The organism is Paenibacillus allorhizosphaerae (genome assembly GCF_042659105.1).
In the GTDB taxonomy this organism is placed as follows: Bacteria; Bacillota; Bacilli; order Paenibacillales; family NBRC-103111; genus Paenibacillus_G; species Paenibacillus_G allorhizosphaerae.
In genome coordinates this window covers 1-57,671 of record NZ_JBHSRV010000001.1, presented here as the reverse complement: position 1 = coordinate 57,671, position 57,671 = coordinate 1, and the positions used below count along the sequence as shown (strand labels likewise).

Sequence of the window (57,671 nt, the reverse complement as noted above, 5' to 3'; positions counted from 1 at the left end):
GTATAGGAAAGATACGTTGTCCGCATCCGCTACATAACTGGCAGCGCTTCCATAAACCGCATCAGTAACGGAAGTTTGTCCACCAAATGCATTGGCTATATGACTATTTAATATTGCGCCGGCAGCAACGGCAGCGCCTGTCAAACCGAGCGAAGACAATAACTCTCTGCGACTAAATTTGTCATTGTGTTCAGGCAGCATCTGGTCGGATGGTTCCTCCCGGTTGAATGGTTTCTGTTTTTCATCATCGGATTTATTTTTCATTCATGTTACCTCCCTCATAAAATAGTTGGTTTACATCATTATTATTGATCATCGTTGCGTCTACAGGAATATCAATCGGTAGTTTTTTTTAAACAATTTGTAGTGCACTAAAAATGGTATGATGAGGATAATGGCATTAAAGAAAAGATTGAAGTCATGACCAATGAATCGTGCAAAATGAGAACGGACTCTGCTTCAAGAGTTAACAGTCCCTAACTTATGTAGAAACGGACCATCCAACGCGTGGCAAGACATCGGACCATACTGAAGTCGTAATGTACACCACGAGCCTGCCGCTACAATGAACGGAAAGGTTGTGGCCTATGGAGCCTTTGAAAATGGTTGAATTCGTCTATCGCAAATCTTCACCGGTCGGTTCGGTTTTTCAATCCCATCCCAACTATGAAATCTTTTACTTCCATGAGGGAAAAGGCAACTACTTGATTGGAGATAAAATCCATGTTCTTGCCCCGGGCGATCTTCTGATTATGCACGGGATGACGCTGCACTGCCCGAACGTGAGAAACGACGAGCACTTCAAATACGTACGTTCCCTTATCAATTTTGAGCCGGATTATGTCCGGAAGGCCGTTCAGCATTTATTTACCGTCAACGTTCTGGAACCGTTCGAAGAACTGAAAAATTATAAAATTAACCTGCAAGCGGAGGACCGTGAACAATTTGAAGCCGCCTTGCAAACGATGCAGCGATTTCACTCCCGGTCCGACGAGGTTTCGATGAACCGGTTTCGCGTTGCGTTCATTGATTTGTTGTTTATGGTGTTCCAATTTTTCAAAAAGCCGATCGAGCAAAAGGAAGAATTAACCTCGCAAAAAGAAATTCATGTACAGGAACTGATCAGGTTCATAGAGGAACATTATACGGAGGATCTCCATCTGGAGCAATTGGAGAAATCGATGCACGTAAATAAGTATTACTTATCGCGAATTTTCCGTGAGGTGACAGGGGTTACAATTATTAACTATTTGTACCAACGCAGAATCAACCAAGCGAAAATGATTTTCCTGATGGAGGAGAAGCGAAGAACCGTTACCGAAATCGGTTACGGGCTCGGGTTTAAGCATGTTACCCACTTCAGCCGCGTGTTCCGGCAGTATGTGGGAGATACGCCGGAACAATTCCGCAAGCGGATTAAAAAGTCAATTTCAGTTCATTCCGGCTCCGAATCCGGTCAATGAGAATCAACGTTGTACACAGTCCGTTTTGCTAAAATAATAAGTGCCGGCCATACAAAACGAAAGAAGGAGGAGCGGGATCGTACAGATTCGAAAACTTGATTGGTGGGCATATCGATATCAGCAATAGGAAAGAAGTTGGCATGACTCCAACATGTAAGCGCTTAATTTGATGCATGGAATAGTTGCAAAGTTAACTATTTTAGGGTCAGAAGGGTGATTTCCATTGTCTAACAAAAGGAAATTGGTCGTCTCTGTCACATCGATTGCATTTTTGGCGCTGGCTGGCTGCGGGAATCAGCAAGGAACGTCGACGGATAAAAAGGCGGACGATAAGCCGGTTACGCTTCGCATGTATCAATTGGTTGCAGCGCTCAGCGATGATGAGTTCCGTGACTTTATGGTGGAGCCGCTGAAGAAAAAATACCCTCACATTACGCTTGAGCTTGTACGCAGCGACAAGGACAACAGCATTGAAAATCTGATCGCCGCGAATCATTTCCCGGACCTTATTTTTACCGCAAGCAACTTTTTATTTAATTCAGTCAAATATAGTTTGCCAATGGATTTGAATGAGCTGATCAAGAAAAACAATATGAACGTCAACCGTTTCGACCAAACGGCCATCGAAGACATAAAAGCGTTCAGCGATAAGGGTGAGCTGCTTGCGCTGCCTTTCTCCACCAACTTCTCCATCATGCTGTACAACAAAAACATTTTCGATCGGTTCGGCGTCGCTTATCCGAAGGACGGGATGACATGGGAGGAAGTCATTGCGATTGCCAAAAAGGTGGAGCGGGAGGATGGAGGTACGCAGTACCGGGGCATTAATCCGTGGGACGTGCGGAAGTTCGCTACGCCGCTGTCCTTGCCGGTTGTTGATCCGAAGACGGGAAAAGCCATATTAAATACGGATGGTTGGAAAAAGGCGTACCAATATATGAAGGCGATAACGGATATCTCAAGCGGAAATAACAAATATCCAAGCTTCCAGAAAGATGGAACGCTGGCCATGTTCACTTCTTACGGAGATATATTCGGCGATATTGAGAAGCAGGCCCAAACCCCGGCCGGTATGCAGTTCGATTGGGATTTCACAACGATGCCGAGCTTTAAAGAGGCCCCGGGATACGGCTTTCGCAGTCTTTCCCATGACCTCGCGATCTCTTCCACCTCGCAGCATAAGGAGGAAGCGTTTAAAGTCATCCAGTTTTTGACAAGCGATGAACTTCAATTGACGTTGACCAAACGGGGCATCCGCTTCCCTGCGATCGACGACCAGAAGCTGAAGGACGCTTTCGGGGCCTTTAGTCCGATTTTGAAAGGGAAAAACATGCAGGCGATCTTCAAAACGAAAAACGCCAAAAACCCGATACCGACACTATACGACGATTTCGCGGTCAGTGAATTGAACGCAGCTTTCACAAAAGTGAAGGATGGCAAAGCGGATATCAATACGGCGCTTCGGGAAGCCGAAGACCTGGCGAACCAGAAGATTGCAACGCAAAAAGGATCACAATAGAATCACTGCAAGCAAGGCGAATAAGATAAGAGAAGGTGTGCTCTCATGGTGACCATTACCGGTTTTGCCGACGAAATATCGGGCGATCTTGAAAAGCAGATGGAAGTATTGGAATCTGTCGGTGTGTCCCACATTGAATTTCGGGGCGTCTGGGGCAAGAACGTTCTCAAACTGACGGATGACGAGTTGGGGCGAGTAAAGAAGCTGCTGGACGCCCGGGGATTCCGGATTTCGTCCATCGGTTCGCCGATCGGCAAGTTCAAGATGCAGGACGATTTTCAAACGGAAATCGGCAATATGAAACGGGCGTGCGAAATCGCGGGCTTTTTGAACGCTCCCTACATTCGCATATTCTCTTACTTCGTTGCGGAAGGCGAGCATGCGGCATACCGGGAGGAAGTCATTTCCCGTTTGAAGCAGCTGATTCACCTCGCGGAGCAATATCAGGTTACGTTGGTCATGGAGAACGAGAGCGGCGTGTACGGCAATACGGACGATCGCTGCCTTGAGTTATTAACCGCATGCGATTCTCCGCGTTTACGGCTTGCATTCGATCCGGGCAACTTTATTATGAACGGGGTCAAGCCAGTCTCGCAAGCGCTGCCGAAGCTACAGCCTTATTTGGAGTATGTTCATGTGAAGGACGCCCAGTCGGAGAAGCGCATCTTTGTTCCCGCCGGCGAAGGCGACGGAGAATTCCCGGCTTTTATCCAACATCTGAAACAGAATCGATTCTCAGGTTATCTTTCCATTGAGCCGCATTTGCAAAAATATTTGCCCGAACAAGACGGGCCGGGGCGTTTCGTATATGCTGTCAAAGCGTTAAAAAAGCTTTTGCAAGAAGCTTCAATCGCTTGGAATTAATGTTCCGGGAGGGATAAGAAATGAGTACTCAGCGCAAAGTGCAAATCGGTTTGGTCGGTTTAGGCAATATCGGACGTACGCACATTCGGTATTTAAGCACGATGGACAACGTGGAATTGGTCGGAGTATGCGATACCGTAAAGGAGAAGGCGGATAAATTTGCCGTGGAATGCGGCACGGACGCCTATTACAGTCATACCGAACTGTTCGATCGCTCCGGACTTGAAGCCGTGATCATCGCCGTTCCGCATTACGATCACACGACCATCTCGGTGGACGCCTTCGAACGGGGGCTGCATGTCATGTGCGAGAAACCGCTCGCCGTTCATGTCAATGACGCGAAAAAATCGATTGCCGCTTACGAGAAAGCGAAGCTGGAAAATCAGAGTCTGATATTCGGCATAATGTTTCAGGAACGGACGCTACCGTTTTACAAAAAGCTGAAAGACATTGTCGATGGCGGAGAGCTTGGAAGACTGACTCGGGTCACCTGGATCAATACAGCGTGGTTCCGTTCGCAATCTTATTACGACAGCGGCGATTGGCGCGCCACTTGGGCCGGCGAAGGCGGAGGCATCCTGACGAATCAGTGTCCTCATAATCTGGATACGTATCAATGGCTGTTCGGTCTTCCGGCACGGATCAGCGGCCATGCCCATATCGGCAAATACCATAATATTGAAGTGGAAGACGAGGTTACCGCCTATTTTGAGCATGAAGACGGCATGATCGGGCATTTTATCGTGACCACGGCGGAGTCTCCGGGAACGAACCGTTTTGAAATTATCGGTGAAAACGGGAAGCTGGTTTATGAGAATGGGAAGATTATACTTTACAAAAACCGCATCTCCATGCTGAAGCATCTCCGGGAATCGAAGAGCGGCTTTGAAGGCGTCGAGAATTGGTATACGGAAATTCCGGTGAAAACCGGTGCGCCGACCGGCCATAAGGTCGTCACCGAAAAGTTTGTTCAAGCGATCCTGAACGGCGGAGGCGAGCTGATCGCGCACGGAACGGAAGGGATCAAGGGACTCACAATCGGCAATGGCATTATGCTGTCTTCCTTTAAGAAAACGATCATCGATGTGCCGTTTGATGCTGATGAGTATGAGGGCAAGCTGAGCGAGCTGATCAAGACCTCCAGGTACAAGAAGACAAGAACAAGCGAATTGGAATCGGACATCTCCGGATCGTTCTCAAAAGCATAAGGAAACAGACAGGCTGCAACTCCAAAAGGTCGCGACTTTTGGAGTGCAGCTCTATCGACAACTGACAACTGTCGAGTGACAAGAACTTGAACTCATTAAAAACCGCGTAAATCGCGGCTTTTTTGTTACATGGGATCAAGTTCTTGTCAATACGTATTTAACCGGAGGGTACTATGGACAAAGAGAAACTCGTCCGTAAATTCGATCATCAATCCAAAATTTACGAAACGAGAAGGAAGAAGCAGTCGGAACGGAAATGGCGGGAAAAATTGATCGGAAGTGCAAAGGGGAACGTTCTTGAGGTAGCTGTTGGTGCCGGCGCGAATTTTTACTTTTACCCCAAAGATGTGGATGTGACTGCTGTCGATTTCAGCGGTGCTATGTTATCCAAGGCAAAAGAATCCGCCACGGCTAGCAATGTTCGTGCCACATTCATTCAATCCGATATTGAATCTATATCGTTTCCTGACAACTCATTTGATACCATCGTCTCGACATTATCTTTTTGCGGTTACGAGTATCCTGTTAAAGTGTTGGAATCTTTTAGCAGGTGGTGCAAGCCGGACGGTCAAATTTTGTTAATGGAGCATGGTCTCAGTTCAAACCGATTGATCGGCAGCACCCAAAAGATCATCGAGCCGATATTCCTACGCGTTGTCGGCTGCCATCTGGATCGTAATATGATCCATATTTTTCAGCAGTCCCCGATCCATATACATCATATGGAACACTACAAGTTTAATACCGTTCATTTGGTGTGGGCGTCGCCAAAAAAAGGAGAGGCGTAGCGGCGACCCGCTCCTGTTCATTGAAGCAACAGACAGGATTGCATGGAAAGGGATTTTTTCAGCGAACATTCACGCCAGCCGCCGAAGGGGGCGGCGCCCGAAGCTTATGTATCCTAACCGCACTGGCAGCACAACGCCGAAGAGCACCCGAGGCCGCAGCGGAATAATCGTCTGCGGCCCGGGTGCTGCTTAAAGACACTGTGGCCTCTGTGGCTTTAGTTTTTCAGATTGCGCCAGCCTATGTAATCGTGCACGGCGATGCCTGCATACGACGGGTGAACTTTCACCAGCTCGTCGATTCGAGCCATCTGCCGGTCCATTTCCGCTTTTCCCTCTTCATAGAATGTGATGTACGGCGTTTCCGAAACAGGGTTCGTTTCGAGGCTGAGCCACACCTTCTTGCCATACTTGTCGCCCCAGGCCAGTTCCTCTTTGACGAGGTCCGCTACCGCGTCTCCTTGATCCCGATAAGACATGAGGGCAACCTCGTCCAGCTTGGCGATCAGAACTTCCCCTAATGCGACTCCGCTGCTTAGCGGTACGCTGTCGAGCCAAAATGGTATTGCTGCGGAGGTCGATAAGACGGGAGCTTTTTTCGTTTCGTCATGAAAATACGACAGCGCATCAAGCCATTTTTGCGCCGTGCCGCTTTGATCGCTCGACCATTCCGGAAGTAAATAAGGCTCGACGTCGAGCTGAATGCCGGCGAATCGTTCATTCGTGGCAACGGAAGCGTTATACGTCTTTACCCAGCTGATCAGGCTTGCGATGCGTGCGCGATTTTCGGGGAGTGCCCAATTGGGGGCGCCGTCAAGCACATACACTTCAATGCCGTTTCCGGCGGCGGTCTTGATCATGCTGCGGTAGGCGCTCTTTGCGACATCCGGGTTGACCTGAAGATAGATGCGGGAGATTTGCTGATTTTTGGCAAATTGAAAAATTTGGTTGCGTCCGGTGCTTGTGGCGATAAGTGAAGTATCCCACACCCAGGTGGCTTTCGATTTTCCGGACGGCAGCGGCGCGGCAAATGCAGTCCACGCTGCAATAAAGGTTCCTGAAAACAGGACCAGTGTAACGATCACGATTCCTAGCCATTCTCTGTGACCCCAATAGTTGTTTTTGGCCCATGCCATGTCCCTTTTGCGCTCCTTTAGCTGTTCAAACGAAGTTCCTCTTCCGGAAGATTGATTTCATTATATGTCCCGTATAGTCAAGCTACTATAGTTCCTATTAACTAATTTCGACAAATATCGCCATGTCTTAGGCCCTGTATTTTCGGCCCCGGTCCTGTTCGGATGCCGAGAAAATTAAATCTGGATTACTATCTATTATCCGTACACGGGCCTATGATATAATGCAGACCATTCTACGCAAAGGAAGATTGGATGTGAACACGAGTACGGATGCCTCCGCTCACGAGGTCGGATTCCCCGACCGTCCATTCCGAGTCACCTGGGTGGAAATACCGCACTTACAGTCAAATTGTGCTTCAAATTAGATACTTTCAGCAAAGCAAGCTCCCATAAGCATCGGTAAGATGGTTTCACGAAGGAGAACAAGCCGGTTCAAATTCGAATCCGTTTATCCAGTGGAGGGTGTATCCGAATCATGTGGCGTACCAGACCATTCATGTTTGCACTGCTTGCGATCCTTTTGACCGTCGTATCGGGTATGGTTCCGCTTCAGCGAGCCCATGCCGATGACAAGATGCCGAATTTGATCGCGAATCCTGGCTTTGAGCTGCCCTTGGAAGAAGACGGTTCCATTCCGGGGTGGTCGCTTTACGGCGGAACGGGCGCCATCAAGCCGGGCATTACGGTCGAAGTGAACGACCGCTTCAGCAGCTCGGGCGGCAGCAGCCTGTACGTTGCCGATACTGCAACGAACGCATCCATCGTCGTCTACAGCGACCCTATCGACGTGACGGCAGGGAATAAGTATTCCTTCCACGTCAAAACGAACAATACGAGCGGTACGATTTATGCGGCCGTCCGATATTACAAGAGCGCAAGCGATAATGTCGTAACAGGCTATATTGCGCCGGCATCCCTTGCCGCGTTAAAACCGGTGACCGCCTGGTCGGATGTGAGCACGGAATCCCAAGCGCCGGCCGCCGCCACGATTGCAAGAATATTGGTTTACACCGCTTCTTCCAGCGTGGGACAGACGTATGTGGATGACCTCTCCTTTACGGTGAAACCGCAGGACGGAGGGACCATCCCGTATGAAATATCGAATATCGGTCCTCAAATCCATACGGTAAATACGCACAGGGCTGCGTTCGGCAAAGACGGCGCCGGTAATTTGCTCGCCTACTCCACTTTAGTAGGCAACCCGGCCAGTTTGCTTGTCGTGGACGTAAAGACAGAGAAGCTGATCGCGCAAATTCCCGTATCGGAGAAGGTAGGCGGCACGACGTACGCCTCCACATACGTACGCGGACTTTCCGTGCAGCCCGACGGGACAGTATATTTGGCGGGGACGCCAAGCTATCTGTTCAAATATGTGCCGGGAGCGGATAAAGTGCAATTCATCCGAAAAGCGGCGGGCTCTCAGACGTTCGATATGAAAAACGGTCCGGAAGGCACCCTCATTGGAGGCACCTACAATAAAAGCGAAGCTTTCGAGTACAGCATCGCGAGCAATCAACTGAAAAATCTCGGCTCCATCATGCCGGATGAGGCTTATACGTACTCGGTCGCGTATGATGAAGAGCGCCGCTCGTACTATTTCGGGATCGGCTCCCACGCGCATCTGATCAAATATAACGTCGATACGGGGGAGAAGGTCGAGATTCCGCTTCCCGCGAAGTTTGGTTCGGCGGAATTTATTTTCGACATGACCGTATCCGGCGGCAAGCTGTTTATGCGGTTTTCGCCGGGAGGAACGGTTGCGATGGATCTTGCCACGCAGCAGTTTGACGAAACGACAGGGACGGTTACATCGCGGCTCGTTTCCCCCAAGTCTCCCGTCGATAATAAAGTGTACTATACCACAAGCTCGCGTCTCGGATACTACGATCTGGACTTGGGAACTTACCAGTCTTTGAATTTGTACACGGACGGCGATGCATACGGATTTACGTTCGCGCAGCTGGGAGAAGCGGATTTTCCGGGCTACTCCTTGGTAGGCTTTACGAGGGAGGGCCGAATTTTCAAATACAATTTGAGTACAGGAAAAATAAAATACACGATCATTCCCGTCGAGGGGGAGCCTACGGCGCTTCAAACGGTGGAAAAAACAACCTACGGGAATATCAGCACCAGCGGTTATTTGTCGGGCGGGAATGCGATATACGATCCTTTTACAGGCGTAATAACGGAATATACCAACGAATCGCTTGGTCTCGGACAAAAGCTGCCCGCAACGCAGACCGACCGGATCTACAGCCATAAGGGGAAGCTGTATTTCGCCGCTTATCCGAATGCGAAAGTATTCGAATTCGATCCGAATAAGCCGTGGAACGTCAAGGACCCTGTTCAGCTGAATCCGAAGCTGCTGTTCTCGGCCTATGATGTCGGGCAGCAGGACCGCGCGCTCGCCGGGACGATTATCGGAGGCCAGGACAAAATCGTCGTCGGCACTGTTCCGGATTACGGTCTGCTTGGCGGTGCGCTCGTTATTTACGACTTGAACACCCGGACGCGTGAGGCATACTTAAACGTCGTCGACCGGCAGAGCGTGACGGCGGTGACGTATAAGGACGGATTCATCTATGGCGGCACAGGCATATGGGGAGGGCTCGGCCAAGACCCTATCGCAACCGAAGCGAAGCTCTTCATTTGGGACATCGAAAAGAAACAAAAAGTGCTGGAAATGACGCCGGTTCCGGGGAAGAAGGCGATCACAGAGCTGATTGTCGGACCGGACGGCAATATCTGGGGATCGGATGAGGATACGCTGTTCATTTTCAATCCCGATACAAGACAGGTCGTTCATACGCAGCAAATTAGCACGAAATCGTACTCGAGCGCTGTATGGAGGGACGCACAGTTTACCATCGGGACCGACGGGAACGTATACGGGGTGCAGGCCAACCGATTTTTTACTATCAATGCGGCGACAAAGCAGTTGACCGTCATCCGTGATGCCGGCCTTCGCAACTGGATGACGCAGGACGACTTCGGCCATTTTTATTTGACGGAGGAAACAAACCTTCTTAAACTTTCGATCCCGGCACTCGTGCTTAAACCTATCGGTGCGCAGCTGAACGTTTCGCAAACCGAATTGCAGCGAGGTCAATCAGCCGACGTAACGATTCAAGGGCTTCTGGAGAAAGGTCGCGTTGTCGAAGGGCTGGAACAACGCAATCCGGTTTTCCGCAGCAGCAATCCGTCGGTCGTTGATTTCGTCTACGGTAAGCCGACCGCAATAAACCCCGGCACATCGGACATTTGGGCGGAAGTAACGATTAACGGAACGGCTTATACAACCAATCGCGTAACACTGTCCGTTGACGTCACGCTTCCGTCTTTGCAAAGCGAGCTTGATTTCTACATCGGATCCAGCGAGATCGAGCGTTCGCTGGCGGTCCAATTGACGACTTCGCTCAAGCAGGTGCAGCATTTCACCGATAAGGGAGATCGGGGGCAAGCGGCTAAGCATCTCGACGATTTCATCAAGCACCTCAGCGGGAAAGCAATGTCCGTGAAGGCGTCGAGTAAAGCATTATCCGTTCTATTAAGCGATGCGGCAGCCTTAAAAGCATCGTATCAATCGTAAAATAGGATGCGCGGAGGAGGGGGATCCGGAGATCGGATGCCCCCTTTTCGTATTTGTATTTTTTCCGGTCTTACCTTCATTTAAATAAAGACAATTTAAAGATATGTCACAGTTCGTTGGTTTTATACTATAATTAAATACAGGATACATACAAGTTATTATAGAATGTCGATAAAATTTTCCTCGATTTCTTTTCCAACCGATCTGTTTATCCGACCTACTTCGATTCCGACACAACTAACGATCCTTTTGTCCTTACAAACGAGCATACCCGAAAACCTGTGAATATTCGCTGCAGCCATCTGCCTTTCAGGCAGGTGTGGATCATAAAGCTTACTCGCTTGTCACTGCGCTTTCGAACGTCTCGGGCTTTTGAATACGGGGCGTCCCTTGATTCCGCGATATGAATATGGGAGGTAGTCGGGATGAACAGAAAGTTTTGGTTGATCGGGATGTGCATGACGATTTCCGTTCTGCAATCATGCAGTGCGGACAAAGGGGAAGGGAAAGCGCCTGGAGAAACGGCGGCGGAGAAGCCGAAAGAGCCGTTTACGATGACGATTTATGCGGCGGGCGTGAAAGCGGAGGAATTTGACGACCGGTTCCGGGGGGCGCTGCAGAAGAAGTTCCCCCATATCACATTCGAATACAGGACGAATGGCAAAGGTCAAGAGATCGCCGATTTGGTGACGGCGGGAACCATTCCGGACGTCATTCGGACCGATGTTCCGAATTTGAGAAATAATTACATCGATCTGGATCTTGCGGAGGATTTGAACCCGTACGTCAAAAAGTATCAATATGATTTGAACCGCTTCAATAAAGTATTTATCGACGAAATCGTCGACGCCGGACGTACTGGGGCATTATACGGTTTGCCCGTTCCGCCGTATTTTCCGCATGTGCTTTATTACAACAAAGATCTGTTCAACCGTTTCGGCGTTCCTTATCCGAAGGACGGCATGAGCTTCGATGAAATCTACGAGCTTGCGAAGAAAATGTCAAGAGCGGACGGCAATAACGTCTATCGCGGATTTTCAGCGGCGGCAAACAGCGTTTTGCGGGACAATTTGTTTTCGCTGCCGATTCTCGATCCGCTGGCCGATCAGCTCGCGAATCCGGACCGGTGGAAGGCGATATTTTCGAATTACAAGCGGTTTTACGATATTCCGAACAATCCGATTGAAAGCACGACCGCGAACGAAACGAACGCGTTCGCCAAAGGGAACGTGGCGATGCAGGTCAATCTTCACAGCGTGTATTTAATCATTCCGCAGGAAATCGATTGGGATATCGTTTCGCATCCTACGATGGAAGGCGCTCCGAAGCTGACGGCGCAGCGCGGGCCGGCCTATTGGTCGATCGCTAAAACGAGCAAGCATAAGGACGAAGCTTTTCAAGTCATTACGGCGATGCTGACGGACGAAATCCAGATGGAGGATTCCAAGAAAGGCATTCCCGCCACCGTTGTAAACAAGGAGATCAAAGATGCATTAGGAAAAGGGCATCCGCTGTACAGCACGAAGAACATGAGGGCAATCAGCTACTATGATCCAATTCCGTATACTCCGAAAAGGAAAGCCAGCCTGCCGGATATCCCCGGCTCCAAGCAGCAGGCGCTTCTCTTTCAAGCATTCCTAGATTTTGCGCAAAACAAGGCGGATGCCAACACGGCGCTGCGCAAGCTTGACGAGCAGCTGAAGGCGGAGGTCGAAAAGGAGAAAGCAAAATAAGTGGACCGAGCGGTGGAATCGAAGCAGGTCGTGGATATACCGCAGCTGTAAGCATATGGGAGGGATGCTTGGATGATGAATTCGGAACAATGGCACGAACGTCTGGAACGGATGATTCCGTGGGGATCGAGCACGTGTTCGAAGGCAGCTGCATGGATGCCGGAGGAACCGGCAGTTATAGTGAAGGGAAACGGCTGCCGGGTATGGGACGCGGACGGAAAGGAGTATATCGACTTCCGTAATGGGCTCGGTCCGGTAACGCTTGGCTATCAATTCCCGGAAGTCGACGAAGCGATCCGAAGCCAGCTCTCCAACGGCATCGTCTTCGGGCATCCCCATCCGCTGGAGTGCGAGGTGGCGGAAACGCTATGCGAACTGATCCCTTCCGCAGAGCAGGCTCGTTTCCTGAAGACGGGGGGAGAAGCGATGGCCGCGGCGATCCGAATTGCCCGCACCTGCACCGGACGCGACCGAATCGTGCAGATCGGCTATAACGGATGGCTGAATGCCCTTGGCGGAGGCGGACCGCTGCTGCCCGGACAGCAAGCGCCGAAGGCCGTGCCGGGGGTGCCGGCCGCGCTGAGCGCACTGCATCATACCGCCGGCTGGAACGATTTGCCCGCGCTGGAGCGGCTGTTCGAAGCATGCGGCGAACAAATCGCAGCGGTCGTCGTCGCCGCCGACTATGAGCGGATGGAGTACGGCACAACGTTTTATCCTGCGGTACGCGAATTAACGCGAAAGTACGGGGCGCTGCTGGTGTTCGATGAAATCGTTACCGGCTTCCGCATTGCGATTGGCGGGGTCCAGCAATATTTCGGCGTGACGCCGGATTTGGCGGTCTTCAGCAAAGGGATCGCCAACGGCATGCCTTTATCGGCGTATGTCGGCAGCCGTGAAACGATGGCTGCTTGCAACCGGGGAGGAACGGTCATCTCCAGCACGTTCGGCGGCGAAACGCTGTCTCTGGCCGCTGCCAAGGCGACGATGGCCGTGTATCGGGAGCGGGATGTCGTAGGCCATTTGTGGAGACAAGGCGAGCGCATGTGGAGCGGCTTGAACACGTTATTCGACCGTTTCGGCATCCCGCTCGAAGTGAAAGGCTTTTGGCCGTGCCCGGCGTTTACCGTCAAGCCGGGGGCGGATAGCCGGATCAAAAGCCGGTTTTTCCGGTCGGCTTTCAAACACGGCGTTTCACTGTATAACGTTTCGTATGTCAGCTTCAGTCATCAGGATGAAGATATTGCGGAGGCGTTACTGCGATTGGAGCGGGCCTGCAGCGACATTACGTGACGGGGCCTGGCATGAATCGAGGCGCGATTCAGCGGACGTTCGGATTTCAATTGGAAAGCAGGGAGAATCATGATTATTGATGCACACACGCATATTTGGGGAGGAAAGTATGACGACAGCACCCGTACGCTGCTCGAGGCATGCGAGCGCTTCGGCATCTCCAAGCTGTACGTATCCGGCCTGAAGTCGCACGACCCCGACGAGTCCGAAATCGCGAGCCTAAACGCCGATGTGTCCCGTTTTATGAGGGAGCAGCCGGATGTTGCCGAAGGATACTGCTATGTGAATCCTGCCCACCCGGATGCCATAAGCGTGCTGAAGCGGGGAATCGAGCAGTACGGCATGTCCGGCATGAAGCTGTGGGTCGCTACATTCTGCGACGATCCGCGCGTGTTTCCGCTCGTCGAGCAGTGCATCGGCTATCAGATTCCGATCCTGATTCACTCGTTCCATAAGACGGTCGGACAGCTTCCTTACGAGACGACGGGGATCCATGTAGCGAACCTGGCGGAGCGGTACCCGGAGGCCAAGCTGCTGATGGCTCATTTCGGCGGCAATTGCTACCATGGCATCAAAGCCGTCCGCGATTATCCGAACGTATGGCATGACTTTTCGGGATCGCCGTTCCGCCGGGACGATCTCGATTATGCCGTGGAGCAGGTCGGCGCGGAACGTATCGTCTTCGGCTCCGACATGCCGATAACATACCTGGTGAACTACGGTCAGGTGGAGGAAGCGGAATTGACCGCGGAGCAGCGCGAGCTCATTTATTACAAGAATGCAATCCGCTTGTTCGATCGCGGGTTGTCGGGGAGGCCGTCATGATGCATGTCGACGTCAACGTGCTGCTCGGCCATTGGCCGTTCCGCAAAATACGCAAAAACTCGCTGGATGATTTACGGAACGTACATCGTAAAAACGGCATTTCCGGCGGGTATGCGGCTTCGTTAAACAGCATCTTTTACAACGATCCGTTCGAGGGAGACGCGGAGCTGCACGAGTGGATTCGCGGAACCGAATACAAGCACGTGCTGACCGTCAATCCGACGCTGCCCGGCTGGGAACGTGACATTCGCGAAGGAATCAGCCGGTTCGATATCCGTGGCGTTCGCATTTACCCGACTTATCATGACTATAAGATAGGCAGCGAACCGGTAGAACGCTTGTGCGAAACGCTGCGGAGGCTCAGGCTGCCGTTATTCGTAACGAAACGAATGGAGGACGAGCGGCTCGATTATTTGATTAAGCCCGCTCCGCTAGCCCTCGACGAGCTGAAAACCTTTGTCCGGCGGCATGCGGATCTGGACATCGTGCTGCTCAATATCCGCTTTGGCGAAATCGTAAGCATGAGCGAAGAAATCAACAAGCTCCCAAGACTTTACTTGGATACATCCGGGCTGAAGGACCGTGCATTCGTCATTGAGGAGCTTCTACAGCAAATTCCCGCCGGAAAAATCATGTACGGCTCACAGCACCCTCTCTATTGTTTGCAAAGCACGCACTGCCTCATCGATTATGCCGAGGTTGACGAGACGGTCAAGCAAGGCATTTTAGGCGGAAACGCATCGTTTCTCGCATCCCGCGCCACATAGGAAGATCACCCAAAGAAGCTTGAGCAATCAAGCTTTTTTCTTATTTCTATAATTTTTTCCTTTGCGGTGTATTATTATTTTTCCATATGCGATGTCGCTTGTTTGCACTATGCGCTTACCGGATGTATGGTATGCTTTTCTAAACAGAGGCAAGCATGGCCGATTAACGTATCTATTTGTGAAGCCGCTTTCATGCAATGAGAATGAAGCGTTCCTGCCCATCCTGTCAAAATAAAGGGGAGATGAGCTTGTTGAAAGGAACCATTCCCGCAAGATTCAAGATGATTTATGGAATTGTGTTTTTGCTAATCATTTCCACTACCGCCTGGCTGTCGTATCTCAGCTCCAAGGGAAGTCTCGAGGGGCAGCTGAAAAATACGAACATCGCGCTGCTTCACCTGGTTCAGCAAAAAATCGAAATGATCCTGCGAGAAATCGACACGAATACGATAAATTTCATTCAGGAGCCGGAAGTCGCCTTTGTCTTGAACGGGAGGTATACGAATGACGAGATGCGCTTCAGTCACTTTAACGTCCTGAATACGAAGTTCAAGGTGTTAATGAATGCGAACAGCAATATTTCTTCCTTCTACCTTTATTCGATTCAAAAAAAGAGCATGCTGACGGACAATACGTTTGCCGATGAAGCGGATTTCTACGATATGGATTGGCTGCCCGCCTTCAACAACATGCAGCGTTACCATCAATGGCTGGATGTCCGCCAAATTACTACGGTCAGCTCCGGTCTGCAGCTCGATAAGAACGTCATTTCGCTCGTCCGTCAATTCCCCTTGATCAGCAACCCGCAATTTCGCAAAGGCGCCATTATCGTGAACATCGATGAACGTACGGTGGCGAACCTGATGGAGGATGTCGATAAACAGCGGCTCGGGCAGACGATGGTGATTAACGAACAGGGTATGATTATTTCATCCAAAGACAAAGCCCAGCTGTATAAGCCCTTCGGCAGCATAGAATCGGCACCCGCTTTGGACAAACTGCAGGGAAGCGGATATATCACCAAAAAAGTCCGGGACGGCAGCTATACTACCTTTTATGTGTCTTCGCAGTATAACGGTTGGAAATATATAAGTATCGTACCCAATCCGGTGATGAACCGCCCGCTGGAAATGGTGCGCAACATTTTATTGTCCATCGCTGCCGGGATGTTTATTGTCGCCATCATTCTCGTTTATGCGGTCAGCAGCTATACGTTCCGTCCGCTGGAGCGTTTTTTTCAAGCGTTCGCCGGGAAAAAGATCGATCGCCACGACGATCTGACGTACCTTGAGAAGTTTTTCAAGCAGATGATGTCCGACAACGAATCGCTGCAAAAGCAAATGCACGAAAGCTTGCCAGCGCTGAAATGGCGGCTGATTATGAGTCTGCTCATGGCGGATAAGACGAATTATAACCGGATGAGAAAATATTTTGACATGCTAGGCATTCATTTCTACGATTCGCGGTTCGTCGTACTGGTCATCGAGCTGGACCGCAAGCAGCATATTGCGTCGCCCCGCGACGTATACTTGTTCACCTATGCGATCAGCAACGTTGCCGAGGAGCTGGTGGCCGGCGTATGCAAGGGAGTATCGGTCGAAGTGAACGACGGCGTCGTGGCCGTCATTATGAGCTTCGAGGAGGACGATCCGCAGGGGAATCAGCTTCAGGCGCTGCAAATTGCCGATCTCGTGAGAAACTACGTCGCCGAGCATTTCAAGCAGACCGTAACCATCGGCGTCGGGAGCCCGCACCTTCAGCTCGAAGGCATCCACGAATCGTACAAGGAAGCGCAAAACGCCATGAAATACAGGCTGATCATGGGCGACAATACAGTCATCTCCATTGAAGATGTTGCGGGTAATCACAACGATAAGTTTTACCGGATTTGGGCGATGAGCGATACCATTGTCGGCTTGATCCGCGATACCGATAAATCGAAGCTGGAGATCCAGCTCGAAAAGCTGTTCGATGAGACGATCAAGAGCAACGTGCCGCCGGAAATGATCAAACAAATGTGCATCCAGCTCATCATGAAGTCCATCAAGGCGATTTCGGACAAAGGCCTCGATATCAAACAGTTTCTCGATCCGAAGGAAAATATTTATACCCACATCGATTCGTGCGCCAATGTCGAGGATATCCGAAAGTACATATCGGCCTTTCTTCAGGAGCTGATTATTCGGACGGAGGAGAAGCGGGAGAGCAAGAGCCCGAGCGATACGGTCAACCGGATCATTTCGTATTTGGAGCACAACTATATGGACAGCAACCTGTCGCTCAACCTGATCGCGTCCGACTTTCATCTGAGCGTTCCTTATTTGAGCAAGCTGTTCAAGGAAACGATGGAAATGAATTTCATGGACTACCTGATTCATATCCGGATGGAAAAATCGAAGCAGCTGCTTCGGGATCCGAAGCTCAAAATCAATGCGATAGCCGAACAAGTCGGCTACAACAACGCGCAAAGCTTTATACGCATATTCAAAAAGTATACGGGCCAAACCCCCGGAGAATACAGGGAAAACCCGGCAGATGAAAAAAGGTGTATAGATTAAATCCGGTGCATGGCGCGCGAACAAGCCGCGGCTTAAAAAAAGTGAAGAGGGTAAAAAGAGAATATATCCAAACGACGCAGGCAGCGTATACGATAGCGGTGAAATCGGCGAAAGCGAGAAGAGGGGAGGGGTGGAACGATGAATTCGCAATTCGGCGATGTCGCGGGGCAGACCGGGGTGAGACAATCGCTACTTGCCAGACGAACGAAGGCGGCCTGGAAATACATCAAACGGGATAAGTACTTATATTTGCTGCTGCTCCCGATTTTGGCCTATTATCTGATTTTCAAGTATGCGCCGATGTTCGGCGAAATCATCGCATTCAAAAACTACCGGTTTGCCGACGGCATCTGGGGCAGCAAGTGGGTCGGACTGAGGCATTTCGAACGATTGTTTACGAGCCCGGATTTTTTCACCGTATTGAAAAACACTTTGCTTCTCAACGTGTACAGCATCGTGTTTGCGTTTCCGGTTCCCATTGTACTGGCGATTTTGCTGAATGAAGTACGGATCGAATGGTATAAGCGGACGATCCAAAATTTGCTCTATATTCCACATTTCATTTCCTGGGTCGTGCTGGGAGGCATCGTCGTCGCGCTGTTGTCGCCGTCGACAGGGATTGTGAACACGGCGATCAAGCTGCTCGGCCCCGAGCCGATCTACTTTATGGCAAGCAACTTCTGGTGGCCGATTGTCTTCATTTTATCGGGCATATGGCAGAGCGCAGGCTGGGGGACGATTTTGTATTTGGCGGCGATGGCAGGCATCGATCCGCAGCTGTACGAGGCGGCCAAAATCGACGGAGCGGGCAAGCTGCGGCGCATTTGGCACGTAACGCTGCCGGGCATTCGCAGTACGATAGCGATTTTGCTTATTTTGCGGGTCGGCCAAATGATGGATGTCGGCTTCGAGCATGTTTTTATTTTGCAAAACAAAGCTGTGCATGAAGTGTCGAACGTGATCAGCACGTACGTGTACAACGTCGGTCTGGTAGGCACCCAGTACAGCTATACGACCGCGCTCGGGCTGTTCCAATCGGTGATCGGACTGATTTTGGTCGTCGCTGTCAACAAAATCGTCAAAGCGCTGGGCGAAAACGGATTATGGTAGGAGGGAGACGAATGACCGGAGGTTCCGCGTTGTCAACAAGATTGCTGTATGGTTTGCTCTATGCGTTTCTGGCGTTTCTCGCCGTACTGACTTTGTTTCCTTTCGTCAACGTGCTGGCAACGTCCATGAGCGGCTCGCGGGCGATCAGCTCCGGGGAAGTGTTCCTGTGGCCGAAGGATGTGACGTTCACCTCGTTTCAAAATTTGATCGAGGACGGGCAGCTGCTCGTAGCGATGAAAAATACGGTGATCATAACGGTGGTGGGAACGGCGCTCAATATCGCATCGACAATTATGGCGGCCTATCCGCTCAGCCGCAGACGGCTGAAGGGGCGCAGCTTCATGTTGATGCTCATCACCTTCACGATGCTGTTCGGGGGCGGCTTGATTCCCAACTACATTTTGATCAAATCGCTTGGCATCATGAATTCGTATTGGGCGTTATGGCTGCCGGGGCTGCTCAGCACGTACAACTTTTTCGTAATGAAAACGTTTTTTGAGAATCTGCCTGCAGAGCTGGAGGAATCGGCATCCATCGACGGTGCGAACGATCTGTACATCATCTGGAAAATCATTCTGCCGTTATCGCTTCCGATCATCGCGGCGCTGACCTTGTTTTATGCGGTAGGCTGGTGGAATTCGTATATGAACGTGCTGATGTACATCACAAGCTCGGGCAAGCAGTCGCTGATGGTGAAGCTTTTGCAAATGATCGATACGACAAGTCAAAGCCTGCTGAACGCGGGTGCGACGAACGGCGGCGAAGGAGCGGCCATGCAAACGCTGTTGTCCCCGGAAGGCGTAAGGGCTGCAGCCATCATCATTTCGGTAACGCCGATCTTATGCGTATATCCGTTCTTGCAAAAATATTTCGTAAAAGGCGTATTGATCGGTTCGCTGAAAGGCTGAGGAATGTGTAATGCCTGATGGAGCAGGTAGAACAGAACGAGTTCCCATTGGAGGAGGCGGAGAAGTCGATGAAAAAACGCAAGCCTATAGCCGTGCTGCTGGGGGTTACTTTAACGACGACGATAATTGCAGCCTGTTCCGGCGGCGAGGAAGGCCAGAACGGCGGTACGAAGAACAATAACGATAACCAAAAGCTGGAGGTCAGCATCTCGATCCTCGACCGGGGGCAGGTGGCGAGCGATGAAGGAACATACGAAAGCAACCGTGTGACGAAGTACATTAACGAGAAATCGGGCATCAATGTCAAATGGGTGCCCATCCTGCGTACGCAGTCGATACAAAAGCTGAATACGCTTATTGCGGCGGGCGAAGCGCCGGACCTGATGTGGGAATTCGGGCGGGATTACATGTCCACCTTGAAGGATCAGGGAGCCATTCAGCCGATCGACGAATACATCGAGAAATACAGCACTACTTACAAGGCGTATTTGCAAGCGCATCCGGAATTGAAGCCGTATACGATGTTGGACGGCAAAATGTATATGGCTACCAGCGCGCGCGGTATCGATGCCATCGCCAACCATGCAATGTGGATTCGGCAAGATTGGCTGGATAAGCTCGGCCTGAAGATGCCTACGACCATGGATGAGATGATAACCGTCATGCGGGCATTTAAGGAGAAGGATCCGGACGGCAACGGCAAAGCGGACACGCTGGGCGCGGCGTTCAACTTCAACTATACGGGCAATATTCAGGCATTGTACGCTGCGCAAGGCGGAATTTGGTATTTGGAAAACGGCAAAATCGTCAAAGGCAACTTTACCGAGCGTTATGCCGATGTACTCACTGTGTTGAAAATGTTTTTTGAAGAAGGGCTCGTCGATAAGGAATACATTACGGATAAAAACTTCCAGAAGGAACGGCAGCTGTTCGTAACGGGCAAAGCCGGCATCTATTTCGCAAGCTGGAACATTCCGTCGGAATACCGCGAACTGAAGCAAAATGTGCCTGGCGCGAAACTGGTTCCTTTCGAGCCGGTAGCAACGAAATACGGCAAATTCGGTTTGTTCCAGGAGCCGCCTGCCAACCGGTTGATCGTATTCAACAAAGATTTGAAGGATCCTAAGGCTGCCATCAAGCTGCTGGATTGGTTGATCGACAAAAACTGGTTCGGCGTGCGCTTCGGCCAAGAGGGAGTTCATTACAAGCTGGTGAACGGGGTGCCGCAGGCGATCGATGCGGAGAAAAACAAGAAGGAAATCGGTTATGCAGCGGAATATGCCGTAGTGGATCAATACAGTCCGAAGCCGGAGGATTTCGCCATCATGGCGGCGCAGGATGCGATATCGCAGGAATACGCCAAGGTCCAGGGCGAATCGATGAAGGTAGCGATGAAGAACAAGTTCCGCCGCGACATACCGTTCAACCCGACGTTCCCGGAATTAAGCGAAATCCAGACTTCCTTCGCGCCGCTGTCGGAGGAAATCGAGACGAAGGTCATTACGGGCGGAGCACAGTATACGCCGCAATGGGGATTGGAGCAGCTTCGCAAGGAGTGGAAACGGCTTGGAGGAGATAATGTCGACAAGCTCGCCCAGGAATGGTACCAAAAAAATGTGAAAACGAACTAATCCAGGAGCGGGAGCGTCCTGACCCGTATTCTCATCCGGAAAAAGGGCAGAGACGCTTTTTGCCATAAATAATTCATGACATAAATAATTAATATTATAAAGGAGCGGAATCCATGACCATCGACCACCGACGAATGCTGATGCAAGAGCTGGGGAGCTGGCATAAGGACTATAATCCCGGGCTGCATATGGTGAGAAGGCCTTTCAGCTCGCCCGGATATCATACGACGCTGAAAGGAGTGACGCATACTCACCCGACATTGGCCGCCTGCATTTATGCCTTGGCGCTGCTGGACAGCGGCGAGCAGGCCTATACGGAGCGGGCGTCGGACCTATTGCGGAAGGTGATTGGGCTGCAGGATCAAAAACGTGACAGCGCGACCTTCGGCATCTGGTCTTGGTTCATGGAGGAGCCGCTGTCAATGATGGCGCCGCCGGACTGGAACTGGGCCGACTTTTGCGGCAAGCGGCTTGTGCTGGCGGAGCAAAGGCACGGTCAGCGGCTCTCGCCGTCGCTGCGCGAACAGATTCGTCACGCGGTCTTTTGCGCATGCGATGCGATCATCAAGCGCAATGTCGGTCCCGGCTATACGAATATAGCCATCATGGGGGCGTTCGTTACGCTGATCGCCGGGGAAGTTTACGGCGTCGACAGGTATGCCGACTACGGGCTGGAGCGGCTGCGCAAGTTCAGCGATTATACTCGCGAACTGGGGACGTTCCAGGAGTTCAACAGCCCGACGTATACGGTCGTGGCCATCCAGGAGCTGTCGAGCATCCACACGTCGACGCGGCTGCCCGAGGCGAAGCGGCTGAGCGCCGACATGTTGGATGTGGCCTGGAGCATGATCGCGGAGCATTACCATGCGCCGACCGGAGAGTGGTCCGGGCCGCACAGCCGCAGTTACAGCACGATGATGACGGACGCCGTGCGGTCGTTCCTGCAGATGGCGTGCGGGGACACTGTGCCGATGCTGCCCGAGGATCACATGTCGTACAGTCTGGACTGGTACGAGAACGACATTCAATGCCCGCCAGATTACAGGGCGGCGTTCCGGGAGGGGCAGGGCGGCGAATACCGCCAGGTTATCCATCGGGATGCCGGTGGAATGGCGGTCAATACCGCCACGACGTACAAGGACGAGCGGGTGAGCCTCGGGACGTTCAGCAAGGACGTCATGTGGAATCAGCGCCGTAACCTGTTGGCCTACGTGCGGAACGGGGATCGCTTCAGCTATATCCACTTGCGGTTTTTACATGATGGATACGATTATTCTTCGGCCGTATTCTCCTGCCGGCAGGAGGGGGCGGACGCCTTGTTCGGCATCGGCTTTTGCACGAACGGCGGGGATACGCATATCGGTCTTGACCCGATAGACGGTACGCTCGAGGCCGCCGATCTCAGGCTGCGGTTCGAAATCGGCGGCAGGCTGGAAGGAGTGGAGGCCCGCCTCACGGAAGAGGCGGGTGCGGTTCATGTCAGCCTGGACGGGGGAGCGCTTGCGATGCAGGCGGCCGTGTTGTTCGCTGCCTTCGATGGCGAGACGCCGAGATGGGAGATCGGAAGAATCGGGGAGAAGCTGAACGTCGATTATGTCGTCTATGCCGGCGACACGAAGCGGTTTGATTTCCGCAGCTTGCAGGAGGCGCTGCTGGTGCTGGCCTTCCGGCTGGGCGGCGGGGAGGGCGGCGGCTTGGATGCGTCGGCCGAGCGAACGGTCCCCGGCAGCGACATGGCCAAGGAAGCGCCGGGAGCTCCGGTCGCCGGGACCGACGGCGGCACATTCGCGGAACAGTGGGCCGACGCGGATGGTCCGCAAGTGCATGCGGCTTACCGAACCGCGAGCGGCAGCGTGTTGACGTTGACCTTGCCTCTGAAGCCGGCGACGAAGCAGCAGATGCTGCGATAGATCGAATCGATTATCGGAAAGGAGCGCTGAAGAAGACGATGGCCAAGGGTACGGTAGTGAAGAACGCATTTCATAGCTTCGAGGATCCTTATACCGGCAGGACGGTAACCCGTCTGACGACGCCGGAGCATATCCAGCATCATCCTTATTTTTATTACAAGATGATAACAAGCGACAACCGATATCTGATTTATGCGAGCGGCCGGGACGGATTGCGCAATCTTTACAAAATGGATCTGGAGAGCGGGTCGGCCGTCCAGTTGACGGAAGGGACGGGAGTGCACGATTTCAGCTGCTCGCTCACAAGCGATGACCGCTGCCTGATCTATTGCCGGGACCGGCAGATCATCCGCATGGATATGGCGACGTTAACCGAGGAGCCCTTCTATGAATCGCCGGCAGGCTGGGTGCCGAACGCGAATCCGGGACTGAGCTCGGACGACCGCTATCTGGTGCTGGTCGAAATGAACGAGCGGGACGTCGTACCGAGCCGCGGCGATTGGTCGACCTTCGAGCCGCAATGGGCCGCGAAGCCGCACTGCCGTATCGTCTATGTCGATATCGAGCGGCAGACCAGCCATGTCGTCCATGAGGAGCCGCATTGCTGGCTGGGCCATCCGCAGCTGCGGCCGGGTGACCCTGCGACAATCCTCTTCTGCCATGAAGGCCCGTGGAACCGGATTGATGCGAGACTGTGGCTTGTGCGGTCCGACGGCTCGAACCTGCGCTGCGCGAAGCCTCAGACGCACGAGGAGCTCATCACCCACGAATATTGGCTCGCTGACGGCTCCCGCTTCGCCTTCGTGTACCGCAGCCAGGAAGGCGGGCCTCACGAAAGCATCCGGTTCATGGACCCGGTAACGTTGCAGGAGGAAGTATGGATGGAATGCTCGAAATATTGCCATTTCATCTCCAATCATGATAATACCCGGATTGTCGGCGACGGCCAGCTGAAGGAGGAGCATTTCATCTACCTGGTCGATGTGGAGAAGCGCAGCGAGGAAAAGCTCTGTTCGCACGGCACGAGCTGGGGAAGCTACGGCAATACGCAGGATGCCCATCCGCATCCGGCTTTTTCACCGGACGGTTCATTCGTTGTCTTCACCTCCGATATGGCGGGCAAGCCCTGCATTTATCGGGTCATGCTCTAGAAGAGGCACAACAGAAGGAAGCCGTACGGCAGAGAGGCCTTAGCAGCTTCCTTGGTTCATCCGAATATCAAGATGAGCTGGATTCGCTGAACACCGACCAGCAGAAGATGAATTTGAAGACGTAATCCGCATCCAAGGAAGTGCCGGACATTACGGTCGTCACCCGGTTAACGTTGTTTAGAAGGACCATCCGATGAATATAAAGCTTTCGTGCTTATGTAGATCAATACTTATATCAATTTAGAAAAATTGAATTGTCCGACGACATAAACATTGGTGCTTTGAGATCCCCATAAATTGGGGATTTTTTTATTTGAAAACGCATATGTTTGTGCCGTAGTGTCACGACACAATGTGACAAGTACTTGACCCCATTCCCGACAGATCTTGCGAATTGAAAAGAGAGATAAACGTAAACGCTGATATCCGAAAACAATCCGAACAGTGGTACATAGAGCATCTTGGGTCAAGAGGCTAGATGAACAGGTTTTAACTTTTCGGGCAAACCAAGTCCCGTGATCGGAGCAGCACCGTCAGCGTTATAGCGTTCGGCTCCAGCTTGCGGCTTGCATTGTAAATCGAGCCTGTGGTAAGCAACTGATCCTTTCGCGAGCTTCGCGGTGTCCGGATCGTATATCCATGCCGTCGGTATGGTCAAGCCCGTATTGTTAGCGGCGTTGCTGTGCGTCGTGTCGATGACGTACTGTTCCGCCTGCGTTTTTGGGCGACTTCTACTTAAAGGAGTGCATGAGCTGAAGTCTTTTTTCGTGGTACTAATGATGTGGGAACCAGCGGTGCTCTACGTAATTAGACAGACTATGGATACATGACCAATCGTGACCGAAACATGACCAAAATTGTGACATACGAAGGTTGTGGTTAGGAACATATTTACGTAACGTATTAGGTAAAAGAGTGCAGATAGGTGGGTTTTCATTGGCAAGCAAACATACAATCGTAAATCATTTTTGCAATGAATTATTCAGCAAAAAAAATGAATCATTATTAAACGAGATTCTCCACTTCACCTTTACCGCCCGCCTCAATACGGGGCATACGATGAAGCGGAAGGAGTTCCTCCATTTCTTCAGCCAAGCATGGAAAAGCTTCTCCAATCTGAATTTTCAGATTGAGGACAGCATCTCCGAAGGAGATAAGGTAGCGGTACGGGGTACGGTATCAGGTGTGCATGAAGAATGCTTTTATCGTTTGCCTGCAACCTCCAAATCCTTCTCCATGCCAGGTCAGGGCTTTTTTGATTTTTTGGATAACAAGATTTCATGCTTGTGGTTAATGGTAGATCAACAGCAATTTATGAGACAGCTTGGATTGTGGAGAGTTTCCCAAAGGACTTCCCTGGAATCTCATGAGATTAGCTTGAAGGTGACGGAGCAATTGACGGCGGTACATGCTTCACAAGCGGAATGCGTTCTCTTCTCAGAACGTGAATTGGATATCATTCGCCTGATAACCCACGGCTGCACTTCGAAGAAAATCGGTATACACCTGCACCTTAGTCCGCGTACCGTAGAGAAATATGAGGAACACATTCGCTTGAAGCTTCGTGTCCCAAACCGTGCCGGAGTCATAGCATGGGCGATCCGCAGCGGTCTCATGGATGCGTAAAATACGTATTTTTACTACGTGGTTTTGCCGTAGTGCGGTAATGGTGGAGTTAATATAATGAAAACTGTCAGCCGGCAATTCCGCAAATTCAAAAACGACCGTCTCTCACAAGGGGGTTCAACGTTCGATGTCCTGGGAACCGATATTGGATAAAGAACTTCGCAAGTCTGCCTTGGAAACCGTGCAGTCCATTGCCGTTCATCTCCGGCACCACGATGCGGATGATGCAACGATCAGCGGAGGCTCAGCCGGGTTGGCTGTGCTTTTTCATTACCTTGACAGGGCAGATTTGGGGGATGGGCATTCTGCCAATCGGTTTCTTGAGCATGCGATGGATTCCGTCGCCACGACACCGATGTCGGCCGCATTGTATGAAGGCCTATTAGGTATTGCCTGGGCTCTCGCGCATGTAAGCGAAGAACCTGGAGGCGGAGAAGCATTGAATGAAGTGGATGCGCTGCTTCTGAATCTTCTGCGCAGACCTTGGTATGGTGATTTTGACCTTACAAACGGTCTAGTCGGCATCGGGGTGTACGCTCGTGAACGACTGCTCTCCAACGCTGCCGAAGAAATGCTTTCACTCGTGATTGCACATCTGGATTTCCTTGCAGAGAAGGGACCTGACGGTACTGCCTGGTTCACTCGTCCTGAGATGCTTCCGGCAGATTCCAGGATTCACTATGCACCGGAAGGCTTCTATAATCTGGGGATGGCCCATGGCGTTCCGGGTGCGATCGCATTTCTAAGCCATGCCTATACGCTTGGCGTGGAAAAGCACAAGGTACGGCGTCTATTGGACGATGCGATCCGCTGGTTGCTCGCAAGGCGAATCCATCATACCGGATTTGGCCAGTTCCCCCGATGTATCGGACCGGGAATAGCGCCGGAACCAGCTAGAGCCGCATGGTGCCACGGTGATCCGGGCGTTGCGGCAGCGCTTTTGCTGGCTGCCAGAAGTCTCGGTCAAACGGACTGGGAGGATATAGCCATTGCGCTAGGCCGAACGTCAGCCCTGCAGCTGCATGAAAAGTCACAGGTAGCGGAAGCCGGGTTCTGTCACGGCGCCGCCGGTCTTGCGCACCTCTTTAATCGGTTCTATCATGCGACAGGCGAGACGCTTTTTAAGGATGCTGCTGGTAGCTGGGTGCGAAGAACGCTTGAAATGAGAACGGATCAAGGAATCGGTGGTTATTTGGCGCTGACGGGTTCACACGGGAAGATGGTCTGGACGCCAGAGCCCGGCATGTTGACCGGTGCAGCAGGAATCTGCTTGTCTTTGCTGGCTGCGTCTACATCTATCGAACCGTTGTGGGACCGCATTTATTTATTATCAAACTAAGATGGGAGAGATTGGAATGGAAGATTTCAAAAAAGAACAAGTATCGGAAACCAAAGAGGTAAAAAAATTGGTTCTGAACAAAGAAACGGTGCGTGTGCTGAGCGATGAAGAACTTAAGAATGCTGCCGGCGGAAGACCTTATGTTACCAAGTGGTGGAGCGGCTGCGGCGGAACCTGCTGGATCTAATCTGACTGCACGGTAAATGTGCGCCCCCGAAAACATTTTTTTTCGGGGGTCACTTGATGCAACGAAAACTGTCCGGAATCGGCTGTCAAGGGGAGGGAATCATGAGGGGGCACAGTATTTCTTCTATGTTTCAAAGCTCGGGATTTTTCGCCATTCGAACACCCTTATTGCCAATAGAAGCTCTGATCCAATGGACTCAAGGGGCAGAGTCATCCGCTGCTCTTAACCCAAACGATTTGGATGCGGCCATTAAAGCGGATCGAACCCGATTCCGAAGCCGGTTAGCTGCTATTTTTGCACAGCCCGCAGTCCGTGAGGCATTGTTCCTGGCGTCTCCCGATCTGGAAAGCAAGCTATCGGTATGGTTAGACAACCCGGAGAGTGAGCAGGGGGAAAAAGTTGAACGCCCACTGGTTCGTTATTTTGTGCGAATGGCCGTGCGACCAACGCCTTTTGGTCTCTTTGCCGGAGCATCCGTAGGAGCCATCGCCGATAAGACGGAAATTCGTCTTGCGGATTCAACCTCGTACCGACGCCATACAAGGCTCGACATGGACTATATATTCGCATTGACGGATGCGATCGCAAGAGATGAGCAACTTCGGAAGGAATTGATATACCGGGCGAATTCCAGCCTCTACCGGATTGGAGAGCATATTCGATACGTGGAGGCAAAGCAGCAAGATCAAGTTCGAAGCCATCATCTAGTGTCTGTCACAAGAACGGAGTATTTAGATCGAATCGTATCGAATGCCGAGTCCGGCGCTCGCATTACGGACCTCGCTCAAGCGCTGATAACAGAGGACCCGGATGTATCCATGGAGGAAGCAGAAGCCTTTCTGCACGAATTAATCGACAATCAGCTGCTGGTTCCTGTGTTGTCTTCGAACGTATCCGGGAGTGAAGCCATCGTTCAGTTGCTGCATCATTTGAAGGAAACGAAATATGCCGAAAACGTAAGAGGACAGCTGCACGAAGTGAAGCTCGATTTGGAGAAGCTGGACCGGGAAGGGATCGGCGTTAACATGGAACGCTATCGAGCCATCGGTCATAAGCTTGAGCATTTGGCCTCACCGGTAGAGCTTTCCAAGCTTTTTCAAGTGGATCTAGTCAAACCCTTGCGTGAGGCTGCATTAGGGCACGAGGTTACCAAGGAGATCTTACGAGGCGTGCAGGCTTTGCACCAAACGGCTCGAAAAAAAACACAGTCCAACATGGACCGGTTTCGCAGAGATTTTCTGGAGCGGTACGAGGGCAGGCAGGTACCATTAACTGAGGTTCTCGACAATGAGACGGGTATTGGTTATGGCGGAACAGATATGTCCATCGATGCATCATCCCTATTAGCTGGTTTGCCTTTCCCTGTATCAGTGGAACAGGAGACAGCTTGGGGAAAGCGCGAGATTCTGCTATTGCGCAAACTGAATGAAGCCATTGCAAGCGGTACAATGGAGATTCGCTTAACGGATCATGACCTTGAGGTTTTATCGCCCGGCCGAGCACTGCCGATGCCGGATACCTTCGCAGCAATGGTTCGGGTGGCCGCCCGAACGGAGGAGGCTTTAAACCGGGGCGACTTCCAAGTGCTGATGCATGATGTTTCCGGTCCGTCCGGCGCTCGTTTGTTAGGCCGATTTTGTCATGCTGACCGTGATTTGCACCATCAAGTTACAAAGCATTTGCGCTCAGAGGAGGCGCTTCACCCGGAAGCCGTCTTCGCGGAGATCGTCCATCTCCCGGAAGGGCGGGTCGGCAATTTGATCGCCCGTCCGGTGCTTCGTGCCTACGAAATTCCGTTTCTGGCGCAATCCGGGGCTCCGCTAGAGCGACAGATTCCTTTAAATGACTTGCTGGTTTCGGTTGTCGGACAGGAGGTCGTTTTATGGTCGGCCACGCTTGGGAAACGTGTGATTCCGCGCTTATCGACAGCCCATAATTTCCTTGCCCATGGCATCGGACCATACCGGTTTTTGTGCGACTTACAGGGGAACGGGCGCGCCGATTACCTTGCATGGGATTGGGGACCGCTAACCTCTGCGCAGTTTCTGCCTCGAGTGGTGTTCGGGCGTACCGTGTTATCTCGAGCCATATGGCGCATTCCGCAGGATGAGTTGAGCAGACTTGGCCGATTGAAGGGCGGCGACCGGTTCTGGGCCGTACAAGATTGGCGTAAAGGAAGAGGGCTTCCACCAATTTTTTTGTTTACGGAGTTGGATCGTGAGCTGCCTGTGGATTTGGATAATGTATTAAGTGTCGATACCTTCGTTGAAATGGTCAAAAACCGCTCGGAGGTACGGCTTACCGAATTATTCCCTTCTCTGGAAGAACAGGTGGTTCGTGGACCGGAGGGGCGGTTCGTTCATGAGTTCATCGTACCCTTCGAACGTATTCCTTCCAAGAAAAACGCTGTCTCCCTGACATCCATACCGAGCGAACAACCATACGTAACGAGTACAAAGAGCTTGAATATCCAGAGAGCCTATCCACCTGGGTCGGAATGGCTTTATGCCAAGTTTTATACGGGTCCCGCTGCAGTCGATGCCCTTCTTCGAACGGAAGTACGCCGCATCGTGTCTCATGCGATGCGTTCAGGAGCTGTGGAACAATGGTTTTATATTCGTTACGGGGATCCCGACTGGCATCTTCGGCTTCGTGTGAAAGGAGTCCCCGAACGTCTTTTGGGTGAAGTTCTCCCGGAATTGAAAGACGCCATTGCGCCTAAACTGCAGAACGGCACGGTTTGGCGTTTCCAGGTCGATACTTATATGCCGGAATGGGAGCGTTATGGTGGAGAGAAAGGTATGAGTCTCGCAGAGAGATTCTTTCATATAGATAGCGAAGCGGTAATCAACATATTGGAGACGCTGGACGGCGATGCCGGATTGGATGATCGATGGCGGCTCTCGTTTATCGGGATCGATAGGTTACTGTCCGATCTTAGGTTTCCAGCCGAAGTCAAATCCGGCATCGTAAAAAAAGCCCGGGACGGGTTTGCAACGGAATTCGGGATCGATGGGGCATTCCGCCGCAGCTTGGGTGAGCGGTTCCGGAGAGAGCGAACTCGCCTGGAAGCCTATATTCATACAACGTCATCCGGCCATGATCGACTGGCTCCAGGGATTTCTGTATTTAAACAAAGATCCGAACGACTTGTGCCGCTTGTGGATGGCTTGAGGAAGGTTGAGATTTCAGGAGGTCTTACCGTAACTCTGGAGCAACTGGCAGCGAGTTATATCCATATGCATGTGAACCGAATGCTCCGGTCGTCGCAAAGGGCCCATGAGCTTATCATATATGACTTTCTAGCGCGGCTCTATGATGCCGAGAGCGGCCGGACACGAAGAGGTGACACTCATGACGAATAAAGAGCCCGATATGTTTCGAAGAGAAGCTCTGGACTGTTTATTACCAGCAACAACCCAATTCACCGGGCTGCGTCCTGTTCCTGCTTGGCTTACGTTTGCCTTCTGGTTTCTTCTGAGCAGCAGTATCCTTGGGGGGCTGGCAGGACGGCAATTTGTCTCCGTACTCATCGAAGGACTCTTCGGCACGTCAGGGGGCGGGGCGAATGGCTAAGCTGTTCCGCCGATCACGAAAAATCGAAGTGATTCGGCAAATGGAGGTAGCCGATTGCGGCGCGGCTTGTCTAGCCATGGTGCTGGCTTATTACGGCAAGCGTGTCCCTCTGGATGAAGTGCGTCAGGTGACAGGGGGAGGGCGGAGCGGTTTGGATGCGCACGTTCTCCTGCAAGCGGCCAGATGGTTCGGATTGGAGGGGCAAGGAGCCGCCTTTGATTTAGATCATCTGCCTAACTTGCAAACCGGAGCGATCTTACATTGGAAGTTCACGCATTTTATTGTCTTCGAGCGTTGCTCCCGCAAGGGCGTATGGGTCGTTGATCCAGAATGGGGGCGAAGGCTTATTCCTTACCGGGAATTTAGTCAAAGCTTCACGGGAATCGGCCTTATCCTAGCTCCGGGAGCGGATTTCCAAACTACAGCTTCAGCAAACCGCCTTTCTCCATGGCGGCATGTCAAGCAAATGGTCCGATTCCCCGGGATGCTGTGGAAAATATTCGTCACATCCATATTGATTCAAATATTATCCATGGGCCTCCCCTTGCTTACGGGAACATTGGTGGATCGGATTTTACCTCAGGGTGATGTTCAGCTTTTATATTATTTTGGACTCGGCCTCATCGCGATGACATTATTTCATTTCCTAGGATCGTTGGTACGGTCTCATCTTTTGTTATATTTAAGAACGCATGTAGACCATAAAATGACCGTGCAATTCCTTACTCACCTCATACAGCTCCCCTATATGGTGATTCAAGCGCGATCCTCCGGGGATCTCCTGGCCAGAGTGAACAGCAACACGAAAATTCGCGATATGCTTACAACCGGGGTGCTCTCCGGATTGCTTGACGGTGTAACGGTAGGTCTCTATCTCGTCCTGTTGCTTATTGCCAATCCGTTCATTAGCGGATTAGCTGTGAGCTTAGGCCTGTTGCAGGGATGCATTTTTCTCTTGTTTCGCCATCGTTATTTAGTTCTCAACACACAAGGGCTGGAGGCACAAGCCAAATCGCAAGGATTTTTGGTACAGGTGTTATCCGGGTTGGAGACGTTGAAGTCGACGGGAGCTGAACAACGTGCTGCAAGACAATGGACGAATTTATTTGTGCAAGAGATCCATGCAGGGCTGCGGAAAGATCAGCTTGGCGCAACCATGGATGCTTTGTTGACTGCCCTTAGAGTGGGATCTCCGTTATTAATCCTTTTTGTTGGAGGAATACAGGTTCTGAACGCGAGCTCAAGTCTTGGTGCGATGCTGGGACAATGCGCGTTGGCGGGCAGTTATCTCGTTTCCTTATCCGGACTTCTCTCTACCGCAGTTCAGGTGCAGCAAATCTACGGTTTTCTCGACCGAATTAACGATATATTGGATAAACCGCGAGAGCAAGAGGGGAAGCGATATACTCCCGATCTTCGTCTGCAAGGGCAGGTTGTCCTGGATCGTGTATCTTTTCAATACTCACCGGTATCTTCGCCTGCCGTAAGGGAAGTTTCCGTCAAGATTGAGCCGGGAGAATTTATTGCGATTGTCGGTCCCTCCGGATCAGGAAAATCGACGCTTGCCGCGCTCCTGGCGGGGCTATATGAGCCCAGCTCCGGAAAAATTATATATGACGGCCATGACTTTCTGAAGCTGGACTTGCAATGGGTTCGCGGGCAGATTGGAGTGGTTCCCCAGCATCCCTACTTGTTCGGTATCTCCATACGCGAAAATCTGGCCCTTGCCGACCTGGAAGCTGCACCGGAGAGGATCAAGCTTGCTGCGGAACTCGCTATTATTCATGAAGATATTATGGCCATGCCTATGAAATACGGTACCATTCTGGGGGAGGATGGCGCCTCTCTATCTGGCGGACAGAGACAAAGACTCGCCTTGGCGCGGGCACTTGTGAACGATCCGGTCATCCTGATGCTGGACGAAGCTACAAGTGCATTGGATACGGTGACCGAGCGCCGTGTACAGGAGGCATTGGCCAAGCTGAAATGTACGAAAATTATAATCGCTCAAAGATTAAGCACCATTATGGAGGCAGATCGCATCTTTGTGATGAACGGTGGCCGAATCGTCGAGCAAGGTAAGCATCATGACTTGATAAGAACGGGTGGGGTATACTCTGAACTTGTCAGAGCGCAGAGTCTATGAAGAAGGAATGGGTATTTTTATCGGACAATGTTTTTGTCGTTCATCCGCGACATAAACATTGTCCGATTGAAGCGCTGTGGAAGATTAGATCTAATTGTCATGTTTTCACATCGCCAAAACACTGTGGACACGAACTGATGTAAATTGTTAAAAGTTGCGCGAGAAGACGGATCGGGGCAAATATCGTATCGGATCTAAAGATCATGGCCGAAAAGTTGATTCTGCATGCATAAGGCGTGTGATATCTCCTTGAGAAAGAAATCAGGCAATAAGAAAAAATAGTCCGCCTAAGTGCGAACGAAGAAGCTGCTGCCCATCAAGTTTTATATATAGTTTACATAACATATATTATGGAAACTATGAGTTTGCCAATTTCATGCCAAGCTTTAAAGGGAAAACAAGGCGATCTCCGATGCCTTGGCTGAAATGATGAGAGAATATAATGCCAGCCGATGTTATTGCATTCTAAACTCGTTAAATCTTATTTTGAAAGTGGGAGATGTTTAATATTTAGGCAGGGGATAGTAGCTGATTGGAATATTGAAAAGCGTTCTAACATTTGAATGGAGCTGCTCCAGGTGCGGCTCCATTTGTTTTATTGAAGAAAGGTATAAAGTCGGTAATTGTCGAATTAGTAGTCATTTATGATAGAAGATAGGGAATGAGGAATATATATGACATTGATTCGGACTTTCACTGATGGTGACGAAATTACCGGCTTTTACTTATTGAAGAAAGCTGATTTAAAGCAAACAAACGCCAATCCATCAAAAGAATATTTTGATTTCGTAATTGCCGATACAAGTGGAGAAATTCCCGCCAAGATGTGGGAAGTTTCTTCGGCCGACAAAGAAACATATTTCCCGATGATGCTAGTTAAGGTAAACGGTCTTGTTCAAATGTACCGGGAGAAGCCGCAGCTGAAAATAATGAGGATTCGTAAAGCGACTGAAGAGGATGGGTATTCATTAACGGATTTCGTAAGATCCGCACCGATACAGCCGATCGATTTGGTTCACATAATCAAGAAGACGGCATCCAGTATCCAGGATGGCGATATTCAGAGTATTGTTCAGTTCTGTATAGCAAAAGTTGAAGAAAAACTCATGCATTATCCCGCGGCGAAAGGGATGCATCATGCTTATTATGCCGGCTTGGCATATCACATCTGCCGCATGCTCGAACTCGGTGAATTCATAGCGAAGCAGCGTCCATTCCTTAACCAAGACTTAATCAAAGCCGGTATTATATTGCATGATATTGCCAAGCCTGAAGAAATGATTTCTGAGCTTGGGGTCGTGACGGACTACAGCTTCAGGGGGAAATTACTTGGCCACATTTCCATGGCGGCTAACTGGATCATTGAAGCTGCTGTAGCAATGGGTATGGACACAACCAGTGAGAAGCTCGTCATTCTTCAACACTTGGTTCTGTCCCATCACAATTTAGGAGAATGGGGAAGTCCGGTTCAACCGCAAGTCCCGGAAGCCGTAGCCTTACACTACATCGATCAATTGGATGCAAAACTGCAGGCAGTGGAAGATGCACTGGATACAATGCCAGATAACGAATCATGGACGTCACCGATTCGAGTTATTGAAAACAAATCGATCTATCGGATGAAACGTGAGAATACATACTAAAAGGCGTTCTTGCTTCTCCATCCCCCTGAGTGTTGCATCCAAAATTGAGGAGCATATGCAGTAATTGGTGGGAAGTAATCAATCAGCGTTCCTGCTAATGGGTGGGTGGTGTAAAAGGCCGAATAGGGAAAATGTCCGGGAATGGAAGTGGTGTATACAGCCATTGGACCCGGATAATTAACAAACTTGTAAGCGTAAGGCATCGACAAAACCTCCAAATCTAAATCAAATAAGCGCTGATATAACTTATTCTTTTTGAATATTTATTGATGCTTGCCTACTCCGTATTGGGCTTTCATAAGGAAAGGTAACATCCGTTGTAAAATCGAATACGTTTAGGTGTGAAACGTGGTGCGTGACATGCCCACTCGACGAAAACGATGGCCGATCGTTTGCGGGGTCGTCGGGTTTTTGCCGTTCGCCTGCATGTGCACAGGCTCATCCGCACAGCGCTCCGTGCAAGGGAGACTACGGCATTGTCCAACCTAATTGTTAGTTTTATGCTAAACTGAACTTATTACAATTCGGAGGAAGAGCCATAATGAAAGAGGTACAGCAGAACCAAATTCGGAATGTGGGTATCTTCGCTCATGTCGATGCTGGCAAAACGACGACGACCGAGCAAATTTTATTTGAAAGCGGACGCATTCGTACGCTCGGCAGCGTTGATGACGGCACAGCGCAGACGGATTGGTTGGACGTGGAGCGGGAGAGGGGCATCTCGGTGCGCGCTGCGGTTACCAGATTCGTCCGGAATGGCGTCCATGTAAATCTTGTCGATACACCTGGGCATGTGGACTTCTTGTCAGAAGTGGAACGGTCTCTCCGAGTGATGGACGGAGCGATTCTGATCGTTTCTGCGGTTGAGGGCGTTCAGGCACAGACAGAATTGATTTGGCAGGCGCTACGTGATTTACGCATTCCGACGATTTTGTATGTCAATAAACTAGATAGGGTCGGGGCAGACCCTATGCACACATTGAAAAGTATTCGACGGCTGCTGACTTATGGAGCAATACCGATTCAAGCGCCGATCGGGGTTGAAGAGGATTTTGCCGGAAGCGCGAATATGCTTCAAGAAGAAACGCACCATCTTTCAATCGAGGACGAGTTGTACCGCGAAATGCTTGTCGAGACGATGGCTGAACGGGACGAAACGTTGTTAGGACGTTATATCGAAAAGGGGTATATTACTACGGCGGAGTTACTGCCAATGCTTGAGGATGGTATTTTCCGTTCAGAGCTGTTCCCGGTGCTGTTCGGTGCTTCGAATCGGGGGATTGGCATCCCTGAGCTTATGGACGCGATCTTGCGCTGGCTACCTGGCCCGCTAGGTGACTCGGCAGCACCGGTTGCCGGTATCATCTTTAAGCTCGAGCGTGACCCGGATATGGGGAGAATCGCTTATGTGCGCTTGTACAACGGCACGCTTCGCAACCGCGATACGGTACATAATGTGACGCAAGATATTCAGGAAAAGGTTACCCAAATACGCAAAATTGATATTCGTAAGTCGGAAGATGTTGGAATACTGCAAGCCGGAGATATAGCAGCTGTTTTCGGTTTGAGCCGATCGCGTATCGGCGATATCATCGGCACGGTTACCGGAATTCCCGACGCGCGCAAGCTGGCCGTGCCGCTGCTGACGGTGCAGGTGCGATGGCGTAGCGAGGCCGAATATCCGAAGGTGGTGGCGGCGTTTCGGGAATTGGCCGATGAGGACCCGCTGCTTGACGTGCAATGGCAACATGAGGATCGGGAGCTGCATTTGAAGGTAATGGGACCGATTCAGATGGAAGTGCTCGCTTCGGTGCTAAAAAGCAGGTTCGGGCTCGAAGTCACATTCGATCGCCCCTCTGTCATTTATAAAGAGACTCCAACCAAGACCGGAGAAGGGTTCGTTGCTTATACGATGCCGAAGCCGTGTTGGGCTATTTTGCGCTTCCGGATCGAGCCCGGGGAAAGGGGGAGTGGTCTGCAGTACAGCTCTATAGCGAGGCCGGAACGCCTACTTGAAAGTTATCAGAACGAAGTCGCGCGGCGTGTGTCCGAGGCACTTCAGCAAGGGCTGCACGGTTGGGAGGTCACCGATTTGAAGGTTACGCTTGTGGAAGGCGAACATCATGTGTGGCATACGCATCCGCTCGATTTCGTCGTCGCGACGCCAATGGGCATTATGAATGGTCTAGCGAACACCGGTACTAAACTGCTCGAGCCACTTCTGTATTTTCGCCTGTCTGTACCCGAGGAATTCGGTGGCAAAGTCATGACCGAACTCGTTGTCATGCGTGGCGAGTTGGATTCGCCGGTGATCCGCAGCGGTCGGTTGGAACTCGAGGGTGTGCTCCCAGTCGCTACGTCGCTAAATTTTCCGGCTCGACTCGGATCGATGACGAAAGGGAGAGGCATTTTGTCTACAACGTTTGCGTACTATCGGGAATGTCCGCCGGAAGTCAACGCGGAGCGTAAACGCCAAGGCGTCAATCCGCTTGATCAGGCTAAGTATATATTGTCTGTACGTAATGCGCTGTGACTGAATTAACCTTATGTCAAAGGAGAATAGATGGTGGAGCAAATAACAAAGAAAGCAGCACTGACCGGGATAGATGGAGTTTATATTCCTGTTTCCAACCGAAAACAGTCAGAACAGTGGTACATTGAGCACCTTGGGTTAGAGAATGGTGGAGATTATTTACTTGTGGGCAGGCAAGAAGTTTTCCTACGCGAGAGATTAGATGAGCAGGTTTTAACTTTTCGGACAAACCAATGGCTGAAAAATGGCGAATGCTATGAAATGCCTGTAGTATGCTTTCGAACTTCAGATATTGATGGATTATATGAGCATGCCCGTTCTAATGGTATTCGTATCGGAGAATTGATTATACATAGCTGGTTCAGAGAGTTCGATTTCTATGACCCGGATGGTAACAAGCTCAAAGTATGGCAGCCAAAAGAATAACAGCATTTGAGCCTTGATGACACCCCCCAATATAGACGATTCTGAGTGCAGCAGAAAGGCGAAGGCCAATATCTGATCGCCTGTTCTCAGTGGATAGCCGCTTAGCGGAAAGAAAGTCAATTGCGCTATGTCCGGCGACAAAAAAGCGTTCATCCCCAAAAAAAACAGTCGCAGAGTACCGACGGTCATGCCGATGCCCTGCGACTGTTCTGCACGTCTTAGTTTATTTACCTTCCTCGTCGGCCGAGGGACCGTAGACGCCCGGCACCGGAATATCGAGAAGCCGCAAATAAACCCCGAGCTGCGCCCGGTGGTGGACCATGTGGCTTAATCCGAAGGTGCGAAGCGCGATCGCCCGCGGTTGGCGCAGGATGATATGGTCGCCGTTCCGCAAGGTCCATTCCTCGCCGAGCGTTTTCTCGTAGCATTCGGCTAAAAGCTTTTCAAGCTTGACGACGTTCGCGTCGAATTCCTCCAGCACATCATCGCGTCTTTCCAAAGCTTCCCGCCGAAGCGGCACGGTCGAAAGATCGAATTCCGGGTAAAGAAAAATCGCGACTTGCCAGTTCAGCAGGTTGATCAGGTGCGTGGCCAGCCCGCCCAACGTCATCGATTTCACGTGCGGCTTCCACGTCATATGCTCCTCGGGCAAGCGCTCCAGGATGCGGCGCGTAGTGGCCAGCTCATGCAAGGCGTCTCCGACGATCAGTTGTTTCACCATAGATTCCAACTCCTCTCTTGTATGGCAAGCATACAATAAACCCGGTCAATTGAAAAGGCATGTCTCGGTCATGCGTAAAACGAGTTTTTTTGTTTTATAGGCGCATCGATTTTTTTGCGTAAATTCCAGTCCTATATGAATAAATACTTTTCCAATCATATCCACTATTGTTGTTCATGTAACCATCCGATTCAAGGAGGATTCGCATATGAACAAGGTGAGAATTGGTTTTATCGGAGCTGGAGGAATGGCAGAGCACCATATCAAAACGCTGCAAAAGCTGGAGCAAGCGGAGCTGACCGCGGTGCATGACGCCAACCCCGACCGGGCAAAGCAGATCGGGGAGCAATACCGATTGCAAGTATACGACAGTGCGGAACATTTGCTTCATTCGGGGACGATCGACGCCGTTTTTATATGCACGCCTCCTTTTGCCAGAGACGGAATCGAGGAGTCCGCCGCACGTAAAGGCATTCACCTGCTCTCGGAGAAGCCGGTCGGTCTTGACTTGGAGGCTGCTCGATCCAAAAGCCGAATGATCAAGGAATCGGGCATCATCCATTCGTCCGGGTATTGCTTGCGCTATTTGGAATCGGTGCAAAAGGCGAAAGCTTATCTTACCGGCAAATCTGTCGATATGGTTCTCGCTTACCGGATCGGAAGCTTGCCTCCGACTCCTTGGTTCCGGCAAATGGACAAATCGGGCGGACAGCTCGTCGAGCAGTCCACACATCAGGTCGACCTGATCCGTTACCTGGTCGGAGAATTCCGCGAGGTGCATGCGCGTTACGAGCAACGCAATATATTGAAGGAATATCCGGACGCGACGATTCCCGACGTCGGAATCATCTCGTTCTCTCTACAGTCCGGAGCGGTTGGATCGTTCAGTACCGCATGCATGTCGAAGAAGTTCGGACGCGGCGATGTTGAACTGATCGGCTCCGACTTCTATGTAGCCATTAGGGGGGCGTCGCTCCGCATCGTCGATAACAACCAGGAGCTGGATGAGAAGCTCAGTGCCGAATATTCCCTTGAGCAAAACAGGGCGTTTATCGAAGCGGTACGGACCGGCCGCCAGGAGCTGGTTCTGTGCGGCTACGACGAAGCAGTAGCAACGCTCGAGGTGACGCTTGCCGCCAATGAATCGGCCAACACCGGTCGTACCATTACGTTCGAAGCCGACCCGGCCCGAAAATAGAAGATGGAGGAAGCCTTATGCTGAAAAGCGTGAACCAGTGGTGTTTTCCCGAAGGGACGCCGTTACATAAGCTATTTGAAATTAGCCGCGATGCGGGTTTCGATGCCGTCGAGTTGAACATTAACCCGGCTGGAGGGGTCGGACTGACGATGGATACTACGCCAAGCGAGGCGGATGCGGTCGCGAAGCTCGCCCGAGATAACGGCATACAGCTGCGCAGCATCTCTACCTCTTTGATGGGGAGAAACCCTCTATCGTCGGCTGATCCGGACGTAAGAACGCTCGGTCGGAACGTCGTGATCAAGCAGTTGGACCTGGCGGAGCGGATGGGAGCGGACACCGTACTGGTCGTGCCCGGTGTCGTCAATCCGACCTCATCTTACGACGTCTGCTATGAACGAAGCTTGAGCGAACTGCAAAAACTCTTGCCGGAAGCGGAAAAACGCGGCGTCAAAATGGGGATCGAGAACGTCTGGAATAAATTTCTGCTCTCCCCGCTGGAGATGCGGACGTATATCGACACTTTGAATTCTCCTTTCGCCGGCGTTTATTTCGACGTGGGGAACATATTGCTCTACGGCTTCCCGCAGCAATGGATCCGCATTCTCGGCAGCCGGATCATCAAAGTCCACGTCAAAGACTTCAAAACCGCAGTCGGCAACGGAAGCGGCTTCGTCCCGCTGCTCGCAGGCGACGTCAACTGGCCGGAGGTTGTCGCGGCGCTGAAGGAAACCGGCTACACGGACACGCTTACCGCCGAGATCGGCTTATACTCCGCGAGCCCGCTGCAGCAAGTATACGATACGGCGCGCCAGCTGGAAGCGATCATCAAAGGCGGTCCAGCAGCATAACCGTGAATACCGTGTGCGAAGCTATGGCTAAGGGGGGTCCAGACAGGTCATTTAGATCTTCGGACAACCCTTTTCTTACGAATTCTGTGTTAATCGGCTAGGGACATAATGACGAGGATGAGCTGATCAAGCAAAACGGTACGGTAATTCTCATTTCGTCGGCTTATGCGTTCTATTGGAAAACGCTCATGGCTCTGGTAAGATTTTTTTAGAAAGATGAGAGCTATTATAAGGAGGCCATGTTTTCGTATGCCCAATCTCAAGCTTGATCAACAGGTTCCTGATTTTACTCTGCCTGCAGCTAATGGCGAAGCGGTTTCTTTAAGCCGTTTTAAGGGGAAAAGAATCGTTATTTATTTCTACCCGAAAGACATGACTCCCGGCTGCACCAAGGAATCGTGCGAATTTAGGAATTACAACAGTGAATACAAAAGCTTAAACACGGAGATTATCGGCATCAGTCCGGACGACCTCACCTCGCACAATCAGTTTATTTCAGAGTACAAGCTGCCTTTCCTGCTGCTATCCGATGTGGATCATAAGATTTGTGAGCTGTTCGGGGTATGGAAGCTCAAGGAGCGAGTCGGTCAGCAATTCTATGGAGTCGAGCGCTCAACGTTTCTCATCAATGAGCAAGGCGTTCTGATTAAGGAATGGCGAGCAGTGCAAGTCGACGGTCATGTGGCGGAAGTATTGGCAGCGATTAAGCAGCTATAACGCACGCCGCACAGTGCAACCGCTAATTCTCTTGGTTAGCGGTTTTTCTGCGTACATGTTTGGTGATGAACTACAGATATACGGTAACCCCTCCAACATCATTATTACTCCAATATTGTAGTTATAAAACATTGCATTTTTTAGTTTTTATCAGTTATAGTAAATCAATAGTAATTGAAATATTCAAATAACTGAATATATAATAATTATTTGGTTTTTGATAAGGGAAAGGGGTTGTTTGATGATTATATGCTTAATGAAAAAGATATCTATTATATAACGAGAAAAGAACTTATCGAATATGGAATTCAATTTCTAGACGGAGTGGGCAGTAATAGTATTTGCAAGGTTTGTATAAAAAATGGTGGTTCTTGCTGCAACTTTTGTTCCCACTTAAAAAACGGAGCAGGGTGTCAAAGTAGAAACACAAGTTGCACGTCCTGGTTATGCGGTTACTTAAAACTACTTTTTTATTCAGCAGGGCTACTTAAAGGTTGGAATGCATTATGGGACGAAGTCCCAGGCATAGATTTTAGAAAGGATTATACCCCTCCACTTATAAAGATGAGGGTGCACCTTGAAGTACCACGATTAAAAGAATTAGGTGAGGCATTAGCTGTTGATCTTAAATCTAAATTGAGTAGAGATGAAGATAATCTTGACTTCATTGTACTGAAGGAAGATTTAGACGATCTAATTGATCAGATTCAATTTGCTGAAAATTCTACTGTTGCATCTTTCTATAAAAGAAGGCTTGATCACATGCTCAAAGACTTTACTGAATTCCGTCAATCTTTAATACGCATGAAATTACATCATTAATTGGTTTAAACAATACTAACCGATCCTGATTATTTTTGTGACTGACCCTGGTTTAAAACCATGCAAACTCGGGAATAATGATTTATGCGTGGCCATCACGGAATATAGATTTTGAATGTATTACCGGATATAAAATCGCTGATGAATCCATTATGGAATTGAATATAAGAGTATCGCTTGCAATATGGTCAATTTCTGGTTTATCCTTGTTGGACACCAAAGCAGAAGGAAGAAGTAGCTGGTTGAAAAACCGCTCCTTCTTTTTTTTGATTACAATTGGATTTCGTCGCATGTAACAACAATAAAATTGTATATTTATACCAGTCAGTTTAAGGTTGTGCGGCTAGTCCTCATGAATTTATCGTTCTTCAAATGAATAAGGGATTTGTTTTCATTCATTGACTAATGGGGATAAACCGTAATAAGATATACATTATTGCTTTAAAGCATTTTAACGTTGCATGGGAGGCCTAATTTGATGAAATCTGCTAGACTATTAACACTGCTCGTAGCCGTTCCTTTGATTCTCGCCGGATGCGGGTCCAAAAACAACGCTCCGGACGCTTCCGGCTCTGCTGCAAAGCCGCAGGACAAAAAGGTTTATAAAGTCGGTATTACGCAAATCGTTGAGCACCCGTCACTCAATGCGACAAGGGAAGGCTTTCTAGCCGCGCTGAAAGACAGCGGTTTCGTGGATAAAGAAAACCTGCAGGTCGATTACCAGAACGCACAGGGAGATCCGACGAATAATTTAACCATCGCTCAAAAATTTGCCGCGGATAAGAAGGATCTTGTAGTCGCCATTGCTACATCTTCCGCACAGGCTGCAGTGCAAAATGTAAAAGATGCTCCGATCCTGTTCGCAGCAATTACGGACCCGGTCGGCGCGAAGCTGGTCAAAAGCCTCGACAAGCCGGGCGGGAACGTAACCGGTGCGGCGGATACGCATCCGGACGCGGTGCCGAAGCTGATGGATTTTATCGCGGCAGACTTCACGAAAGTCAAAACGGTCGGTATTATCGCCAATGAAGGCGAACCAAACGCCGCGGTCATGATCCAAACGGCTGAAACAGCGCTCAGCAAACATGGAATCAAAGTGGTGAAAGCTGCTGTAGCCAACAGTTCGGAAGTGAAGCAGGCGGCCGAATCGCTCGCAGGCCGCGTCGATGCGTTCTATATAACGCTCGACAATACGGTTGTAAGCGCAGTCGAATCGATCATTAAAGTAGCGAACGAAAAGAAAATTCCGTTCTTCTCCAGTGATCGCGATACGGTAGAGAAGGGCGCGGTTGCGACCTACGGCTTCCGCTATTATGATCACGGGTACCAAGCCGGAAAGATGGCCGTTGAAATATTGAAAAATGGCGCCAAGCCAGCAGATATGAAAGTAACTTTCCCGGACAAGCTGGATTTGATCATTAATCAAGATGCGGCGAAAGCGCAGGGCGTGACGATTACGGATGCAATGAAAAATAAAATGCAGGATAAGAAAAATCTGCTCGGCGGTACAGCCAAATAAGGCGTACAAATAAGAGTGGCCTTTCGACTTAGGAAGGTCATTCTTTACAGTTTAAGGAGGCAACAGGTTATGCTAACGGCACTTACGGGCTCCCTCGAGCTCGGGATGCTGTACGCCATTATGGCGCTCGGTGTCTATATTACGTTCCGGATTTTGGACTTCCCGGACTTGACGGTCGACGGGAGCTTTACGACAGGCGGAGGCATCGCCGCGATGATGATTGCCGGCGGGTTCTCTCCTGTGCTTGCAACGGTGACGGCTTTTATCGGCGGCCTGGTCGCAGGGGCTTGTACAGGTCTTCTGCATACGAAAGGCAAAATCAATGCGCTGCTCTCCGGTATTTTGATGATGATTGCACTGTACTCGATCAACCTCCGAATTATGGGCAAAGCGAACATTCCGCTGCTTGGGGTGGACACGCTGCTGACGGAAGTGCACATTCTAATCGTAATGCCATTCGTTGTACTCGCGGTCAAGTTCGCGTTGGATTGGTTTCTCCACACGGATCTTGGCCTCGCGCTCCGCGCGACCGGCGACAATAAACGTATGATTCGCAGCTTCGGAGTGAATACGGATACAACCATTATTGTCGGTGTGAGCTTGTCGAACGGATTGGTAGCATTGGCCGGAGCTCTGATTGCTCAATACTCGGCATTCGCTGAAATAACGATGGGCGTCGGGATGATTGTGATCGGCCTGGCTTCCGTTATTATCGGGGAAGCGATATTCGGCGCCCGCAAACTAATGCAGGCTACCATCGCCGTTGTGCTCGGCGCCATTGTATACCGCCTTGTTGTAGCGCTTGCGCTTCGCGTCGGACTAGAAGCGACGGACATGAAGCTTATGACCGCGCTGATCGTCATTATCGCATTGACGCTGCCTAAAATCCGGAGCACGGTTAAGCAAAAGGCGCTCATCCGCAAACGCGCTGCAGACCTAGAGGCTTCCCAGGGAGGTGGGCGGTAATGCTGCGTATCGAGCAAGTTTCCAAGCTGTTTAACCCTGGGACACCTGATGAGAAGGTTGCGTTATCCGGCATTAACCTACACCTGTCAGAAGGCGATTTTGTTACGGTCATCGGAAGCAACGGCGCCGGCAAATCGACGCTCATGAACATCGTCTCGGGGGTCATGACCCCTGATTTAGGGAAAGTTTTCATAGCCGGAAATCCGGTGGAGAACGTGCCCGAGCATCGCCGCAGCGCTTGGATCGGGCGCGTATTCCAGGACCCGATGGCCGGTACAGCGCCGACGATGACAATCGAGGAAAATTTAGCTATGGCCTTCAAGCGCGGCAAGCGCAGAGGCTTGTCCATCGGCGTGACGGGTAAGAAGCGCACCATGTTCAAGGAGCAGCTCCACCGTCTTGGCATCGGGCTGGAGAACCGGCTGAACGCCAAGGTCGGACTGCTGTCAGGCGGAGAGCGGCAGGCGCTCAGTCTACTGATGGCAACCTTTACGGAGCCGCGTATCCTGCTGCTCGATGAGCATACGGCTGCGCTCGACCCGTCGAGAGCAGAGCTAATCACAGCGTTGACCAAACAGATCGTTGAAGAGCTGAACTTGACGACGCTAATGGTCACGCACAATATGGAACAGGCGATCCGCTTAGGCAACCGGCTGATCATGATGGATAAAGGCCGCATTATTTTAGATGTTCCTGCGTCAGAGAAGCAGGGACTAACTGTGGAAAGCCTGCTCAAACAGTTCGAGCGGATCCGCGGCGCTAAATTTGCCGACGATCGCGTCGTGCTCGGTTAATAGTGAAAGCGCGACTGCTGTGCAAAAATTGACATAGCCTAACGCGTATCATGAATGAATGTATCGGCCTGAGAATCTGTATGTTCCATAATAGAACTGCAGTTCACAGGCCGAACTTTTAGTCCTGTACACCGTTCACTGAAGGTTTTTATGATTCTGTCCGGTAAAAAGAACATGGTTACATTAAAAGTCGCATGTAATGCGGCTTTTTTCATTTGAAAGCCAACCTCAAGCTAACTTCGATGGTCTCAGACAACATGAGACTTTCTAGCCGTGATATGCTTGAAAAGGCTATGGTTAATGGAGAGACAGATCCCGAGAAACTTGCTGGTTTTGCTCGCTGAACGATGAAGAAAAAGAAAGTAGGGCTAGAACTTGCCTGACGTGGAAACCGCATCCCAAAGCCGCAATTAGTGATTCGTCCTGACTTTTACGGGTGCGGTTGATTTTCGAACGATAAGTTTTGTGGGCGTATTAATTTTACGGCGTCCTTGCTTTGGGTTTTCTATAATCGATACGAGCAATTTAGCGGCTTCCCGTCCTACATTTTTTTCTTCCTGACTAACGCAAGTGGGAGGGATCGCGGAAAAAGAAGAAAATTCAAAATCGTCTAAAAAAACGACGGATACATCTTCCGGCACCTGAACCGATAATTCTTTAGCTGCCTCCAACACGTTAAATCCAACGCCCGAATTGACGGCGATGACCGATGTCATATCCGGATTTTGCAAAAAAAACGATTTGATGGATTCGATCATGGAACGATTAAGCGGCTCCTGGCCCGACGTTTTGACTGCCGGCTGCCCTGCGTCCCGATATATGAGCCTGAGCGAATGATCGATCGGAATATGGTTATCGATAATCGCTTTCTCATAACCGCTGATCCGGTCCTCTTTGCTCGTGGTCCCTTCGTACGGAGTCGTGACAAAGCCGATCCGGCTGTGTCCCAGCTGAAGCAAGTGGGTTACCGCCTCGTACCCGCTGTTGAAATTGTCGGAGCATACGCAGTTCGTCTCAACTCCTTTAATATAGCGGTCAACGACGACAAGAGGGAAATTGTTCAATGTCAGCTTCAATAGCTCCTCATTGTATGTCTCTCTTGTCACGGGATAAATAATAATGCCTTTTACTTTTAGTTGTATCATTTTTTTTAATATTTCGCTTTCTCGTTCCTGTGAACCATTGGTTTCGCAAAATAGGAGATGGTATCCTTCCAAAGCAAGCTGGTTTTCGATCCCGTTTAGTAAATTGGCCGTAAACAAATTGTCCAAACGCGGCATCAAATAGGCGACAAGGTTGCTATCTTGACCGGAATCTCTTTGATAAACCGGCGTTTCCCCCGATTCATGCTTGGAGACAAACGATCCTTTCCCTTGGATTCGGTATATAACTCCCTCGTTCGTCAGTTCCTGGAGCGCATTTTTAATCGTGATCCGGCTAACGTGAAACTGGGCGGCCAGCTCATTCTCGGACGGTATTTTGTCGTTCGGTTTCCAACGATTTTGACTAATGTTATCGACAATATATGTTCTGATTTGTTTATAAAGCGGCTGCCGCTTCGATTTGCTTCGCATGGATGACGCTCCTTGAATTTTATATTACAAATATACAACAGTGCTGAATGGTTGTAAACGACACTGTTTTCGTCCCTGTACCGCCGCATGTTTACAAAATAAATAATTGACCGATGCCGCGCAAAAAACATATAATTCAGCTGAAATTACATACACTTTATAAGTTGGTATATCAACTAAACAACTAAGTTATGGAGGGAGTTATCGTGAATAATCATTCTCTGCGATTTGTAGTCATGGGAGATCTGCATTACGTTCAGGAGCAATCGCATCGGGAAGCTTTGAGCGGTCGTGTTAAAGGAGTGACCGAATTCGCCGACGTCACCCGGAATTTATGGTTGACGCGCAATGTAACGCCGGAGGTTATTGCCGCAATCGCTTCGTTAAAGCCGGATTTCGTTATTCAAACGGGTGACATAATCCAAGGACATTGCGACGATGAAGAGAGCGGTCTGCGCGAAATGAAAGAAGCGATGGAGCTGCTCGAAGGGCTAAAGGCGCCGGTTTTCTTCGCCCTTGGGACGCATGACGGGGTTGTCGGCAAACGCGAGGAACGGCAGGTGAAGCAGTTTGTTTACCCGGCCATCGGGAAATCGTTAGGAACCGGTCCCTTGACGAAGGGATACTACACGTTCGAAAAGTCGGGATCGCTATTTATCGTGCTAGATTATACGACCTTTGTAAAGCATAACGACCAAGCCGAGTTTATTCGGGATACGTTCGCCGAATCCGGCCGATATGATCACGTATTCCTGTTTGCCCATCCGCCGCTCTTTTGCGTGGGCAGACCTTTTTTCACCCACTTCGATTTTGTCCAAACCGTATTGGCGCAAGCGGCTGACTATCCCGTCGATGCCTATTTTTGCGGACATACGCACAATCAAATCTCTACGCTGCATAAGGTCGGGGAACATTGGCTTCCTCAGCTGAAAAGCTCGGTTCTCGGGTATCCGGACCGCCCGCCAGTACATCTTAGCGACGTTCGCGCCGTATTGCCCGATCCGGCCGGTATGGAATACGGGTGGGGCTACCTTGAAGACTCGGCCCCGGGATGGTGGGAAATTACCGTACGGGGCGAACGGGTTCAAGCTGATTGGCATGTGCTGCGTCAAGGCGTACAAGGACAGCTATGCTGGAGTAGAGGCGAGAAAGCGGTCTTCACGAAGATGCCTGCATTCGGGAAGACGTCCGGACTGCCGCTTCCTCCGGCGAGCGAGATTCGCGGCGTTCGGCTGAGAGCCGCCGGCTCCAACTGCAAGACACCGAACGGCTATCGGGTAACGTTAAACGGCCGTGACATCGGCGCGCTGCCTCGGCTCGAATATTTCGACAGCCGTCAGTTTATGGAGATTGAGCCGGAGTTCTGGCCGCTGCTCAACAACGAGAATGCGATTTCCGTCACGACGGAAGCAGAGCCGATGTGTATCGGAGGTTTTGTCCTGGAGGTCGAAACGGCAGGAGGCTGGATTCGCAGCACCGTATCCGATTACTTTGCCAATACCGGTAAGTGGGATCATTGGGGTAAACATCCCGTTGAGAAAATAAGCGAAGGAACAACGGCGCAAGTACATTTACGGTTTGTATAGCGTGGAACCAATGAGCCGCCGGCCATGCAAGAGTACGAACCGGCAAAAGGCAACGACAAATACAGCGATGGGGGTCCGGTATGGGAGATTACAAATTGATTGCACTGGATATGGACGGTACTTTGCTAAATAAAGGTGCAATATCGGAAGAAAACGTAAAGTGTATTCAAGCCGTATTGGAACAAGGGAAAAACGTGATTCTTGCAACGGGAAGGCCGATCAGGGACGTGCTTCCTTATACGGAAAAGCTGAATTTGGAGCTGCCGCTTGTCATCAATAACGGAAGCGAAGTTTGGAGAACGCCGAAGGCGCTTCATTCCAGGCATTTGTTGACCGGGGAGCAGGTGGAGCGCATTTGCAAGTATATATTTTCGCTGGACCAAAACATCGAATATTGGGCCCACACAGTGCGAGGAACGGTAGATCAATCTAATTTTCCGGATAACTGCGAATCGGTCCAATGGCTGCAATTCGCCGTTAAAACGGAAGATGAAGCTTTGAGGCATCGGATTCGGGAAGAGTTGGCCGCATGGAATACGTTTGAAATCAGCAATTCAAGCGTCAACAACATCGAGTGTAATCCCATTGGCGTTTCGAAAGCGAGCGGCTTGACAGAAATATGCAGGATGATCGGTATCGAAATGTCCGAAGTCATTGCCGTAGGCGACAGCTTGAACGATATCAGTATGATATGCGCCGCCGGATTAGGTGTAGCGATGGGGAATGCGCAGCAAGCGGTGAAGGATGCCGCCGATCACGTCGCTCCAACGAACCGGGAAAACGGCGTGGCTGCCGTTATTAAACGTTTTATGGTTTCTTGACCATTTGCCGAAGGTGCATATGTATAACCAATATACCAAGTTGGAATAAACATTTAATTCAGGTTTTACAAATATACAAGTTGTATTTTATACTTCCCGCTTACAATTTAGTCAGACCAAAAATTGACGAATAGAAGGGAAGTTTCTACGATGAACAAGCCTGTACGTACCTGCATGACCGCGCTGTTGTTTATGCTGTCGGCGACGGCCTGCGGCGGCGGCTCTCCGGAGATGAAAGCGAAAAGCGGGGAAGAAGCTGCGCAGAACCCAGTCACCTTAAAAGTATATCAACAAGCGGAAATCAGCGACGAAGATTTTCAATTGTTATTCGTGGAGCCGGTTAAGAAAAAGTATCCTTATATCGATTTAAAGCTGGTTCGTACGGACAAAGGGGTTACGCTCGATAATCTGGTCCTTGCCGGAGATGTCCCGGATTTGTTGACGCCTCCGAACGCAGACCTATTGTCTCTCGCGCAGAAAGATATTTTGTATGATATTGCACCGCTGATCAAAAAGGCCAATATTGATTTGAACCGGTTCAATCCGGTAACGATCGAGGCCGTCAAATCGGAAAAAGGCGAGATTTGGGGGCTCCCCTATGCAATGCAGTTTAATGCGCTTTACTACAACAAAGATATTTTCAATAAATTCGGGGTACCGTTCCCGAAAGACGGGATGAGCTGGGATGACGCGATCGAGCTAGCGAAGAAGTTGACTCGTAACGAAGGCGGCGTACAGTACCGCGGTCTCGACCCGGTGAGCAGCTACATATTAAGCTTTCCGTATTCGCTCACTTATGTGGACGGCAAAACGAACTGGGCCAGCTTCAACAACGATCAGTGGAAGAAGGTGCTCGAGCTGACCCAGCGCATACTGACGATTCCGGGCAACGAGCAGCCAAGCGCGGAGCCGGGAGCGGCTACGCAAGGCAATCTTTTTATTAAAGAAAAAAATGTCGCCATGCTTGCCTCCACCAACTTGATGGCGCAAATCGGCAATGCGTCCACAGGGATCGACTGGGATATCGCGCAATATCCGAGCTACAAAGAAAAACCCAACATTTCAGGAAAACTCGATTCACATAATTTGGCCGTTTCCAAAACGAGTAAATATAAAGAAGAAGCTATGAAGGTACTGGAAGTGGTGACCTCGGATGAAGTGCAGCTGCTCAGCGCCAGAAGAACCGCCAGAATGTCGCCGCTGAAAAATCAGGAAATGCAAAAGCAGTTCGGCGCGGAAATTCCATACTTGAAGGGAAAGAACGTCCAGGCATTATTCAAAAGCACGGTTTCTCCAGCTCCTGTGTATTCCATTTATGAAATCAATGCGAAAAAAGTCGGTCAGGCGAAGGTTAAAGAGCTGCTTTCCGGCAATATCGATCTGAACACCGCACTGAGACAAGCCGACGAAGAAATCAACAAAATGCTCGACTCGACGAAATGAACCGGTTTTCCGTCAAATAACTATTTCAGTCTATCGATATTCGTGGTACCTATTTAAGCTCCCATCTTTTCACAAAGGTGGGGGCAATTTTTCGTGATTATATATTTGTATGATCGATAAATTGATCTTGTCAGAGTTGTTCTACAGATTCGGCATCCGTAAATAGCATTGTATTTCTACCTAAGATAAGATGGTATTCGTTAGCCCCGATGATGTTGGCGTATCCCGCTGGGGAACCATTCGTACATCATGAATGTGTAGTCCAGGTAAAACCATTTCTTTAATCGGAGTTCAAATTATGTGAACAATTTTACCAACCGAATAACAAAAAATATGATCGATTGAATAAAGAATTCGTTTCCCTCTCACGTTATGATAAATGAAAGCGATTCCATTTAGCGGATATCATACTGCGTTCCACCAATTGGGGGACGAAGCGGTGAAAATTATCGCTGTCATAAGAAGTAATAAAGGAGGAGTGTTCTATGGACGAAGTTAAACCGAATCCGTCAGGTATTGGCGGGGAAGGGGCGCAAAAAGCAGCATCCGTTACGCTTAGCAGAAGAAAATTGCTGGCGGCTCTCGGTGTCGCCGGGGCCGCTGGAGCTGCAGCAGCCGTCTGCTCTTCGCTAGGGGTTGCCTACGGCAATTATGCGCCTTCAGTAGGGGAATCGGTTTACGGGAACAAGTCGGGAACGGCAGATTTAATGGAACCCCTTTATTGCATTGCTACTACGATTGCCGGGTTAAGAGCGGAGATGAGCCCGAACGCGAATATCGTTTATTACGTCACCGATCGCGGACAGGAAGGCCATTTCTACTACGACCCGAACGACAGCACTGCGCAAGACAATTTGGGGATCGTGCTCGTGTCGGCATCCGGGGCTAGGTTTAAACGAATAGTGGAACCGGAATACGTCAGCGTCAAATGGTTTGGGGCAAAGGGCGACGGCGTGAACGACGACTTTCAGGCGATTCAGAATGCGATCAACGCCGTTTCCGCTTTGGGCGGAGGGACTGTATTTTTCCCGAAAGGAACGTACCTCGTTTCGCCCTACTTGAACAAGTGGATTACGCTGCGAAGCAATGTAAACCTGCTGGGAGAGGGAAGAAGCTCGGTCATTAAGGTGAAGGACAACGCCGGGGATTATTTCGCGATATTTTACGGAAGCGCTTCAACCCCTCCTCTTGCCAACGTACGCATCAGTAATCTGCGGATCGATCAGAACCCGGCGAACAATACGACCTGCAATATCGATCTGAACCGCCAAGATACGAATTATTATTATCAATTCTGTATCATTTCTTACAAGTATGATAATGTCGTCATCGACAACGTGCAATTCGATCCGACGTGCGGGGTAAATACGGTCTCGCTCAACAGCGATACAGGCAGAGAGGCGAAAATCACCAATTGTTATGTTAACTTCGTGATGGCCAAGGGCAGCGGGGATTACGACAATTCGGCCATCTACTTAAACGGCCGCAACCATCTCGTATCGGGTTGCACGTTTTATGCGGCACCCGGGCAAAAGGCAAGAGGCGCGATCGAGACGCACATGGGACAGAGTGTCGTCACAGGCAATGTTATGGACGGATATTATACGGGCGTCAATTTGCAGGCCGGCAACGCCGACCGGTGCGACATGACGGTGGACAGCAATACGATCTCCAACGCCAACCAAGGCATTCAAATCGGGCCTTACGGCATTCACCCGGTGAAAAACGTGACGGTCAGCGGCAATACGATCAGCTTGGTGAATTTGGTGCACAAACGCAATTTGACCGTCGGGATTTCGAGCGCCGGCTGGACTTCCGATACAACACTCTTCGAGAACATCATCGTCAGTAACAATACGATCGTATTTCAGGAGGAGTTCGAGCGAAGGACGGAGTTGCAAAGCGCCGTCGGGATCGGTTTCACTCACGATTCGGATTTATCGGACGTTGTCATCAGCAATAACATTATCAAGAATGCACCGATGACCGGCATTCTCATCGGCAGCGCGAAGAAAATCGGCACCGTTACGGACTTGCAAATTACCGGTAATATGATCGTAAATGCAGGACATTACCCGGCCGTTAACGAGGCATACCGGGCAGGCATTTTGCTGCGTTCGTCTGTGAACGGCGCTAGAATCGCGGACAACGTCATCGCTGACAATTACGATGCTGCGAAAGGGCTGTTCTCGATCCGTATCAACGATTCAGACGGCACATATACGAATGTTGCGGTAGCGGACAACTTGATCAAAGTGAAGCAGGGAGGTTTGTGGCAGTTCCTGAGTCCATCCGTCATTGTCGATCCGGCTGCGAAGCTTTTCAAATACTCGGCGGTATTTCCGCCGGCCTCGGGTACGTACAACTCAGGCGATATCGTGTGGTTCACCGGCGGGAGCGTGACGGACGGAAAGACGCCGGTCGGTTACAAGGTGACCGTCACCGGAACAGCCGGTACGCTGAACGGAGTATTGGCCACAGGGACAGCCGGGTTATCCACCATTACGGTGAATGACGCATCGCAGCTGGACGTTGAGCAGTGGATCCGTATCACTGCTGGCAATCAAGTACGGCGCATCGTGCGAATCTCCGGGAACGAAGTACGGCTGAACGCTGCGTTGGTCACAGGCGCGACATCGAGTGAGGTAAGCTATGTATCGCCCGCATTCAAACCTTTCGGGCACGCCGGCAGCCTGGCACCGATCTCCGATACGAACGGCGCGACGCTGGTGCAGCTGGAGGCCGAAGTGAACGTGCTGAAACAAGCGCTCCGCGAATTTGGCGTCGTGGCAATGACCTGATTAGGGACTCGATCGCTGGAAAGGAAGATTCTGTTATGTAGTAGCCCAAGCCAAAACGGTACTTTCTGCTTGACGAAGTTACGGGAACCAGAGCTCAATTAATAGACCACGAAGCTGCCGTTATTCTCCCGGCAGCTTTTTCTGCACTAAAAGGCTAGTACAATTCGCAGGGAGCATGAAAAAAAGCAAAACTTTCATAATATGCCTAATTACGTACGCGGTAGTTGCTGTCTCTTAGCCTGACAACTCGCATGGATGCGATTTATTTCAATTGATGCCTCCTGATATGCCGCCTCTAATCGATTTGTCAGAATGGAAGCATGTTTGAGGGATACTCAATGAGATTTACGAGAACGATTCGATTGACAACGGCTGCTTTCTTGTTGGCTGGGGGGCTTAGCGCATGTTCAAACGATGAACGAAATAGAAGAAATAAATAAAAGAACAGGAATGAGTAATTCATTTCACTACATATCCATACAAGAGGGGCTGATTAAGAGATATTGGAATACTACTTTTTTACTGAAGAAAACCAAAGATAATCTACATAATTATATTTTCGTCGGACACACTTTTTTGTTGCCATGTCGAAAGGTCAGTTCTATACTTTAGGTATAGGTATAATACATGTACTTATATTGGGAAGGGTGATGAAGATGAACGTAGCTGATCACAAAGGGAACCGAATCACGGAAATGAATAGACCATGTCGCAACTTCAATATTTTAGCGAGTACCGTGATTACGGATCCGTTCGATGGTCGTGAGAAAATCGTACTGTCCAACTTTGCCGCCGGACAAACCGGCAACTTGATCTTCATCGACACCGAAACCGGTGAAGGGGAAAGCCTGGCACTTCCGGGCGACGAAGGGGCTTGGGGGCTTGTCAACTGGCATAATGAGAAGCTTATCGTGGGCACGTGTCCGAACTATGCTTATCTGCATAGCCTGGACTTACGAACCCGAGAATGGGCTGAGCCACTACGAGACGCATCTGAGAAATATTTTTGGGACATGACGCTTGGATCGGATGACCGGATTTATGGCGGTACTTGGCCGGGCTGTTCCTTGCTGCGCTATGATCCGAAGGAGCACAAGTTAGAGAACCTGGGGCGCGTCTCGGATAATCCCAAAAATCTCTACAGTCGTCATTTTAATGCTGTGCCAGGATATATCCTCGTGGCTGGCGGGTACGATGATCCATTCCTGAAAGCGTATCACATCGAATCCGGTACGTTTCAAAATTTCGGTACACCGGGTTTCACCGCTCGGGAAGCAAACCCCACATTTATCGGTACGGTGAAAGAACAAGAGTGGCAATTTTATGATTCTACGACGTTTGAGCGGCTGGAAGGTCCGGAGTGGGCGGAGAAGTTGCCTCGAAGTGAAGCTGTACTGCCGAGCGGAGATAAAATCCGTGCGTTCCCTCTAGCGAATGGACGTTGGGGTGGTGTCCGGGGGCAGGATTATTTCATTATCAATTCCTTGGATGAGGTACCGGTTCTGAAGCGGATCCCGGTCGACGCTCCAGCCACGCGTATCCATACCCTTACCGTCGATGAGGAAGGACAAATCTGGGGAGCGTGCGGGTTTGGACAAACGATTTTTCGTTTCAATCCGGTTGACGGCACCTACTGGAATTCGTCCTCCGTCTGCAACTCGGGAGGGGAAGTATACGGCATGCGTTTTGTCGGAGGAAAGTTATTTATGTCTGCTTATGTCGGAGGCGATCATATCGTCTACGATCCGGAACAACCATGGGATCAATTGAGCAACATAAATCCGAAATCGCTCAAACCGGTGAAGCCGGATTTCGTGAGGCCGGAAGGGCGTACGGTAATCGGGCCGGACGGTGGACTATGGACCGGATGGTCGGCCAAGTACGGAACTTACGGCGGGGCGTTGTCTCGAGTGGATCCAAACACAGAGGAAGTCAAAGTATGGAAGAATGTTGTTCCCGACCAGCAGGTAGCAGGGGTAGCCGCTGACGATCGTTACGTGTATTTCACAACTAATGGAGGTGCTAGCGGACTCCCTTATCGTGAAGTACAAGGTTATTTTGGTGTCTGGGATCCGGATCAGGGCTTGATATATTCCATTCAACTAGCATCAAATGAAAAGATGGGCAATGGGATTCTTGCAGCGGCAGGGAAGGTGTACTTAGGTGTTAGTCATGAGATTCGTGTGTTCGATCCAGTTCGCCTGGAATTCAGGGAAGAGCTCACACTTACAACGGAAGCGCCATGCAGTTGGCTCGTGTCTGTACATCAAGGCAAGACGGTCGGAGCCTTTTGTGGAAGAAAGCTGTTGCTTATCGACACGGAAAATGGAGATGTGGAGCAAGTGGCACTTCCTGGACCAGTCAGGGCCGCTGTGGAACACACGCATGGAATCTATTTTGCTGTGAATGAAGTGCTTTACCGGATTGCACTGTAAGGTGATCGAATTTTTTAGTTCAAAGCACATATGTTTGTGTCGATAAGTCAACACGAACATATGTGCTTTTTTGAATAACGAAGAAATTTTTAACCTTATTAGTTAAAATATGTCGATCCGTGCATTGATGAAATCAACAAATTTTTTTGCTGCTGCGAAAGAGATTCTTAATAGAAACGGTAGCAAGATTTCAGTTTACGTTAGAAGAGGATTTGACTTGGTTTGAGAAATTAAAGAGATCTTTTAAATAAAATGGATATTTATTTCCAATAAAAATAAGCCAGATCAACTGGATATGATCTGACTCGTACGGCGGCTTGTAATTGGCGGATTATTTTAGTATGGTTTCAAACCAAAACTAGTGCCAGCTCAGATCATTTCCTCTTGTCAATGTAAGTTAACAAAGAGAGAATAAATAATCCAAATGCAAACATGACTGAAAGCGCTTGAAAAACATCCATGTTTCAGCCTCCACCTTTCCAGTAAGGTGTCCGCCTTTGTACAAGTCGTCTTATTGTAAATAATAAATTAAAATGTATAATAATGGAAAGTGTATTTGGGACTATTCTTCCTAACTCTTTTCCTCCATAGTTCGATTAAAAAAGCCGTTGTATGAGGAATTAAGTTAAGATAATTGTTTAATAATCGAAAATATTGCTGAATTTATGCCTAGTTGAATGTGCAGCGTCAAATATCATATAATACCGCTATGACTAAAAAAACAGCACTTATTTTGACAACTATTCTTTTTCTTCCATTTTTGGGCGCCTGTCTATGGTTTTATGGGCGCTTTCTATTTGTGCGCTCTTTGCTCAGGCTCATGTTTGGAGTGGCTGCTCTTGATAGTATCTGGCCAGCCACGGCTTTCTTTCTTTTGACCAGTCTGGTTTTTGTGGCTAATATTTATCAGCTTTGCCGTGGGCGCTTTTACAAATGGTTTGTTTGGTTGGAAGGCATCGTGTATTTTCTAAGTAGCATGATTTTTATTCTTTTCAAGTCTTACGGTGATGGCATTGCAAGGGTTAATCTGAAGTGGCAGGCGGTCTTCTGGAATTCTAATATAGAAACTTTGGCCAATATCCTGATTTTTATTCCTATTGGTTGGATGCTTTATCTGCTGTTGCGAGGTTTCTGGCGGACAATGTTCGCGGGATTGCCGTTGGTCCTGCTGATTGAGCTCTCTCAATATGTTTTTCATCTAGGTATCACGGATGTTGTGGATGTGATGACCAATATGACGGGGATTTTAGTAGGTTTTCTGATCTTTGCTCTAATCCGACTCTTTGGCGTCAAACTTTATGACAGAGGGATTTATTGGGCTTTTAGACAACAAGGTTAGCAGACAAGATAAAAAGCGTCTTCTTGACGCTCAGCCTGTTGAAAAACTTCAACAGGCTACTTTTATCTTTAATATCTTTATCAAATTACCGCGTTAATATGATATAATATAACTATACTGTAAAGGCGGTGGTCTTATGCTTCGTTCCAACCCGAATG

The 57,671-nt window shown here is 50.0% G+C and carries 44 protein-coding genes (1 of these 44 running past the window's edge); 38 read left to right on the top strand and 6 right to left on the bottom strand.

Annotation, left to right across the window (positions count from 1 at the left end; all coding sequences use genetic code 11):
- A protein-coding gene (locus ACFQI7_RS00220; protein WP_218102769.1) for a glycoside hydrolase family 55 protein crosses the window boundary here: on the bottom strand, positions 1 to 264 show its 5' portion. 1,590 nt of this gene lie to the left of the window's left edge; only the first 264 of its 1,854 coding nucleotides appear in the window; it begins with the start codon at positions 262 to 264; the stop codon falls past the left edge of the window.
- Positions 265 to 587: 323 nt separating this feature from the next.
- Here ACFQI7_RS00220 and ACFQI7_RS00215 point away from each other — a divergent pair, with 323 nt between their 5' ends.
- The 5 genes from ACFQI7_RS00215 to ACFQI7_RS00195 all read left to right on the top strand — a co-directional run bounded on the left by ACFQI7_RS00215 (position 588) and on the right by ACFQI7_RS00195 (position 5,842).
- Complete coding sequence (locus ACFQI7_RS00215) at positions 588 to 1,463, top strand: helix-turn-helix transcriptional regulator (RefSeq protein ID WP_218102768.1); 876 nt, start codon at positions 588 to 590, stop codon at positions 1,461 to 1,463.
- A gap of 223 nt (positions 1,464 to 1,686) precedes the next feature.
- Positions 1,687 to 2,982 carry an ABC transporter substrate-binding protein gene (locus ACFQI7_RS00210; protein WP_218102767.1) on the top strand — a complete coding sequence of 432 codons (1,296 nt, stop codon included), beginning with the start codon at positions 1,687 to 1,689 and terminating at the stop codon, positions 2,980 to 2,982.
- A 45-nt stretch (positions 2,983 to 3,027) separates the two neighbouring features.
- A complete protein-coding gene (locus ACFQI7_RS00205; protein WP_218102766.1) occupies positions 3,028 to 3,846 on the top strand; it encodes a sugar phosphate isomerase/epimerase family protein in 819 nt (272 codons plus the stop codon).
- A gap of 20 nt (positions 3,847 to 3,866) precedes the next feature.
- Entirely contained in the window at positions 3,867 to 5,054 is a 1,188-nt protein-coding gene (locus ACFQI7_RS00200) for a Gfo/Idh/MocA family protein (RefSeq protein WP_218102765.1), read from the top strand.
- Positions 5,055 to 5,227: 173 nt separating this feature from the next.
- Positions 5,228 to 5,842, top strand: a complete 615-nt coding sequence (locus ACFQI7_RS00195) for a class I SAM-dependent methyltransferase (protein WP_218102764.1) — start codon at positions 5,228 to 5,230, stop codon at positions 5,840 to 5,842.
- A gap of 215 nt (positions 5,843 to 6,057) precedes the next feature.
- Here ACFQI7_RS00195 and ACFQI7_RS00190 read toward each other — a convergent pair whose 3' ends face one another.
- A complete protein-coding gene (locus ACFQI7_RS00190) occupies positions 6,058 to 6,975 on the bottom strand; it encodes a hypothetical protein (RefSeq protein WP_218102763.1) in 918 nt (305 codons plus the stop codon).
- Between the two features lie 475 nt (positions 6,976 to 7,450).
- On the opposite strand from ACFQI7_RS00190, the gene ACFQI7_RS00185 reads away from it, so the two are divergent.
- The 18 genes from ACFQI7_RS00185 to ACFQI7_RS00100 all read left to right on the top strand — a co-directional run bounded on the left by ACFQI7_RS00185 (position 7,451) and on the right by ACFQI7_RS00100 (position 34,967).
- The gene (locus ACFQI7_RS00185) at positions 7,451 to 10,564 is read left to right on the top strand and encodes an FIMAH domain-containing protein (protein ID WP_218102762.1); all 3,114 of its coding nucleotides are present in this window, start codon (positions 7,451 to 7,453) and stop codon (positions 10,562 to 10,564) included.
- Positions 10,565 to 10,989: 425 nt separating this feature from the next.
- The gene (locus tag ACFQI7_RS00180; protein ID WP_218102761.1) at positions 10,990 to 12,297 is read left to right on the top strand and encodes an ABC transporter substrate-binding protein; all 1,308 of its coding nucleotides are present in this window, start codon (positions 10,990 to 10,992) and stop codon (positions 12,295 to 12,297) included.
- A gap of 72 nt (positions 12,298 to 12,369) precedes the next feature.
- Complete coding sequence (locus ACFQI7_RS00175; protein ID WP_218102760.1) at positions 12,370 to 13,590, top strand: aminotransferase class III-fold pyridoxal phosphate-dependent enzyme; 1,221 nt, start codon at positions 12,370 to 12,372, stop codon at positions 13,588 to 13,590.
- Positions 13,591 to 13,659: 69 nt separating this feature from the next.
- Positions 13,660 to 14,415 carry an amidohydrolase family protein gene (locus tag ACFQI7_RS00170; RefSeq protein WP_218102759.1) on the top strand — a complete coding sequence of 252 codons (756 nt, stop codon included), beginning with the start codon at positions 13,660 to 13,662 and terminating at the stop codon, positions 14,413 to 14,415.
- Entirely contained in the window at positions 14,412 to 15,182 is a 771-nt protein-coding gene (locus ACFQI7_RS00165) for an amidohydrolase family protein (protein ID WP_218102758.1), read from the top strand. The genes ACFQI7_RS00170 and ACFQI7_RS00165 overlap by 4 nt, the downstream gene beginning before the upstream one ends.
- Positions 15,183 to 15,433: 251 nt before the next feature.
- Positions 15,434 to 17,740 carry a helix-turn-helix domain-containing protein gene (locus ACFQI7_RS00160; RefSeq protein WP_218102757.1) on the top strand — a complete coding sequence of 769 codons (2,307 nt, stop codon included), beginning with the start codon at positions 15,434 to 15,436 and terminating at the stop codon, positions 17,738 to 17,740.
- A gap of 138 nt (positions 17,741 to 17,878) precedes the next feature.
- Entirely contained in the window at positions 17,879 to 18,850 is a 972-nt protein-coding gene (locus ACFQI7_RS00155; protein ID WP_218102756.1) for an ABC transporter permease, read from the top strand.
- An 11-nt stretch (positions 18,851 to 18,861) separates the two neighbouring features.
- Positions 18,862 to 19,758 carry a carbohydrate ABC transporter permease gene (locus tag ACFQI7_RS00150; protein WP_218102755.1) on the top strand — a complete coding sequence of 299 codons (897 nt, stop codon included), beginning with the start codon at positions 18,862 to 18,864 and terminating at the stop codon, positions 19,756 to 19,758.
- A 68-nt stretch (positions 19,759 to 19,826) separates the two neighbouring features.
- Complete coding sequence (locus ACFQI7_RS00145; protein ID WP_218102754.1) at positions 19,827 to 21,389, top strand: extracellular solute-binding protein; 1,563 nt, start codon at positions 19,827 to 19,829, stop codon at positions 21,387 to 21,389.
- Between the two features lie 113 nt (positions 21,390 to 21,502).
- Positions 21,503 to 23,299 carry a hypothetical protein gene (locus ACFQI7_RS00140; RefSeq protein WP_218102753.1) on the top strand — a complete coding sequence of 599 codons (1,797 nt, stop codon included), beginning with the start codon at positions 21,503 to 21,505 and terminating at the stop codon, positions 23,297 to 23,299.
- Positions 23,300 to 23,337: 38 nt separating this feature from the next.
- On the top strand, positions 23,338 to 24,450 hold the full coding sequence (locus ACFQI7_RS00135) for an oligogalacturonate lyase family protein (protein WP_218102752.1): 1,113 nt from the start codon (positions 23,338 to 23,340) through the stop codon (positions 24,448 to 24,450).
- Positions 24,451 to 25,386: 936 nt separating this feature from the next.
- Positions 25,387 to 26,076, top strand: a complete 690-nt coding sequence (locus ACFQI7_RS00130; protein ID WP_218102751.1) for an ester cyclase — start codon at positions 25,387 to 25,389, stop codon at positions 26,074 to 26,076.
- Positions 26,077 to 26,203: 127 nt separating this feature from the next.
- Positions 26,204 to 27,415: a lanthionine synthetase C family protein gene (locus ACFQI7_RS00125; protein ID WP_218102750.1), complete on the top strand. Its 1,212-nt coding sequence runs from the start codon at positions 26,204 to 26,206 to the stop codon at positions 27,413 to 27,415.
- Between the two features lie 16 nt (positions 27,416 to 27,431).
- Positions 27,432 to 27,602 carry a class I lanthipeptide gene (locus tag ACFQI7_RS00120; RefSeq protein ID WP_218102749.1) on the top strand — a complete coding sequence of 57 codons (171 nt, stop codon included), beginning with the start codon at positions 27,432 to 27,434 and terminating at the stop codon, positions 27,600 to 27,602.
- Between the two features lie 56 nt (positions 27,603 to 27,658).
- The gene (locus ACFQI7_RS00115) at positions 27,659 to 30,967 is read left to right on the top strand and encodes a lantibiotic dehydratase (RefSeq protein ID WP_218102748.1); all 3,309 of its coding nucleotides are present in this window, start codon (positions 27,659 to 27,661) and stop codon (positions 30,965 to 30,967) included.
- On the top strand, positions 30,957 to 31,178 hold the full coding sequence (locus ACFQI7_RS00110; RefSeq protein WP_218102747.1) for a hypothetical protein: 222 nt from the start codon (positions 30,957 to 30,959) through the stop codon (positions 31,176 to 31,178). The genes ACFQI7_RS00115 and ACFQI7_RS00110 overlap by 11 nt, the downstream gene beginning before the upstream one ends.
- Positions 31,171 to 33,324, top strand: a complete 2,154-nt coding sequence (locus tag ACFQI7_RS00105) for a peptidase domain-containing ABC transporter (protein WP_218102746.1) — start codon at positions 31,171 to 31,173, stop codon at positions 33,322 to 33,324. Before ACFQI7_RS00110 ends, ACFQI7_RS00105 begins: the two co-directional genes overlap by 8 nt.
- A gap of 674 nt (positions 33,325 to 33,998) precedes the next feature.
- Positions 33,999 to 34,967 carry a 3'-5' exoribonuclease YhaM family protein gene (locus tag ACFQI7_RS00100; RefSeq protein WP_218102745.1) on the top strand — a complete coding sequence of 323 codons (969 nt, stop codon included), beginning with the start codon at positions 33,999 to 34,001 and terminating at the stop codon, positions 34,965 to 34,967.
- Here ACFQI7_RS00100 and ACFQI7_RS00095 read toward each other — a convergent pair.
- Positions 34,964 to 35,170: a hypothetical protein gene (locus tag ACFQI7_RS00095; RefSeq protein WP_377516534.1), complete on the bottom strand. Its 207-nt coding sequence runs from the start codon at positions 35,168 to 35,170 to the stop codon at positions 34,964 to 34,966. The genes ACFQI7_RS00100 and ACFQI7_RS00095 overlap by 4 nt on opposite strands.
- 338 nt (positions 35,171 to 35,508) lie before the next feature.
- Between ACFQI7_RS00095 and ACFQI7_RS00090 the strand changes: the two genes are divergently transcribed.
- Both ACFQI7_RS00090 and ACFQI7_RS00085 read left to right on the top strand, forming a co-directional pair.
- Complete coding sequence (locus tag ACFQI7_RS00090; RefSeq protein WP_218102744.1) at positions 35,509 to 37,500, top strand: GTP-binding protein; 1,992 nt, start codon at positions 35,509 to 35,511, stop codon at positions 37,498 to 37,500.
- A gap of 30 nt (positions 37,501 to 37,530) precedes the next feature.
- The gene (locus ACFQI7_RS00085) at positions 37,531 to 37,926 is read left to right on the top strand and encodes a VOC family protein (protein ID WP_218102743.1); all 396 of its coding nucleotides are present in this window, start codon (positions 37,531 to 37,533) and stop codon (positions 37,924 to 37,926) included.
- A gap of 223 nt (positions 37,927 to 38,149) precedes the next feature.
- Here the strand turns inward: ACFQI7_RS00085 and ACFQI7_RS00080 are convergent, their stop codons facing one another.
- Positions 38,150 to 38,647, bottom strand: a complete 498-nt coding sequence (locus ACFQI7_RS00080) for a DinB family protein (RefSeq protein ID WP_218102742.1) — start codon at positions 38,645 to 38,647, stop codon at positions 38,150 to 38,152.
- Positions 38,648 to 38,855: 208 nt separating this feature from the next.
- Here ACFQI7_RS00080 and ACFQI7_RS00075 point away from each other — a divergent pair, with 208 nt between their 5' ends.
- From ACFQI7_RS00075 to ACFQI7_RS00045, 7 genes are all read left to right on the top strand, one after another.
- Positions 38,856 to 39,845 (top strand): Gfo/Idh/MocA family protein, encoded by a 990-nt coding sequence (locus ACFQI7_RS00075; protein ID WP_218102741.1) that lies wholly within the window; start codon positions 38,856 to 38,858, stop codon positions 39,843 to 39,845.
- A 17-nt stretch (positions 39,846 to 39,862) separates the two neighbouring features.
- Positions 39,863 to 40,696, top strand: coding sequence for a sugar phosphate isomerase/epimerase family protein (locus ACFQI7_RS00070; RefSeq protein ID WP_218102740.1), 834 nt, complete (start codon positions 39,863 to 39,865; stop codon positions 40,694 to 40,696).
- Between the two features lie 249 nt (positions 40,697 to 40,945).
- Positions 40,946 to 41,413, top strand: coding sequence for a thioredoxin-dependent thiol peroxidase (bcp, locus tag ACFQI7_RS00065; RefSeq protein ID WP_218102739.1), 468 nt, complete (start codon positions 40,946 to 40,948; stop codon positions 41,411 to 41,413).
- Between the two features lie 234 nt (positions 41,414 to 41,647).
- Positions 41,648 to 42,235, top strand: coding sequence for a hypothetical protein (locus ACFQI7_RS00060; protein ID WP_218102738.1), 588 nt, complete (start codon positions 41,648 to 41,650; stop codon positions 42,233 to 42,235).
- Positions 42,236 to 42,713: 478 nt separating this feature from the next.
- A complete protein-coding gene (locus tag ACFQI7_RS00055; protein ID WP_218102737.1) occupies positions 42,714 to 43,754 on the top strand; it encodes an ABC transporter substrate-binding protein in 1,041 nt (346 codons plus the stop codon).
- A gap of 69 nt (positions 43,755 to 43,823) precedes the next feature.
- Positions 43,824 to 44,720, top strand: a complete 897-nt coding sequence (locus ACFQI7_RS00050; RefSeq protein WP_218102736.1) for an ABC transporter permease — start codon at positions 43,824 to 43,826, stop codon at positions 44,718 to 44,720.
- Positions 44,720 to 45,514: an ABC transporter ATP-binding protein gene (locus ACFQI7_RS00045; protein WP_218102735.1), complete on the top strand. Its 795-nt coding sequence runs from the start codon at positions 44,720 to 44,722 to the stop codon at positions 45,512 to 45,514. The genes ACFQI7_RS00050 and ACFQI7_RS00045 overlap by 1 nt, the downstream gene beginning before the upstream one ends.
- Before the next feature lie 410 nt (positions 45,515 to 45,924).
- Here ACFQI7_RS00045 and ACFQI7_RS00040 read toward each other — a convergent pair whose 3' ends face one another.
- Complete coding sequence (locus ACFQI7_RS00040) at positions 45,925 to 47,088, bottom strand: GntR family transcriptional regulator (protein ID WP_218102734.1); 1,164 nt, start codon at positions 47,086 to 47,088, stop codon at positions 45,925 to 45,927.
- A 206-nt stretch (positions 47,089 to 47,294) separates the two neighbouring features.
- Between ACFQI7_RS00040 and ACFQI7_RS00035 the strand changes: the two genes are divergently transcribed.
- The 5 genes from ACFQI7_RS00035 (at position 47,295) to ACFQI7_RS00015 (ending at position 56,174) form a co-directional block, all read left to right on the top strand.
- Positions 47,295 to 48,674 (top strand): metallophosphoesterase family protein, encoded by a 1,380-nt coding sequence (locus ACFQI7_RS00035; RefSeq protein ID WP_218102733.1) that lies wholly within the window; start codon positions 47,295 to 47,297, stop codon positions 48,672 to 48,674.
- Positions 48,675 to 48,754: 80 nt separating this feature from the next.
- A complete protein-coding gene (locus tag ACFQI7_RS00030; protein WP_218102732.1) occupies positions 48,755 to 49,495 on the top strand; it encodes an HAD family hydrolase in 741 nt (246 codons plus the stop codon).
- Positions 49,496 to 49,645: 150 nt separating this feature from the next.
- Positions 49,646 to 50,938 carry an ABC transporter substrate-binding protein gene (locus tag ACFQI7_RS00025; protein WP_218102731.1) on the top strand — a complete coding sequence of 431 codons (1,293 nt, stop codon included), beginning with the start codon at positions 49,646 to 49,648 and terminating at the stop codon, positions 50,936 to 50,938.
- Between the two features lie 485 nt (positions 50,939 to 51,423).
- Positions 51,424 to 53,739: a glycosyl hydrolase family 28-related protein gene (locus ACFQI7_RS00020; protein WP_218102730.1), complete on the top strand. Its 2,316-nt coding sequence runs from the start codon at positions 51,424 to 51,426 to the stop codon at positions 53,737 to 53,739.
- Between the two features lie 656 nt (positions 53,740 to 54,395).
- Positions 54,396 to 56,174: a hypothetical protein gene (locus ACFQI7_RS00015; RefSeq protein WP_218103561.1), complete on the top strand. Its 1,779-nt coding sequence runs from the start codon at positions 54,396 to 54,398 to the stop codon at positions 56,172 to 56,174.
- Positions 56,175 to 56,548: 374 nt separating this feature from the next.
- Here the strand turns inward: ACFQI7_RS00015 and ACFQI7_RS00010 are convergent, their stop codons facing one another.
- The gene (locus ACFQI7_RS00010) at positions 56,549 to 56,635 is read right to left on the bottom strand and encodes a putative holin-like toxin (protein ID WP_268966876.1); all 87 of its coding nucleotides are present in this window, start codon (positions 56,633 to 56,635) and stop codon (positions 56,549 to 56,551) included.
- 248 nt (positions 56,636 to 56,883) lie between these two features.
- Here ACFQI7_RS00010 and ACFQI7_RS00005 point away from each other — a divergent pair, with 248 nt between their 5' ends.
- Entirely contained in the window at positions 56,884 to 57,513 is a 630-nt protein-coding gene (locus ACFQI7_RS00005; protein ID WP_218103562.1) for a VanZ family protein, read from the top strand.
- Positions 57,514 to 57,671 lie beyond the last annotated feature (158 nt).

Coding starts and splice junctions, on each gene's coding strand:
- ACFQI7_RS00015 (WP_218103561.1), top strand. CDS start 54,396: ATGAACGTAGCTGATCACAAAGGGAACCGAATCACGGAAATGAATAGA.
- ACFQI7_RS00110 (WP_218102747.1), top strand. CDS start 30,957: ATGACGAATAAAGAGCCCGATATGTTTCGAAGAGAAGCTCTGGACTGT.
- ACFQI7_RS00105 (WP_218102746.1), top strand. CDS start 31,171: ATGGCTAAGCTGTTCCGCCGATCACGAAAAATCGAAGTGATTCGGCAA.
- ACFQI7_RS00175 (WP_218102760.1), top strand. CDS start 12,370: ATGATGAATTCGGAACAATGGCACGAACGTCTGGAACGGATGATTCCG.
- bcp (WP_218102739.1), top strand. CDS start 40,946: ATGCCCAATCTCAAGCTTGATCAACAGGTTCCTGATTTTACTCTGCCT.
- ACFQI7_RS00135 (WP_218102752.1), top strand. CDS start 23,338: ATGGCCAAGGGTACGGTAGTGAAGAACGCATTTCATAGCTTCGAGGAT.
- ACFQI7_RS00115 (WP_218102748.1), top strand. CDS start 27,659: ATGCAACGAAAACTGTCCGGAATCGGCTGTCAAGGGGAGGGAATCATG.
- ACFQI7_RS00050 (WP_218102736.1), top strand. CDS start 43,824: ATGCTAACGGCACTTACGGGCTCCCTCGAGCTCGGGATGCTGTACGCC.
- ACFQI7_RS00155 (WP_218102756.1), top strand. CDS start 17,879: ATGAATTCGCAATTCGGCGATGTCGCGGGGCAGACCGGGGTGAGACAA.
- ACFQI7_RS00145 (WP_218102754.1), top strand. CDS start 19,827: ATGAAAAAACGCAAGCCTATAGCCGTGCTGCTGGGGGTTACTTTAACG.
- ACFQI7_RS00190 (WP_218102763.1), bottom strand. CDS start 6,975: ATGGCATGGGCCAAAAACAACTATTGGGGTCACAGAGAATGGCTAGGA.
- ACFQI7_RS00195 (WP_218102764.1), top strand. CDS start 5,228: ATGGACAAAGAGAAACTCGTCCGTAAATTCGATCATCAATCCAAAATT.
- ACFQI7_RS00045 (WP_218102735.1), top strand. CDS start 44,720: ATGCTGCGTATCGAGCAAGTTTCCAAGCTGTTTAACCCTGGGACACCT.
- ACFQI7_RS00005 (WP_218103562.1), top strand. CDS start 56,884: ATGACTAAAAAAACAGCACTTATTTTGACAACTATTCTTTTTCTTCCA.
- ACFQI7_RS00080 (WP_218102742.1), bottom strand. CDS start 38,647: ATGGTGAAACAACTGATCGTCGGAGACGCCTTGCATGAGCTGGCCACT.
- ACFQI7_RS00030 (WP_218102732.1), top strand. CDS start 48,755: ATGGGAGATTACAAATTGATTGCACTGGATATGGACGGTACTTTGCTA.
- ACFQI7_RS00120 (WP_218102749.1), top strand. CDS start 27,432: ATGGAAGATTTCAAAAAAGAACAAGTATCGGAAACCAAAGAGGTAAAA.
- ACFQI7_RS00100 (WP_218102745.1), top strand. CDS start 33,999: ATGACATTGATTCGGACTTTCACTGATGGTGACGAAATTACCGGCTTT.
- ACFQI7_RS00095 (WP_377516534.1), bottom strand. CDS start 35,170: ATGCCTTACGCTTACAAGTTTGTTAATTATCCGGGTCCAATGGCTGTA.
- ACFQI7_RS00010 (WP_268966876.1), bottom strand. CDS start 56,635: ATGGATGTTTTTCAAGCGCTTTCAGTCATGTTTGCATTTGGATTATTT.
- ACFQI7_RS00185 (WP_218102762.1), top strand. CDS start 7,451: ATGTGGCGTACCAGACCATTCATGTTTGCACTGCTTGCGATCCTTTTG.
- ACFQI7_RS00150 (WP_218102755.1), top strand. CDS start 18,862: ATGACCGGAGGTTCCGCGTTGTCAACAAGATTGCTGTATGGTTTGCTC.
- ACFQI7_RS00070 (WP_218102740.1), top strand. CDS start 39,863: ATGCTGAAAAGCGTGAACCAGTGGTGTTTTCCCGAAGGGACGCCGTTA.
- ACFQI7_RS00025 (WP_218102731.1), top strand. CDS start 49,646: ATGAACAAGCCTGTACGTACCTGCATGACCGCGCTGTTGTTTATGCTG.
- ACFQI7_RS00170 (WP_218102759.1), top strand. CDS start 13,660: ATGATTATTGATGCACACACGCATATTTGGGGAGGAAAGTATGACGAC.
- ACFQI7_RS00140 (WP_218102753.1), top strand. CDS start 21,503: ATGACCATCGACCACCGACGAATGCTGATGCAAGAGCTGGGGAGCTGG.
- ACFQI7_RS00180 (WP_218102761.1), top strand. CDS start 10,990: ATGAACAGAAAGTTTTGGTTGATCGGGATGTGCATGACGATTTCCGTT.
- ACFQI7_RS00090 (WP_218102744.1), top strand. CDS start 35,509: ATGAAAGAGGTACAGCAGAACCAAATTCGGAATGTGGGTATCTTCGCT.
- ACFQI7_RS00085 (WP_218102743.1), top strand. CDS start 37,531: ATGGTGGAGCAAATAACAAAGAAAGCAGCACTGACCGGGATAGATGGA.
- ACFQI7_RS00215 (WP_218102768.1), top strand. CDS start 588: ATGGAGCCTTTGAAAATGGTTGAATTCGTCTATCGCAAATCTTCACCG.
- ACFQI7_RS00200 (WP_218102765.1), top strand. CDS start 3,867: ATGAGTACTCAGCGCAAAGTGCAAATCGGTTTGGTCGGTTTAGGCAAT.
- ACFQI7_RS00020 (WP_218102730.1), top strand. CDS start 51,424: ATGGACGAAGTTAAACCGAATCCGTCAGGTATTGGCGGGGAAGGGGCG.
- ACFQI7_RS00165 (WP_218102758.1), top strand. CDS start 14,412: ATGATGCATGTCGACGTCAACGTGCTGCTCGGCCATTGGCCGTTCCGC.
- ACFQI7_RS00040 (WP_218102734.1), bottom strand. CDS start 47,088: ATGCGAAGCAAATCGAAGCGGCAGCCGCTTTATAAACAAATCAGAACA.
- ACFQI7_RS00075 (WP_218102741.1), top strand. CDS start 38,856: ATGAACAAGGTGAGAATTGGTTTTATCGGAGCTGGAGGAATGGCAGAG.
- ACFQI7_RS00125 (WP_218102750.1), top strand. CDS start 26,204: ATGTCCTGGGAACCGATATTGGATAAAGAACTTCGCAAGTCTGCCTTG.
- ACFQI7_RS00205 (WP_218102766.1), top strand. CDS start 3,028: ATGGTGACCATTACCGGTTTTGCCGACGAAATATCGGGCGATCTTGAA.
- ACFQI7_RS00055 (WP_218102737.1), top strand. CDS start 42,714: ATGAAATCTGCTAGACTATTAACACTGCTCGTAGCCGTTCCTTTGATT.